This is a genomic window from Rhodococcus sp. CH91 (assembly GCF_022554085.1).
Lineage (GTDB): Bacteria > Actinomycetota > Actinomycetes > Mycobacteriales > Mycobacteriaceae > Rhodococcus.
Map to the genome: position 1 here is coordinate 283,967 of NZ_JAKFYR010000005.1, position 56,735 is coordinate 340,701.

The window sequence follows — 56,735 nt, forward strand, 5'->3', positions numbered from 1 at the left end:
CCGGCCTGGACGTCGACGCGCACGTCGCCGGTGTGGATCGGCAGCGGGAACGGCTCGGCCGGATGCAGGCCACGGCCGAACTCGCCGTCGACGAGCAGTGCCCACACGTCGCCGAAGGTCACGCCCTTCTCGACGAGCTCTTCGATGTCGACCCCGCGATAGCGCAGTGCGCCACCGTCCTTGTCGGGTTCGGCGATGTCGCTCGTGAAAGCGACCACGCCTTCGAGTCCTGCGACGAAATCTTCGGGAATTGACGCGCGCGCTGCCATGACGGTTGGGCTCTCCTCGTTCGAGCACGGCCCGGTCCGAGCCGCACTGTCGGTGGAATGAGGACACCGTCGGGTTGTGACCGGCGCCCCACTCGGGTCGTCGCCGAAAACTGTAGTCCTCATGGTCTCCCCGCGACCCGTCGACCGCCCGGAGTAGCGTCGTCGTACGTGCCGTCCGATATCCCGCTGCCGCGTCCCGAGGGAGACGAACTCGCGACCATGCGCGTCGACTACACCCCCGATGTCACCGGGGACGGGCCGTCCGGTGCCTCCGTCGACGACCGCGACGTCGAGCCCGCGGATCTCACCGGTGGGTGGGATCGACTGCTGCGCACGTGGTTCGCCGCGGCCGTCGCCGCAGCTGTGCCCGAGCCCAATGCGATGGTGCTCGCGACCGTCGACGAACACGGCCACCCGGCGACCCGCACGGTGCTCTGCAAGAAGATCGACGCCGACGGTCTGGCCTTCTACACCAACTTCGAGTCCGACAAGGGGCGGCATCTCGCCGCCCGGCCCTACGCCTCGGCGACCTTCCTCTGGCTGCCGATATACAGGCAGGTCACGGTCCGGGGACCGGTCGTGCGGGTGCCGGACGACGAGACGCTCGCGTACTGGCGCACGCGCCCGCGCGGATCGCGTCTCGGCGCGTGGGCCTCGCAGCAGTCGCGGCCGGTGGGCGACCGGGTCGAACTCGAGCGCGCTCTCGTCGAGGCGGCCGAGCAGTACGACATCGACGACGACATACCGGTGCCGGCGTTCTGGGGTGGATTCCGGATCGTGCCCGAATCGGTCGAGTTCTGGCAGGGACGCCCGAACCGATTGCACAACCGGGTCCGGACCCGGTCCGTCGACGGTCGCTGGATCGCCGAGCGCCTGCAACCGTGAGGCGTCTGCTCGCGGACACCACACCACTTCGCAACAAGGACTACTCCCGGCTGTGGTGGGCCGGGATCGTCACCGTCATCGGCGCCCAGATGGCCGTGGTCGCGGTACCCCAGCAGATCTACGAGATCACCCGCAGTTCCGCCTATGTGGGCCTGACCGGAGTGTTCGGACTCGTGCCGCTCGTGATGTTCGGGCTGTGGGGCGGGGCACTCGCCGACGCCATGGATCGCCGCACACTCCTCCTCGTCACCTCCACCGGGCTCGGTCTGACGTCGGTGCTGCTGTGGGTCAACGCGGTGAGCGGACTGGACAACGTGTGGGTGCTCCTGTGCCTGTTCTCGGTGCAGCAGGCCTTCTTCGCCGTCAACCAGCCGACCCGCGCCGCGATCATCCCGAGACTGCTCCCCACGGGGCAGATCGCGGCAGCGACCTCGCTGAACATGACGGTCGTGCAGTTCGGGGCCATCGCCGGACCCCTGTTCGCCGGAGCCCTCATTCCGGTGATCGGACTGTCCACCCTCTATCTGCTGGACGCGATCCTGCTGCTCGCGACCCTGTGGGCGGTGGCGAAACTGCCCGCGATCCGTCCACTCGGCGAGGTGACCCGCGCCGGTCTGCGCGCGGTCTTCGACGGCTTCCGGTATCTGTCCGGACAGAAGATCCTGCTGGCGTCGTTCGTCGTCGACATCGTCGCGATGGTCTTCGGAATGCCGCGGGCGCTGTTCCCGCAGATCGCCCACGAATCGTTCGGGGATCCGGTCCAGGGCGGTTTCGCGCTCGGTCTCCTCTTCGCCGCGATGTCGGTGGGCGCGGTGCTCGGCGGCGTCTTCTCGGGGTGGCTGCCGCGGGTACAGCGACAAGGGCTCGCCGTGATCGTGTGCATCCTCCTGTGGGGTGCCGCCATGGTGGGTTTCGGTCTCGCGGTGTGGTGGGCCGAGCCCGGCGGCAGCGGTCTGCTGTTGTGGGTCGCGCTGTTCTTCCTGGCTTTCGGCGGCGCGGTCGACATGGTGTCGGCTGCTTTCCGCTCGACGATGCTCCAGACGGTCGCGACCGACGAGATGCGCGGCCGGTTGCAGGGCGTGTTCATCGTGGTCGTCGCCGGTGGACCCCGCATCGGCGACGTACTCCACGGTGCGGCCGCAGCGGCCGCAGGTACCGCCGTGGCGGCAGCGGGTGGTGGTGCGCTCGTGATCGTCGGCACGCTCGTGTGCGTCGTCGCCTTCCCGGCCTTCGTCCGCTACCGGGTCTCACGCACTCTCGGCTGAGAACGACTCGGCGATTCGGTCGGGGAGAGGCGCGCGCAACTCGGTGACGGCGATCCGCGCGGCTTCGCCGATCGCCGCATCGACCACCGGCAGCACCGGATCCGCGCGAGCGGCCCGGGTGAACACCGCAACCGCGATCGGGTACTCACCGGGGAATTCGACGACCGCCACCTCGTTGCGGATGATGCCGATCGTGCCCGTCTTACCGGCCACCGCGACCCCGCGATGGGGGAACCCCGACGCGATGCGATGCGGCCAGATCTGAGCGCGCATCACCTGCTGCGCGAAGGCCGTGCTCTCGGGCGACAGTACCGAGCCGGACCACACGGCATCGAGCAGTCGCGTCATCTCCTCGGGTGTGGTCGCGCTCGTGTAGGCCGGGTCGTACGCCGACACCGTCCATGCCGCGTCGTCGTCGGTGAGCGCCCGGAACGCCTCGACGGTGGTGTGACTGTCGGTCTCCTCGACGAGACGCCGGTAGATGTCCGCGGTGCCCCCGACGATCCGGGTGCGGGTGAGTCCGAGTCGCCCGAGCAGGTCCTCGACGACGCTCGTACCGATCTCTCCCAGCAGCACGTCGGCAGCGGCGTTGTCGGACACCGTCATCATCGATGCGGCAACATCGCGCCTGCTCATCGTCACCGGATCGTGGAACCTCGCGATCCCGGTCGGTCCCGGGGTGCACTCCGACGGCACGATCCGCAGTTGTTCCGTCGCGTCGAGCCGCCCCGCGTCCACCGATGCGCAGAAGGCGAGGAACAGTGGAAGTTTGTACACCGAGGCGAGAACCACTCGGTCGTTCCCGCGTACCGATATCGTCGTCGCGCGGGGGTCCGAACACCGGCGAGCGTGCAACCATCCCGTACATCCCGCATCGGCGAACACGGCCCGGATCCGTTCGGCGGCAGTGTCACGTCCCGGACCGTTCATCGGATCCTCTCCTTGAACAGCACCCGGTCGAGGGCGGCGACGTGCCGGTCCGCGCCGGTTCCCGGTCGCCACACGATCCGCACGCGAAGGGCGAGAGCGGGCGGGGCCCAGTCCAGCCACGCCACCCCGGGAGCCGATCCGGGTGGTGAGGTCGAGATTCCGAAGTGGGTGCCGGCGGCCACCGCGGCGAGGACCGCGCGGTCGTCCGTCGCCGGGCTCGTGTCCACATCGAGCCCTCGTTCGCGCAGCAGGTCCTGGACTGCGTCGAAGGATGCCGGGTTTCCGGTGCGGGGCGGCGCCGCGAACGTCAGGTCGGAGAGCATCGGCAGGCGCGGGCGGTCGGAGTGCGCACTGCGATGGTCCGAAGGCACGAGTACCCATCGGCGGAGTTTGACGACCGGACCGGCTTCGAGTCCCTCGGTCAGAGCCGGATGTTCGACGACGGCGAGGTCGCACATGCCCGAGCGCACAGCCTCGACGAGTTCGACCGTGGTCGCGGACCGCGTCGAGACCGTCGCCTCCCCGTGTCCGCGCAGTGCTGCGACGCACAGGGTGACCAGGCGGCAGGGGAGAGCATGGGTGGCACCCCAGTGCAGAAGGCCCCGGGAACGAGCCACACGCCCGGCCTCGGCCAGGAAACGATCGGCGTCGTCGACGAGGAGGCGGGCGCGTGGGAGCAGTTCGGCGCCCGCAGGGGTGAGCACCGCTCCCTGCCGGGTGCGATGCACGAGTTCGGCGCCGAGATGCTGCTCCAGTTTCCGAAGCCCTTGTGACAGAGGGGGTTGTGTCATGTCGAGTGTTGCGGCCGCGCGACCGAAATGACGTTCGTCCGCGACCGTGACGAAGAAGCGGAGATGGCGGATGAGGTCCATGGGGAGATTCAAGCAGTGCCGATCGGCCCGTCGGCGTTTCCGTATTTCCCGCCGGGATTCTTTCCCGGTTCCTGTCGCCTCCACCTGCGTCGATAGCCTCTGCGACCCGATCGCGGGCCGGGTCGCTATTGGCGCTCGCCGCTCTCCCGATGGTCTCGTGTCGGCATGACCACGACATTCGAATCCTCACGAATCGGCTTGTCCCGCAGGAGGTTCATTTCTGCTCTCACTGCGCTGTCGGCGATGTCGGCCACAGCCGCATGCGGGTCGCCGAAGCCCGGCAGGGTGGCCGGGCCCCCGGACGCCGATGCCCCCGAGACAGTCGTGCTCTCGAGGGCGCTCGACGATCGCTTCGCCGCGATCGAGGATCGCTACGTCGTCCGGCTCGGCGTCCATGCCCGTTCGACGGCATCCGGCCGCACCTACGCCTACCGGGCGGACGACCGGTTCGCGATGTGCTCGACGTTCAAGGTCTACGCGGCAGCCGCGATCCTCCGGCTCGAATCCGAGGGCGCGCTCCGGCTGGACGAGGCCGTACCGATCGATCCGCAGGACATCGTCGTGCACTCGCCGGTGACCTCCGAGCATCAGGGGAGGGTGATGACGATCGATCGTCTGTGCGACGCCGCGCTGACACGGAGCGACAACACCGCCGGCAACCTGTTGCTGCGCCGCCTGGGTGGGCCCGACGCGATCACCGCCTTCGCGCGCTCCGTCGGTGACGGCGCCACGCGCCTCGACCGGTGGGAGCCCGAACTCAACACCGCCGACCGCGGCGACGAGCGTGACACGACCACCCCCTCCGGCCTCGCCCGGGGCTTCGAGGCGGTGCTGCTGGGTTCGGCTCTGCCGGCCGCGCAGCAACGCACACTGCTGGGCTGGATGCGCGCGACCACCACCTCGGACACCCGGATCCGGGCGGGGCTTCCACCGGGCTGGACTTCCGCGGACAAGACCGGGGGAGGGATGCACGGGACCGTGAACGATGCCGGTGCGGTGTGGTCACCCGAGGGCGACCCGCTCCTGCTGGTGATCCTGTCGGACTCCACCACGGGGCACCCGGACGCGCCGCTCGAGGGCGGCCCGGTCGCCGAGGCCACGGCCGCTCTCGTCGACGTGCTCCACGCGGTGCCGTAGACGAGGGCAGGGACCGAGGACCCGGTGCGTCGCGGGCGCATGCCCGGGTCCCGTGTCCGACTCGATGCGGACCCGGGTAGTATTGCCGCAGGTTATCGGCGTGTGCCGGCCTTGCGGCGCTGTCGCAGAGGGTACGGTCGAGCGTTCGGAACCCACATGGACCACACACCGCTCGGGGACTTTCGACGGACCCTGCCGGAGCGCACACGCCGCGCTACGGCTAGGTTCTACGTGAATGTTCGGAAGTTTCTCGTAGGTCTGAGCTTGAGAGGGATCCTTCGTGCCCGCTGAGAATGACACCAACCCCACCCTCAGCTACCCCGGTGGCGAACACACGATGTCTATCGCCAAGGCGACGGAAGGTAATGACGGGATCGAGCTGGGCAAGCTCCTCGCGGCGACCGGGTACACCACCCTCGACCCGGGTTTCGTCAACACCGCCTCGACCAAGTCGGCGATCACGTACATCGACGGCGAGCAGGGCATTCTGCGGTACCGCGGATACCCGATCGAGCAGCTCGCCGAGAAGTCGACGTTCATCGAGGTCAGCTACCTGTTGATCTACGGTGAGCTGCCGACCACGGAGCAGCTCGAGGTCTTCACCGACAAGATCCGCCGCCACACCCTGCTGCACGAGGACCTCAAGCGGTTCTTCGACGGTTTCCCGCGCAACGCGCACCCGATGCCGGTCGTGTCGAGCGCGGTCAACGCGCTGTCGGCCTACTACCCCGACTCCCTCGATCCGGACGACTCCGAGCAGGTCGAGCTGTCGACGATCCGTCTGCTCGCCAAGCTGCCGACGATCGCCGCCTACGCGTACAAGAAGTCGGTCGGGCAGCCCTTCCTCTACCCCGACAACTCGCTGTCGCTGGTCGAGAACTTCCTGCGCATGACGTTCGGCTTCCCGGCCGAGCCGTACGAGATCGATCCCGAGATCGTCCAGGCACTCGACATGCTGCTCATCCTGCACGCCGATCACGAGCAGAACTGCTCGACGTCGACGGTGCGTCTCGTCGGCTCGTCCGACGCCAACCTCTTCACGTCCATCTCGGGCGGCATCAACGCGCTGTGGGGCCCGCTGCACGGCGGCGCCAACCAGGCCGTGCTGGAGATGCTCGATGGCATCCAGAAGTCCGACGGCGACGTCACGGACTTCGTCCGCAAGGTCAAGAACAAGGAAGACGGCGTGAAGCTCATGGGCTTCGGGCACCGCGTCTACCGCAACTACGATCCGCGCGCCGCGATCGTCAAGAAGACCGCCGATCGCATCCTGAAGAAGCTCGGTGCGGGCGACGAACTGCTCGAGATCGCCATGAAGCTCGAAGAGGCCGCCCTCACGGACGACTACTTCATCGAGCGCAAGCTGTACCCGAACGTGGACTTCTACACGGGTCTGATCTACCGTGCGATGGGCTTCCCCGACCGCATGTTCACGGTGCTGTTCGCTCTCGGCCGCCTGCCCGGCTGGATCGCGCACTGGCGTGAGATGCACTCGGACCCGACCTTGAAGATCGGCCGTCCGCGTCAGATCTACACCGGCTACACCGAGCGCCCGTACACTTCCCTCGAGGAGCGCTGACCCTCGTAGCGACCGGAACACTCGACCGAATCCCGACGAGGAGACACGCATGACAAAGCCGGAAATCGAGTTCCAGGAGGGCCCCGCCCCCACTCATCTGGTCATCAAGGACCTGGTGGTCGGCGACGGTGCCGAAGCGGAACCCGGCTCGAAGGTCGAGGTGCACTACGTCGGGGTCGAGTTCGACACCGGTGAAGAGTTCGACTCGTCGTGGGGCCGTGGTGAGTCCATCACCTTCCCGCTGTCCGGTCTGATCGCCGGTTGGCAGGAGGGCATCCCGGGCATGCGGGTCGGCGGCCGTCGCCAGCTGACCATCCCCCCGGAGCTCGCCTACGGACCTGCCGGATCCGGTCATCGCCTGTCGGGCAAGACGCTGGTCTTCATCATCGACCTGCTCGACGTGCAGGTGCCGCCGGAGCCGCCCACAGTCGAGCCGGCGACCGGTCCGGCGCCCGCCGATCTCGTGATCGAGGACATCACGATCGGTGACGGCGACGAGGCACAGCCCGGTGGCGTCGTCGACGTCCACTACCACGGCGTGGAGTACGAGACCAACGAGGTGTTCGACTCGTCGTTCGCTCGTGGCGACTCCGTCCGGTTCCCCCTGGGACGCCTGATCCCGGGGTGGCAGGAGGGAATCCCGGGCATGCGTGTCGGTGGACGCCGCAAGCTCACGGTGCCGCCGCAACTGGCGTACGGTCCCGCAGGCTCCGGGCATCCGCTCGGGGGCAAGACACTGGTCTTCGTCATCGACCTGCTCGGCGTCGGATAACACCGCCCGCTCAGGGGCTAGCACCATCGTTCCGAGGCTCGCAATACCGGATCCGAGACCGGTCTTGCGAGCCTCGTTCGCGTATGGGGGTCAGTGCGGGGACGCTCCGAGCATCGACAGCGCCAGGTCGACGTAGTTGCGGGCGAGGTCGTCGACATCCGTGCGGCCGGGGCGATACCAGCGAGCGACGTCGATCCCCAGCGACAGGATGGCGAGTGCGGCGGTGGGGACGTCCGCGACCCTGAAGGCGCCGCTGTCCACACCTGCCGAGATCACCTCGCGGACGGCGGTGTCGGTGCGCCGGCGGATCTCGGCGATCTCACGGTAGTGCTCCTCCGAGAGTGCGTGCAGTTCGTACTGGGCGACGCGGCAGGTGGTGTGGTGGACGGCGTGGATCCGCACGAACCGGTCGACGATCGCTCGGATCCGCTCGACGGGATCGGTCGCACCGGCGGCAGCCTTCTCGACCTCGTCGAGAACGTGGAGGTGGCCGTTGCGGCCAGCCTCGAACAACACCGCCTCCTTCGAGGGGAAATGCACGTACAGCGCGGCGGGGCTCAGACCCGCGCCGATCGAGATGTCGCGGGTGGTGGTGGCGTGGTAGCCGCGGCGGGCGAAGGATTCGACGGCGGAGGCGACGAGCCGACGGGCGACTTCCGATCCACCGCCGGGAAGAGCGGCGGCGAGGGAGTCGCCGGTCGCGGGAGCGTCGGTGGCGGGCGCGGGTGTGTCGGTCACGGGGTCCGTCCTGTGCAGGTCGCGGAGAGGGTGTCGTTGACATCATGCACCCGCGTTGGTCTACTGAGTGAGCGCTTAGTTCGTTTCTGTTGCGGCCGGGTCCCCGCGTCGCCCGAAAGGATTTCGATGCCCTCTCCCATCCTGTCCCGCCGCGACCTGGACTTTCTCCTCTACGACTGGCTCGACGTCGAGTCCCTCACTCGCCGTGAACGCTTCGCCGAGCACTCTCGTGAGACCTTCGACGCAGTACTCGACCTGAGCGCCGACATCGCGGTCAAGCACTTCGCGACCCACAACAAGAAGGCCGACGCGCAGGAGCCCCGCATCGGGGAGGACGGTCGCGTCGAGATCGTTCCCGAGGTCAAGGAAGCCCTCGAAATGTTCTCGAAGGCCGGGCTTCTCGCCGGCGGATTCGACGAGGAACACGGGGGGATGCAGCTGCCGGTGACGGTGCAACGCGCATCGATGGCGTGGTTCCAGGCCGCGAACGCCGGGACTTCCGCCTATCCCTTCCTCACAGCGGCGAACGCGAGTCTGCTCGTGGCCCACGGCAGCGACGAGCAGATCTCGAGGTTCGTTCCTCCGATGCTCGAAGGCCGGTTCTTCGGAACCATGTGCCTGTCGGAACCGCAGGCAGGTTCGTCGCTGGCCGACATCACCACCAAGGCCGTCCCCGCTGCGGACGGAACCTACCGGCTGACCGGCACCAAGATGTGGATCTCCGGTGGCGACCACGAACTCACCGAGAACATCGTGCATCTCGTGCTGGCGAAGATCCCCGGCGGACCCGCGGGCGTGAAGGGTATCTCGCTGTTCATCGTCCCGAAATTCCTCGTCGAGGCCGACGGCACCCTCGGCGAGCGCAACGACGTCGCGCTCGTCGGCCTGAACCACAAGATGGGCAACCGGGGTACCACCAACACCCTCCTCAACTTCGGCGAGGGCGTCCACACACCCGGCGGTGAGGCAGGTGCGGTGGGCTATCTGCTCGGTGAACCGCACAAGGGCCTGTCGTACATGTTCCACATGATGAACGAGGCGCGGATCGGCGTCGGCTTCCTCGCCACCTCCCTCGGATACGCCGGATATCTGCAGTCGCTCGACTACGCCCGCACCCGCAGCCAGGGCCGGCCGCTCGGGGCGAAGGATCCGGAGTCGCCGCAGGTTCCCCTCGTCGAGCACGCCGACGTGCGTCGAATGTTGCTGGCGCAGAAGGCATATGTCGAAGGTGCTCTGGCACTCGGGTTGTACTGCTCCAAGCTCGTGGACGAACAGCGCACGGCTGCCGACGAGGACGCTCGTGCTCGCGCCGGACTCCTGCTGGACCTGCTCACGCCCATCGCGAAATCGTGGCCGTCGCAGTGGTGTCTCGAAGCCAACAGTCTCGCCATCCAGGTGCTCGGCGGCTACGGTTACACCCGCGAGTTCGACGTCGAGCAGTTCTACCGCGACAACCGCCTCAACCCGATCCACGAAGGCACGCACGGCATCCAGGGGCTCGACCTGCTCGGCCGCAAGGTGATCATGCAGGGAGGTGCCGCTCTCGCGCTGCTCGGCGAAGTCGTGGGGGAGACCGTCGCGCGTGCCGTCCGGGCCGGTGGCGACGCCGCCGCCTACGCCGAGCAGCTCGGTGCTGCCGTCACGCGAGTCGCGCAGACCACCGCCGCCCTGTGGTCGACCGGGGATCCCGCTGTCGCTCTGGCGAATTCGTCGGTCTATCTCGAAGCCGTCGGGCACGTCGTGGTCGCGTGGATCTGGCTCGAGCAACTCCTTGCGGTCGGCGACAGGGAGGGCGACTTCTTCGACGGCAAGCGCGCGGCCGCGCGGTACTTCTATCGCTTCGAGTTGCCGAGGACCGGACCGCAATTCGATCTGCTCGCGAGCCTCGACCGGACGACCCTGGACGTCTCACCGTCGGTTCTGTGACCGTGTCACTGCCGGCCCTGCGTCGGGACCGGCCAGGTCAACGTCAGCGACCCGCCGACCGGTAGCGCGTGCCACCGGTCGGCGTAGTCGTCGAGCCGGGCCACGATCCGCTCGACCACCGGCGAGACGTCCTCCGCCGAGACGTAGGCGGGCAGTGCACGGGCCCGACCTCGCTGCACCTCCCACAGCGGGACCGCGATCCGTGCCAATTCCTCGGACCTGATCATGTCGGACTCCGCACGCGGTGACATCGTGTGCTTCTTCGAGCGCCGGCGCCGGCCCGCCCGGGTCCGCTCGGCATTGTCGGCGGGCCAGAACAGGCCGTTGTCGCCCGCGGCCATCTGCCCGAAGACGCCGAGTTCGATACCCGCCTCCGCCTCGACCAGCAGATGCACGAGGTCGTGGGGGAGATAGGGGTGACCACCCGGGCCGTTGCGCGGAGCGAGTTCCGGTCCGATCTCGCGATGCACCGCGATCTCGTACCCGATGCCGGGACCTTTCGTGAAGACGACGCGCATGGTCGTCAGGTTAGGTCCCGTAGGCAGGGAGCCGCATCCGAATTTCAGGCGGATGCCCGCTCGACGAGCAACGACAAGGCGTGCCGCACCGTCTTCGCGAGGACCTTCTCGGGATCGCCGTCGAAGTGCTGTTCTTCGCTGCGGGTTCCGTCGGGTGCGGTCGTGGCGAAACAGACCGTCCCCGGCGGGCGGCCGTCCTGCGGATCCGGGCCACCCGCGCCACTCACGGCCACGACGATGTCCGCACCCAGCAGACGGGCGGTGCTCTCCGCCATCGTGCGCGCCGCACTCTCGCTCACGACCGGGCCTTCGGGTACGTCGAGAAGGCCGTACTTGACCTCCCGTGAGTACGCGACGATGCCACCGCGGAACCAGTCCGAGCTGCCCTTCGCCGCCCCGAGCCGGGCCGCGAGGGTGCCCGCGGTGAGCGACTCCGCGCAGCCGAGCGCCAGCTCCCGATCGGAGGCGATCTCGGCGAGTCGCTCGATCAGCTCGTCGGAAGTGTCCGTACCCTCCACCACATCGTCATCGGCCATCGCTTTCTCCTTCCAGAGCATCGGGTCGCACCCAGCGGGTGAGCAGGGTGCCGTCGTCGTCGCAGATCAGATGTGCACGCCGCAGCGGGGTCAGGACGGGGGCGGGGGAGGTCGCGATCCTGCCCGCGCCACCTGCGGTGAGAACCGGTGCCCACGTCAAGCACAGATCGTCGACGATCCCGTCGTCGATCATGCGGCCGAACAAGCGGGGACCGCCTTCGCACAGCACCCGCGTCCACCCGGCTCCGGCCAGCGCGGCGCGCAGGGTGCGGCCGTCGATGTCGTCCTCGGAGATCACGCGGAGATCCGCACCCGCCTCCTGCACGGCCCGCCGGGCGGCTTCCGGTGCCCGCGCCGTCGTGAACACGACCGGCGGAATGTCCGTATCGGTGAACAATCGCAGTTCGGGCGTGAGATCGCAGGAGGCGGTGACCACGGCGACGGGCGGAATCGGGGTCAGGCCCGCCTGTTCCCGGCGTGCCCGCAGCGCGTCGCTCGTACGCGCCCCGCCGTAGTTCTCGGCGCGGACGGTTCCCGCACCCACGAGGATCACGTCGGCGAGTTCGCGCAGCAGACCGAAGACCTTCTTGTCGGCGGGGGACCCCAGGGCACCCGACCGTCCTTCGACGGACACGGCTCCGTCGAGGGAGGAGACGAAGTTGATCCGTATCCACGGTTCGGTGAGTTCGTCCGGGTAGGCATACAGAGCGCGCAACCGATCCTCGTCGAGGGTGCGCGGCTCGTCCGGACCGCCGTCGAGTCGTTGCATACCGCCGATGAGATCATTCTCCGGAGTTCGGCGCATGTCAGGCACCGTGGCCGGCGTCGAGATCGCTCACGGATTCGAAGGTCAGCAACCGATCCGAACCGTCGCGGATGTCTCCTCGTTCGGGTTCGAGAACGAAGACGACGTGATCGCCGGTGGCGAAGGTCCCCAGGACCCGCCCGACGAACCAGGCGCGCGGACCGTCCAGCACGGGCAGACCGTACGGACCCTCGTGCCACGAGCAGCGATCGAACTTGTCGATCTCGTCGCCGGTCTGTTCGCCGAACAGTTCCGCCAGTTCACGATCCGCCCGGTTCAGGACGTGCACGGCGAGGTGCTCGGCTTTCGAGGCCACCCGGAAGGTCCGGTTCTTGTCCGACAGCGCCACGAGGAATCGTGCCGGGTCGATCGAACTCTGGGTCGCGAACCCGATCAGGCAGCCGCTGCGTTCCTCGCCGTCGGAGGTGGTGACGATGAACATCGGATAATCGAGCAGCGATGCGATCTCCGCGAAACAGTCGGGGGATCCTTCGATTGAGGTGTCGGCCATGAGCGGCATCGTACGGCGGATTCCGGTGTCGCGCGGAAGCGTTTGATGCTCGGGCGAGCCGGGGTACTCGCAGCACTATGGAAGCCGATCGTGGAGACGAGCGGACGTCCGGCGCCACCCTCGCGCCCGACGACCCGCACAAGCCGGACTCTCCCACAGACCTGTCCAAGACGTCGTGGAAGTATGTGCTGCGCAGAACGATCCGCGAGTTCAGTCATGATCAGTGCACCGATGTCGCAGCGGGATTGACCTACTACGCGGTGCTCTCGCTCTTCCCCGCCCTGCTCGTGGTGGTCTCGCTGCTCGGCGTGTTCGGGCAGGGACAGTCCACGGTGGACACCGTGCTCGGGATGATCGAGGATCTCGGCCCGTCCTCCGCCGTCGACACCCTGAGGGGTCCGATCGAACAACTCGTCGCCGCGCCCACTGCCGGATTCGCCCTGGTCGTCGGTATTCTCGGCGCTCTGTGGTCGGCCTCGGGGTATGTCGGCGCGTTCGGTCGTGCCATGAACCGGATCTACGAGATCGAGGAGGGCCGGCCGGTCTGGAAGCTGCGTCCGCTGATGCTGCTGGTGACCGCCCTGGCGCTGGTCGCGGTCGGCGCGACTGTCCTGATGCTGGTGGTCAGTGGTCCCGTCGCCCGCGCGATCGGCGACGTCATCGGTCTCGGCGACACCGCGGTGACCGTGTGGAACATCGCCAAGTGGCCGGTGATGCTCCTGCTGGTCGTCGTCCTCGTGGCGGTGCTGTACTACGCGACCCCCAATGTGGCCCAGCCGAAGTTCCGCTGGATCAGTCTCGGATCGCTCATCGCGATCGTGGTGTGGATCCTGGCCTCGGTGGGCTTCGCGTTCTACGTCTCCAATTTCGGCAGCTACAACAAGACCTACGGCTCGCTCGCCGGTGCTGTGATCTTCCTGCTGTGGTTGTGGATCACCAACGTGGCCTTGCTGTTCGGCGCCGAGTTCGACGCGGAGATGGAACGCGGCCGACAGTTGCAGGCCGGGATGCCTGCCGAGGAGGTCCTGCAACTGCCCGAACGTGATTCGCGTGTGATCGAGAAGAACGCCGCCAAACAGAAGGAGTTCGTGGAACACGGGAGGAAGTTGCGGAAGGCCCACAGTGCCGAATCAGGTGACGCTGTCGGGTCCGAGACGGAAAGGAAGCCCTGATGTCCCAATCGTCCGGTACGTCACGCCCGGTCGCCGAACAGTCGAAGGATCTGTCCACCGTCGAACTCACCGAGCGGCTCACCGCGCAGGTCTCGACACTCGTCCGTACCGAGGTCTCGCACGCCCTCGAGGAGGTCAAGTCCAAGGGAACCCGCATCGGAGTGGGGGTGGGGATCTCGGGTGCGGGCGCCATCCTGCTGTTCCTCGGGTTCGCGACCCTCATCGCCACCGCGGTTCTGGGCCTGGCCACCGCTCTCGACCCATGGCTCGCCGCGCTCATCGTCGCGGTGATCGTGCTGGCAGTCGGCGGGATCCTCGCGGCAGTCGGTGCCTCCAAGGCGAAGAACGCCGCACCGCCCGTCCCGGAGCGCACGGTTGCCAGCGTGCGCGCCGACATCGATGCCGCGAAGGGAGCGACGAAGTGACCACATCCGAGAACGGTGGACGCCCCGACGAGGTCGCCGACATCGAGCGGCAACGAGCCGAACTCGCCGCGACGGTCGGCGAACTCACCGACAGACTCGACGTTCCCACCAGGGTCAAGCAGTCCGCGTCCGAACAGGCCGAGGCGGTCCGCAACCGGCCCGATCTCATCGCCGCGGCCGGCGGGGTCCTCGCCGTCGTGGTCGTGCTGTTGATCGTCCGGCGCCGCCGACGCAAGTGACGTAGACACACCCGGGCGGACGGATGCTCGTGTTCTGCACCGAGTATCCGTCCGCCCGGGTGTGCGAACTCCGGCGGCGTGCCGGTCAGCCGCCGAGTTGTTCCTTCAGGGCGTCGAGCACTGCCGGATCCTCGATCGTCGAGGGCACCGTGTACTCCTCGTGGTCGGCGATCTGGCGCATCGTCTTGCGGAGGATCTTGCCGGACCGGGTCTTGGGGAGGGCCGGGACGACCGTCACGTCACGGAAGGTCGCCACCGCGCCGATCTGATCACGGACCATCTCGACGAGTTCCCGGCGCAGCACTTCGGGGTCGATGTCGGAACCGGACTTGAGCACCACGTATCCGGAGGGGCGCTGCCCCTTCAGCTCGTCGCGGATGCCGACCACCGCGCACTCGGCGACCGCGGGATGCGCGGCGACCACGGCCTCCATACTTCCCGTCGAAAGGCGGTGTCCGGCAACGTTGATCACGTCGTCGGCTCGGCCGAGGACGAAGAGGTAACCGTCCTCGTCGATGTAACCGGAATCGCCAGTGAGGTAGTAGCCGGGGAAGGTGTCGAGGTAGGAGCGGTGGTAGCGGTCCTCGTCCTGCCACAGTCCGGTCAATGTGCCCGGGGGCAACGGCAGCCGGATGACGATGTTGCCCTCGGTGTTCGCGTCGACGGGGGCGCCCTCACCGTCGACGATCTCCACCCGGTATCCCGGTACCGGGACGGTGGGAGAGCCGGCCTTGAGCGGCATCTGCTCGAGACCGCGCAGATTGGCCGCGATCGCCCAGCCCGTCTCGGTCTGCCACCAGTGGTCCACGACCGGACGGTCGAGCACCTTCGTCGCCCAGTGGTAGGTGTCCGGATCGAGGCGCTCGCCGGCGGCGAAGAGCGTCTGCAGCGAGTCGATCGGGTATTTCCTCAGCTCCTCGGCGTTCGGATCCGCCTTGCGCACGGCACGGATCGCGGTGGGAGCCGTGAACAACGCCTTGACACCGTTCTCGGCGATGATCCGCCAGAACGCACCCGCATCGGGGGTGCCGACCGGTTTGCCCTCGTACATCACCGTCGTCGCGCCGGCCAGCAGCGGGCCGTAGACGATGTAGGAGTGGCCGACCACCCAGCCCACGTCGGAGGCCGTCCACCAGACGTCGCCGGCGCCGATGTCGTAGATGTGGCGCATCGACCACGTCAGAGCGACCGCGTGCCCGCCGTTGTCGCGGACCACGCCCTTCGGCTTACCGGTGGTGCCGGAGGTGTAGAGGATGTAGAGCGGATCGGTCGCGGCGACGGTCACCGCATCCGCGGGTGCCGCGTCGGCGCACAGTTCGTCCCAGTCGAACCACGCCGCCGAGGACGTCTGATAGTCGGCTGCCGAACCGGATATCTGCTCCCGATCCTTGACGATCACGGTATGCGGCGGTGTCGGCGACAACCCGATCGCCTGCTCGACGATCGGCAGGTATTCGACGGTGCGTCCCGGCTCGAGGCCCCCGGAGGCGGTGACGAGGACGACCGGCTTCGCGTCGTCGATGCGGGTCGCGAGTTCCTTGGCGGCGAACCCACCGAAGACCACCGAGTGCACGGCGCCGATCCGGGCGCAGGCGAGCATCGCGATCGCGGCCTCGGGGATCATCGGCATGTAGATGATCACCCGGTCGCCGGCCGTCACCCCCTGATCGCGCAGCACCCCGGCGAAGGTCGCCACCTCGTCGAGCAGTTCCGCGTAGGTGTAGGTGCGCTTGGCCGGAAGCATCGCCGAATCCCAGATCAGGGCGGGGCGATCGCCGTGGCCGGCCCGTACGTGCCGGTCGAGGGCGTTGACACTGGTGTTCAGGCTGCCGTCCGGGAACCATCGATAGGACGGTGCCGCGGAGTCGTCGAGTGCCCGCCTCGGAGCGTTCTCCCACTCGACCGCTTGTGCGGCCTCGAGCCAGAATCCCTCCGGATCCTCGATGCTCCGGCGGAACGCGTCCTCGTACGAGCCCATTGCGTGATGTCCTTCCTCGCCGACTGGTGTGGCCGCGACCACCCTATGTGACCGCCGCCGGGTGGGAGGGCATCTGCGACGGGTGGGCGCCACCACGCGACGAACGGCACACCGTCGATATCCTGGCGGCATGTCGCTGCTCGCGGAAGATCTGTTCGTCCTCCTCGTCGATGCCGAATCCGGCAGACCTCTCGTCGACGGCATCAGATTCCCCCGCGCACTCGCCGGGGCGATCCTCCTCGAACTGGCACTCGACGAGACCGTCGGCATCGGGACCGGAGGCGACGGGGGGAGGAAGGGCCGAGTGGTCGTTCGCGACGTCGCCGAGCCCGCCGACGAACTCCTCGCGGACGCGGTGTGCCGCCTCGGCTCCTCGAAGCCGATGAAACCCACGACCGTCGTCGAGAAGTTCTCGAAAGGCGTCCGGGAGAAGCTCGCGTCGCGGGCCGTGGCACACGGTCGGGTTCGCGAGGAGGCCCGCACCGTCCTCGGAGTGTTCCCCGCTCGGCGCTGGCCCGCCGCCGACGGGACGTACCGGGAGCAGCTTCGGGAACGGATCCGCTCGGCCGTGGTCGAGGGCGGCGCTCCCGACACGCGTACCGCAGCGCTCATCGCCTTGTTGTCGGCCGCGGACGCGGTCCCGAAGATCCTGCCCGGCGAGAACAAGCGCGCCGTCCGGCGTCGCGCGAAGGAGATCGCGGCAGGGGAATGGGCGGCGAAAGCGGTACGCGATGCGGTGAACAGCATCGACGCTGCCCTGCTCGTGGCGGTCACCGCGTCCGTCGGAGTGGCAGGCAGCTGAACGGAATTCAGCCCTGGAGGTCGGGCACTCCCAGTTTCCGGTACCGCTCGAGCCGCCGCCGGTAGCGGTCCTCCGCCGGTTCGTCGGTCAGCACCGCGAGCTCGCGAGCGACCGCGGCACCGACCCGTTTGACGAACGAGACGGGTTCCTCGGTGGCATCGGGTTTTTCGGGGACGACCGCGTCGACGATGCCGTTGTGCAGCAGGTCTCGGGAGCGGATCCCCTGATCCTGCGCCATGGCCGGTGCGTGGGTGGTGTCGCGGTGCACGATCGCGCTGGCACCTTCGGGTGGGAGTGGAGCAAGCCAGCCGTGCTGCGCGCACAGCACCCGGTCGGCGGGCAGGAGGGCGAGCGCGCCGCCACCGGTGCCCTGGCCCAGCAGCACCGACACGGTCGGGCTCCGGAGAGTGACGAGATCGGCGAGACAGCGGGCGATCTCGGGCGCGAGTCCGCGCTCCTCGGCCTCCTTCGACAGCGATGCGCCCAGGGTGTCGATGACGAGTACCAGTGGCAGGCGCAATTCGTCGGCGAGGCGCATCGCGCGGCGTGCCTCCCGCAACGCCCCCGGGCCCATCGTCCGCTCGGGGGACTGCCCGGACCGGTCCTGACCGAACATCACGCACGAGACCCCGCGGAACCGGGCGAGCGACAACAGCACCGTGCGGTCGGATTCGCCCTCCCCCGTTCCGGACAGGGGAACCTGGGCCGATGCCGCGTGCCGCAGCAGATGCCGGATGCCGGGTCGTTCGGGACGGCGGCTGAGCATCACCGACTGCCATGCGGGAATGTCCGGGACGGCGTCGACGGTGGTGATCGCCGGACTCGCCGTCACCTCGGGCCGGCTGGGCTCGACCAGCACCCGCAGCAGACGGTGAACCACCTGGCGTACCCCGCCGACGGGCACGACACCGTCGATGACACCTCGCCGGTAGAGATTCTCGGCGGTCTGCACGCCCTCGGGGAAGTCCTCCTGATAGAGCGCTTTGTAGACCCGGGGGCCGAGAAAGCCGACGAGGGCGCCGGGCTCGGCAGCGGTGACGTGCCCGAGTGATCCCCACGAGGCGAACACTCCACCGGTCGTCGGATTGCGCAGGTACACCAGATATCCGAGGTGCGCGGCCTTGTGCGCCGCGACGGCGGCGGCGATCTTCACCATCTGCACGAAGGCGAGAGTGCCTTCCTGCATGCGGGTACCCCCCGAGGTCGGGGACGCGAGCAGGGGAAGTCCCTCGGCGGTCGCGCGTTCGCCCGCGGTGACGATACGTTCGGCGGCTGCGACACCGATGGAGCCTGCGAGGAAGGCGAATTCACACACGATCAACGCGACTCGGCGACCGTGCACGGTGCCCGATCCGGTGACGACGGACTCGTCGACACCGGACTTCTCCGCGGCTCCGGCGAGATCTGCGCGGTACTTCTCCCCGGCGCCGACCTCGATCGGCGGGACGTCCCAGGAGACGAAACTTCCCGGGTCGAGCACCGTGTCGATGAACTCCTGCGCCGAGATCCTGCCACCGGCCACTTCGCCTCCACCTGTCGTCGTCGGTCGACGTCAACCTATACCGGACGAAACGGCGGGGAGGCGCGGTGCGGATTCCTGCGAGGAACCGCACAGAACCTCCCCGCCGATCGGGTCGTTCCGGTTATCGGCCGAGCGCTTCCTTCCAGGTGACCGTCCGACCGATGCGCAGGATCGATCGCTGGTAGATCCGCGCGGCGATCACGCTGAGCACGCCGATCGCGGCGAGCATGAGCACGATCGTGCCGACGATCTGCACCGGGGTGGCCACACCCGCGGCGATGCGCAGCGGCATGAGGATCGCCGAGAAGGGCGGAATCCAGCTCAGTGTGGTGCTCCACCCCGCGTCGGGGTCGTCGACGGACGAGAACGCCGCGAAGAACATCGCGAGGATGATCATCACCAGTGGGCCGGACGTGGCGTTGACGTCCTCCTGCCGGGAGACCATCGAGCCCGCCGCGGCGTAGAGCACCGCGAAGAAGGCGAACCCGAGGACGAACCAGCCGAGGGTGCCGGCGAGGACACCGAGCGCGGTGCCGGTGATCGTGAGGGTGCCGGTGGCGAGCGCGGTGCCGACACCGACCGCACCGTAGGCCGTGAGTTGCAGAAGCCCGACCGCGCCGATACCGAGGATCTTCCCCCACAGCAACTGCAGGGGACGCAGGGTGGACAGCAGCAGTTCGACGACCCGCGAGGACTTCTCCTCGACGACACCCATCGCGACGTACATGCCGAACATGAGGATCTGCATGTAGAGCAGGATCACGGCAATGACCGACAGGATGACGCGTTGTCCCTGTTCGGGATCCGGCGGGTCGAGAGCGTCGACGGTCACGGTCGCGGCGGACACGTCGGCGGCGACCGCGGCGGGATCGACACCGCGATCCGTCAGCGCGGTGGCCTGGGCCTGCTGTACGACGGCGGCTTCGACGACCGCGCGGACCTCGCTGTCGAGTTCCGACTCGGTGATCGCCGTGACGCTCGCTCCGTCGCCGGGCACGAGGGCGACGTCGAGATCGCCGGCGGCGACCCGGTCGCGGGCGGTGCCGGCATCCGGGACCTCGGAGACGTCGAGCGGAGTACCGATGGTCTCGCCGAGGGAGGAGATCGTCGTCTGCAGCGCGGGTGCCCCGACGACGCCGACGGTGGGTCGATCGTCGTCGCCGCCGGAGAGGATCGACGTGGCGACGATGCCGACGACGATCGCGACCAGAATGATCGCGTTGCTGATCAGGAAGCTCTTCTTACGGACCTGGGTGACGAACTCGCGCGAGGCGACGAGCCCGATCGCGCGGGCGTTGCTCAGCGGGGCGCTCATGCGGCGACCACCTCTCGGAACAGTTCGGTCAGGGACGGGCGCCGGAGTGAGAACTCGTGAACGGGGCCGGTGGCCAGGGCGGCCTTGAGGATCAGCTGGTCGTCTGTTCCGGGGGCGACGGTCAGCACGGTGCGTTCGGTCTCGTACTCGGCCAGGGTGACCCCGGGCAGGCCTGTCGCCCACCCGTGGGGTGCCTGCGGCGCGTGGACGACGAGCCGTGCGTCACCTCCGGAGCGCAGGTCGTCGACGGTGCCCAGCGCGCGCATCCTGCCCGCGCCGATGATGCCGACGCGGTCGCACAGACGCTGGACCAGATCGAGTTGGTGGCTCGAGAACACCACCGGGACACCCTCTTTCGCCTTCTCCAGCAGGACGTCGCTCATGACGTCCACCGCGACGGGGTCGAGTCCGGAGAAGGGTTCGTCGAGTACGAGAACCTTCGGATCGTGCACGAGCGCGGCGGCGAGCTGCACACGCTGCTGATTGCCGAGGGAGAGTGCGTCGACGGTATCGCCGAGACGTTCGGCGATCCCGAGTCGTTCGGTCCACCGCTGCACCGCATCGGTCGCCTCCGAATTCGAAAGGCCGTGCAGTCGAGCGAGGTAGGACAGTTGCTTGCCGACCTTCATCTTCGGGTACAGGCCGCGTTCCTCGGGCATGTATCCGATCGTGCGGCGGACCTCGAGGTCGACGGGCCGCCCGTCGATGCGGACCTCACCGGAGTCGGCGGCCAGGACGCCGAGAATGATCCGCATCGTGGTGGTCTTGCCCGCGCCGTTGCTGCCGACGAAACCGAACAGTTCGCCGGGGCGGATTTCGAAGCTCACGCCGTCGAGAGCGATCTTGTCGCCGTAGCGTTTCGAGAGAGTGTCGATCGTCAGTGTCACGGCAGGTCCTCCGGGTCGTCGTCGGGGCGGGTCCAGGCGAGCAGAACGGCGGGCAGGCAACCACTGAACAGTATCGAGGCGAGAACGAAGCCGCCCGCGGAATAGGCGAGTGCCCGATGATCGAGCGTGTCGAGCGACGCGCTCCACAGCAGTGTGAAGACGGGGAGCATCAGCAGTCCCTGTGCCACGGACAGGCCGATCGAACGGGCACTGTTGCGTTCGGCGATCTCACGTTCGTCGAGGGCGTGGCGGGGCGCATCGGACTGCCGCCCCGACACGATCTGCAAGCAGGTCCACACCGGAAGGAAGGCGATCGTGACCGGCAGCCAGACGAGGGCGGCGAACATCGTGAAGTACGAGGCGATCGCGGTGGCGAACATGAGCGCGATCAGCGCCAGGACCGTGCCGGCGAGAATGCGACGGCGGTGCTGGGTGCGCCAGTTCGGCAACCATCCGGCAGTGAGTTTCTCGTTCTCGAGGAACCGGCGGGTGCGGCGGTCTTCGTAACGGTCGAGCAGGGACGGGGTGGACATCGTCAGGCCCCCTTCCGAGGCTTGTACAACTCGGTCGACAACGGGGTGAACTCGGTTCGGGAGAACACTGCCTCGACCGGAAGCCCGAACACGTCACAGATCCGGAAGGCCAGATCGAGACTCGGATAGTGGTCGCCTCGTTCCAGGGCGCCGACGGTCTGAGGGTTCACCTCGATGAGTTCGGCCAGTTGTGCGCGGCTCATCCCGCGTTCCGCGCGCAGGACGCGGATGCGGTTGTAGATGGGGAGCGTTTCCCCGCGGCGTACCGGACTCATGGAACAAAGTGTTAGGAAAACACAACACTTTGTCAACCGCTGAAGACGACGCCCTGCTCAGTGGCCTGCTCAGTCGTCGTCGAAACCGCGAAGCCGATCGAGTTCGCGGCGCTCCTTCTTCGTCGGGCGACCCGTCCCGCGGTCCCGGCGGGGAAGTGCGGCGAGGATCTCCTTCGGCGGCGGCGGGGGACTGTGGTCGATGTACGCGGTCGCGGCGATCGGTGCTCCGACCCGCTTGTTCACCAGTTGGGTGACCTCGACGATCTTCTCCGTGCCGTGCGCACGCACGCGCACCTCGGCACCGATCGTCACCGGCGTCGACGGCTTGGCCGTCACACCGTCGACCCGGACGTGCCCGGCGCGGCACGCGCTCGCCGCGGCCGAGCGGGTCTTGAACAACCGGACCGACCACGTCCAACTGTCCACCCGGACGCTTCCACCCATCTACAGCAACTCCTCGCTCAGCTTCCCGCCCTCGAGCATCCATCGGCGTGTACTCCGCGTGGTCTCCAGCATGCGGCGATCGTGCGTGATCAGCAGCAGGGTGCCGTCGAAACTGTCGACGGCCTGCTCGAGTTGCTCGATCGCCGGAAGGTCGAGGTGGTTGGTGGGTTCGTCCAGGACCAGCAGATTGACTCCCCGCGCCTGCAGCAACGCGAGTCCGGCACGGGTGCGTTCGCCGGGGGAGAGCGACGAGGCCGTCCGCAACACGTGGTGTCCCTTGAGCGCGAACTTCGCCAGCAGGGTTCGTAGGTCGGCATCCGGCCAGTCGGGCACATTGCGCCCGAACGCCTCGACCAGCGGCTCGTCACCTTCGAACAGGCTGCGCGCCTGGTCGATCTCCCCGACGAGCACACCCGATCCGAGCGACGCCCGGCCGGAATCCGGCTCGATCGTGCCGAGCAGCAGGCCCAGCAGTGTGGATTTGCCGGCACCGTTCGGGCCGGTGACGACGATGCGATCGCCCCACTCCACCTGGGTGGTCACCGGGCCGAGCGTGAAGCGGCCTCGCCGCACCACGGCCTCGTCGAGGGTCGCGACGACCGTGCCGCTGCGCGGGGCCGCGGCGATCGACATCCGCAGTTCCCATTCCTTGCGAGGCTCCTCGACCACATCGAGCCGCTCGATGCGCCGTTGTGTCTGGCGCGCCTTCGCGGCCTGCTTCTCGGTGGCCTCCGCGCGGTGCTTGCGTCCGACCTTGTCGTTGTCCTTGGACTTGCGCCGTGCGTTCCGGACGCCGTGCTCGAGCCAATTGCGTTGCATCCGAGCACGTTCCTCGAGCTGCGCCTTCGTATCGGCGAACTCGTCGTACTGCTCGCGCGCGTGACGGCGCGCCACCTCGCGCTCGACCAGATACGCCTCGTAACCACCCTCGTAGACCGAGATCTGCTGCTGCACCGGATCGAGTTCGACGATGCCCGTGACGGTGCGAGCGAGGAACTCACGGTCGTGGCTGACGAGCACCAGGGCCGTACGTGTCTCGTCCACGAACCGTTCGAGTCGTTCGAGTCCGGCCAGATCCAGATCGTTCGTCGGCTCGTCCAGCAGGAGCACGTCGTAGCGCGACAGCAGCAGTGCGGCCAGCCCGGCCCGCGCGGCCTGGCCGCCCGACAGGCCCGTCATCGGCGCCTCGAGGCCGACGTCCAGGCCGAGATCGTCGACCACCTTCTCGGCGCGCTCGGCCAGATCGGCACCGCCGAGCGCGAGCCATCGTTCGAGAGCGGGAGTGTAGTGGTCCTCCTCGGAGTCGCCGAGTCGCTCGGCGGCGTCGTTCATGACGGCCTCGGCGGCAGCGACACCGGTTCGACGTGCGAGGAAACCGAGGATCGTCTCGCCCGGCACCCGTTCGGGTTCCTGGGCGAGATACCCGATGGTCGCGTCGGGCGGGCTGAGGATCACGGAGCCCGTGACGTCGGCATCGCCGACCCCGGCGAGTGTCGTGAGCAGCGTCGATTTTCCGGCGCCGTTCGCCCCCACCAGGCCGATCACGTCGCCCGGCGCGACGGTGAGATCGAGTCCCTCGAACAGGACACGCTCTCCACGGGAGGCCGACAGGCCGTTGATACGAAGTGTTGCGCTCACGCTCCGAGTATCCCGGTCGTGGTGGACCCGGCTTCCGGCGCGGGTCGGTAGGCAGGGGGATCCGTGCGGCGCGAGCGGGGTCAGCGTGCGGGACCGGATTCGAGAACGATCTCGGCGGAACGCTTTCCGCCGTCCTCGGTGGTCCATTCGATCGTCACGACGTCCCCGGGACGCCGTCGCAGCAGAAGTTCCTCGAGTCCGGAGGTCGACGGCACGGGCTCGCCGGCGAACGACACCACGACGTCACCGACGTCGAGCCCGGCTCGGTAGGCGGGGCTCCCGTAGGACACCCACAACACTTCCGCACCGACTTCCCGTCCGTCGGCGCGGACCGTGGTGACGGACGCGCCGAGTCGTGGCGTGGGACCCACGTGCACCGACCCGTCGCTCACTCCGGAACGCACCTGATCGACCACTGCGAGTGCTTCGGTGATCGGCACGGCGTACGCCTCGGGGGACGTCTCCGGCGTCGTATCGGTGTTCCGCTGCACGGCACCGGCGGTGTTGATACCCACGACCGTTCCGTAGTCGTCGACGAGCGGGCCACCGGAATCGCCCGGGCGGATCGGAGCATCGGTGCGGATCATCCCGGTGAGACGGTGGCGAGAACCGTCCGTGGAATCGCGGACCACCACGTTGCGGTCGAACTCGACGATGGTGCCCGGGGTCGCCACGACGACTCCACCGCCCTCCGAATTGCCGAAGGCCGTGACCGGGACGCCCACCGGGGGCAGGTCCTCGGCGAGGGTGGCGACGGGCAGGTCGCCCGCGGTGCCGAGTTGCAGGACGGCGAGATCCCGCTCGCGGTCGTAGCCGAGGACCTCCGCGTCGTAGATCAGCCCGGTGGCACCGCTGACAGCGCTGATGTCGGTGGCACCGCTCACCACGTGGTGGTTGGTGAGGACGGTGCCGTCGGGCGTGAGCACGATCCCGGTGCCGGTGATCCCCGTCCACCCCGCGGTCGCGTCGATCGTCACGACGACGGGAAGCGTGCGCGCGGCGAGCTCGTCCGCGGCCAGCGGCACCGGGGGAGGCGCCACCGGTGCCGGTGGCGGGGGAGGGAGCGCGACGTCGATCAGGACGGGCGCCGAGGCGACGAGGCTGGCGGTGGTCGCGAGCGCGACCAGCAGGACCGATCCGCCGCGCCCGCTCACTGCTGCGGCGCCTCGGCCGCGAGATGATCGAGCAGTTCACGTGCGGCGGCACGGCCGGCCCGGTTCGCACCGATCGTGGACGCGGACGGGCCGTACCCGACCAGATGGATGCGTGGATCCTTCTCGACCCGGGTGGCGAGCCTGCCGGTCATGGTGATGCCACCACCGGCGTTGCGCAGCGCCAGTGGGGCGAGGTGGTCGAGTGAACTCCGGAAACCGGTGCACCACAGGATGACATCGACATCGAGTGTCGTTCCGTCCCGCCATCGCACGCCGGTCTCGGTGATCTCGGAGAACATCGGGGATCGTTCGAGCACCCCCCTCTCGCGGGCTGCGCGCACTGCGGGAGTGAGCGGGAGTCCGGTGACGGAGACGACCGATCCGGGCGGCAGTCCACGCCGTACCCGATCCTCGACGAGCGCGACGGCGGCGTGACCCCGTTCGGAGGTGAAAGGCTCGTCGCTCCAGCGGGGTTCGCGACGGGTCACCCAGGTGCTCGTGGTGACGTGGGAGATCTCGTCGAGGAGCTGGACCGCGGAGATGCCACCGCCGACGACCAGCACGTGCTGCCCGGCGAATTCGTCGGCCGTCCGATAGTCCCTGGTGTGCAACTGCCGGCCGGTGAACCGTGCGGCGCCGGGAAACCACGGTACGAAGGGGCGTTCCCATGTGCCGGTCGCGTTGATGATGCCGCGCGCGGCGTAGACCTCCGCATCGGTCTCCACCCGTAGCCGGTCGCCGCGGTCGCACACCACCCGGACCGTGGCCGGGCGGTGGACGGGCAGTCCGAATTCCTTCTCGTATGCGGCGTAGTACTCGGGGACCGCCGTCGCTGCCGGAACCTCTCCGGCAGCGGTGTCCACCACCTCCGAGAACGCGAGTCCGGGGAGGTCGTGGACGCCGTTGACCGTGCTCAGTGTCAGTGACGGCCAGCGGTCCTGCCATGCTCCGCCGGGGCCGAACGAACGGTCGAGGACGACGAATCCGGACTCGGCTGCCACGCCGAAGCGGGTGAGGAAGTAGGCCGCCGACAGACCGGCCTGGCCTGCGCCGATCACGACGATGTCCACCTTCGTCGCATCGGCGGCCTGCGCGTGGGCCGTATCGAATGCCTCGTCGGCGGTCATCGCGAGCCTCCCTCTCGGATCGTCGCCTCTCATGATGCCGTGCCCGGGGCCGACGTGCGGAACGAACGTGGCCCACCCTCCCGAAAATGTGATATCACTTCACTATCGATTCGACTTAGAGAGGCAGAAATATGGATGTCGTGCAATCACCCGTGACCACCGAGCGGCCGGGCCCTTCGGCCAACGGCTGGCCGGTGCTCGTCGGTGCTCTGGTCGCCGCTGCCGCCGGAGCCGGCCTGATCGTCTGGGGAGCGGTGGCCCAGATCGTTCCGGTGATCGTGGCCGGTGCGGTGGTGGTCGTGATCGCGCTGGTCGCTCTCGCCGGACTCGTGCTCGTCGAGCCGAACGAGGCCCGCGTGCTCCAGCTCCTCGGCAGCTCGTACACCGGCACGCTGCGCCAACCCGGCCTGCGCTGGATGAACCCGCTCAACACCCGTCGTAAGATCTCGACCCGTATCCGCAACCACGAGACCGGCAGGGCCAAGGTCAACGACGCCGACGGCAACCCGATCGAGATCTCGGCGGTGATCGTGTGGCAGGTCGAGGACACCGCCCGGGCGGTCTTCGACGTCGACGATTTCGAGGAGTTCGTCGCGGTCCAGACCGAGGCCGCGGTGCGGCACATCGCCGGCTCCTATCCGTACGACAGTGCGCCGGAAGTGATGTCTCTGCGTCAGAACGCCGACGAGATCACCACCAAGCTCTCGGCCGAGGTGCACGACCGCGTGCAGTCCGCCGGCATCCGCGTGATCGAGACCCGCATCAACCAGCTCGCCTACGCGCCCGAGATCGCCCAGGCCATGCTGCGGCGCCAGCAGGCCGGGGCCGTCATCGCCGCTCGGGAACAGATCGTCCAGGGTGCCGTGTCGATGGTGGGGACCGCTCTGGCGCGCCTCGAAGCCGAGCACACCGTCGAACTGGACGAGGAACGGAAGGCGGCGATGGTGTCGAACCTGCTCGTCGTGCTGTGCGGGGACCAGAGCGCTCAGCCCGTTCTCAACACGGGATCGTTGTACCAGTAGGGATCGTGCGGCATGCCCGAACGTAAGAAGGTGCTGCTGCGCCTCGACCCGGCCGTCCACGACGCGATCGCGCGGTGGGCTGCCGACGAGTTGCGCAGCACCAACGCCCAGATCGAATTCCTCCTCCGGCGCGCCCTCGCCGAAGCGGACCGGATGCCCCGCGGGGTGGGCAGAATGCGCGGGCCCGGCCGACCTCGCGCGGATTCCGGCGACGACGAGGAGCCGACCGGTTCCACTGATTAATGTGGATCCCACCCCGCTCGGCGGGGCGGGATCCACAGAAGTGGGATCGGTCGGCGAAGGGATGGGGACGACACATGATCGGGATCAGCCGCGACGGCGACGTCGTGACCGTGGAACTGCAGCGCGAGGAGCGCAGGAACGCCCTCGACACGCGGTTGTGCGTGGAGATCCGCGAAGCCGTGGAGAAGGCGGTGACCGACGACGTGCGTGTCATGGTCGTCACCGGGCGGGGCACGAGCTTCTGTGCCGGCGCCGACCTCTCCGGTGACGTCTACGCCGACGGATTCACCGACAGCCTCGCCGAGATGCTCCGCACCATCGAGCGTGCTCCGATGCCGGTGATCGCCGCGGTCAACGGCCCGGCGATCGGGGCCGGCACCCAGCTCGCACTGGCCGCGGACCTCCGGGTCGTGGCGCCGACCGGACGTTTCGCCGTACCTGCTGCACGACTGGGGATTTCGGTGGACCGCTGGACGGTCCGGCGCCTCGCCTCGCTGGTCGGCGGCGGGCCGGCCCGCACGGTCTTCCTCGCGGCCGAAGCCGTCCACGCAGAGGAGGCCCTCGCGCGCGGGCTGGCCAACCGCATCGGCGACCTCGCCGACGCCCAGGCCTGGGCGCAGGAGATCGCGACGCTCGCGCCGCTGTCGCTGCACGCGATGAAGCTGTTCCTCAACGACGACGGCACCCGCGACGAGCACACACCCGAGCAGACCGCCGCGCTCGCCGCGGCGTGGCTCAGCGAGGACGCTCAGGAAGCCAGGCTCGCCCGCGCCGAACGCCGCGCCCCGATCTTCCGCGGCCGATGAACATCCGGTCCGCGGTCTCGGCCGCGCTCGTCGGGGCGGGTGGGCTGTGGGTCGCCCGCGCCGTGGACGGACTCCCCGGTTCCCTCGGTGCCTCGGTCTCCGACATCCGTCCCTATGCGGCCTCCTCTCCGCGCTACCGGGGCGGCCGCTTCCACAACACCGACCCGGCGTCCGTGCTCGGGCCCGACGCCGCAGGCGGTTTCGCGAAGGATCTCCTCACCCGCGGATCGAAGGGCCGGCCCCGCACGGAGGTGCCGCTCTCCCCGTATCTCGCACCTGTCGACGCCGCGGAACTCGCCGTGACGTGGTTCGGCCACTCGAGCGCGCTGGTGGAGATCGACGGCTACCGGGTGCTGTGCGACCCGGTGTGGAGCGAGCGGGTTTCACCGTCGCCGACCGTCGGACCCGCGCGCATGCATCCGGTACCTGTCGAACTGCAGTCCCTGCCGCCGCTCGACGCGGTGGTGATCTCCCACGATCACTACGACCATCTCGACCGGTTCACCGTCGAGAGTCTCGCCGCGCTCCAGCCGGCGGTGCGTTTCGTCGTCCCCCTCGGTGTGGGTGCCCATCTGCGCCGGTGGCGGGTCGCCGAGCAACGGATCGTCGAACTCGACTGGGACGAGCACACCGAGCTGGACGGGCTGCGGATCACGTGCACCGAGGCCCGGCACTTCTCGGGACGCGGTCTGCAACGCAACATCACCCTGTGGTCGTCGTGGGTGTTCACCGGGCCGACGCGACGCGCGTTCTTCGGAGGTGACAGTGGTTACACTCCGCGGTTCGCGGACGTGGGGGAGGCCTATGGGCCGTTCGATCTCACCCTGCTGCCCGTCGGCGCCTACGACAGGCGGTGGCCCGACGTGCACATGAATCCGGAAGAGGCGGTGCGGACGCATCTCGACCTCGGTGGGACCGAGCGCCGCGACAGTCTGCTGGTGCCGGTGCACTGGGGAACCTTCGATCTGGCCTTCCATTCGTGGTCCGAACCGATCGCCCGCCTGCTTCCGGCCGCACGCGAGGCGGAGGTCACGTCCGCCGTCCCGATGCCGGGGCAGCGGATCGACGTCTCGAAGCCCGTCGCGGTCGATCCGTGGTGGCTCGCGACGAGCTGATCGCCCTGCCGCCGGGAGAACGGTTCGCTTCCGTGCCTTAATCTGGTTCTTCATGGCAGTAGAAGAGCCCACGACGGTGGCGGGGGAGGACGAGGCGCAGGCCCTCGAACCCGTTCACCTCGAGACCGGGCTGTCCACCGAGCAGGTCGCCGAGCGAGTGGCGCGTGGCCTCACCAACGATGTTCCCGACCGTGCATCCCGATCGGTCCGCGACATCGTCCGGGCGAACGTGTTCACGCGGATCAATGCAATCCTCGGTGTGCTCCTGCTGATCGTGCTGGCCACCGGTTCGATCATCGACGGCATGTTCGGGCTGCTGATCGTCGCGAACAGCGCGATCGGCATCATCCAGGAGGTGCGTGCCAAGCGCACCCTCGACAAGCTGGCGATCGTCAGTCAGGCGAAACCCATCGTGCGGCGGGATGGAGTCGCCGCACCCGTCGCTCCCCGCGAGGTGGTCCTCGACGACATCATCGAACTCGGCCCCGGCGATCAGCTCGTCGTCGACGGCGTGGTGGTCGAGGCCCAGGGACTCGAGCTCGACGAGTCGCTGCTGACGGGTGAGTCCGACGCCGTCCACAAGGCACCCGGTTCGACGGTGATGTCCGGCAGCTTCGTCGCCGCCGGCTCCGGTTCCTACCGCGCGACGAAGGTCGGCCGCGACGCCTATGCGGCGCGTCTCGCGGAGGAGGCCAGCAAGTTCACGCTCGTGAAATCGGAGCTCAACGCGGGCATCAACAAGATCCTGCGATTCATCACCTACCTGATGATTCCCGCGGGCCTGCTGATCATCTACAACCAGCTCTTCTCGAGCGGTGAGTCCCTCGGCCCGGCGTTGAGCGGCATGGTGGCCGCTCTCGTGCCGATGGTGCCCGAAGGGCTCGTGCTCATGACGTCCATCGCATTCGCCGTCGGGGTGATCCGGCTCGGCCGCCGCCAGTGCCTGGTGCAGGAACTGCCCGCGATCGAGGGCCTGGCGCGCGTGGACGTGGTGTGCGCGGACAAGACCGGCACGCTCACCGAGAACGGCATGCGCCTCGCCGACGTCGAGGCCGTGGACGGCGGCGATCTCGATCGGGCCCGCGCCGCGCTGGCCGCGCTGGCCGCGGACGACCCCCGCCCCAATGCGAGCGTGCTCGCGATCGCCGAAGCGTTCCCCACCTCGCCCGGATGGGGTGCGCCCACGGCCGTGGCGCCGTTCTCGTCGGCGAAGAAGTGGAGCGGGCAGTCCTACGGCTCGCACGGCAACTGGCTGCTCGGAGCGCCCGACGTCCTGCTCGACCCGCACAGCGACGCGGCGCGGCGTGCGGAGGAACTGGGATCCGGCGGGTTGCGGGTGCTGCTGCTCGCGTGCAGCGATCGTCCCGTCGACGATGCGGACGCCCCCGGCACGGTGACACCTGCCGCACTCGTCGTCCTCGAACAGCGGGTGCGCCCGGACGCGAAACCGACCCTGGAATACTTCGCCGGCCAGCACGTCGACGTCAAGGTCATCTCCGGCGACAATGCGGTCGCGGTGGGTGCGGTCGCTTCGACGCTCGGCCTGTCGGGCAGCTCGGCCCCCGTCGATGCCCGTTCCCTGCCGGAATCGGAGAACGAACTCGCCGACGTCGTCGAAGGATCGACCACCTTCGGACGGGTACGTCCCGATCAGAAGCGCGCGATGGTCGGCGCGCTGCAGTCACGTGGGCACACGGTCGCGATGACCGGCGACGGCGTCAACGACGTGCTCGCACTCAAGGACGCGGACATCGGGGTCGCGATGGGGTCGGGCAGCCCGGCGACGCGCGCGGTCGCGCAGATCGTCCTGCTGGACAACAAGTTCGCGACACTGCCCTATGTGGTGGCAGAGGGCCGCCGCGTGATCGGCAACATCGAACGCGTCTCGAATCTGTTCCTCACCAAGACGGTGTACTCGGTGCTGCTCGCCTTCCTCGTCGGGGTCTCGGGAGTGCTGTCGCAGTTGTTCGACTTCGAGCCGCTGCCGTATCCCTTCCTGCCCCGGCACGTGACGATCGCGGCGTGGTTCACCATCGGCATTCCCGCCTTCCTGCTGTCGCTGGCCCCCAACAACGAGCGGGCACGCTCGGGCTTCGTGTCCCGCGTGATGCGACTGGCGATTCCCTCGGGCGTCATCGTCGGGGTGGCGACCTTCGTCTGCTACGTCCTGGTCTACGGCGGTCCGGAGCAGAGCGAGCAGCAACGGATCCAGGGCAGTACGTCGGCCCTGATCACCTTGCTGATCATCGCCCTGTGGGTGCTCGCCGTGGTGGCCCGCCCGTATCAGTGGTGGAAGATCGTGTTGCTCGCCGGTTCGGTGCTCGGCTACGTGATCCTGTTCTCCGTGCCGTTCACGCGGGAGTTCTTCGCGCTCGATCCGTCCAACATCGCGTACTCGACGATCGCGGTGACGTGCGGCGTGATCGGTGTGGTGCTCGTGGAGGTCGTGTGGTGGGTGTCGGGCCGGCTCCACGGCGAACGCCGGCGGCTTTTCGCTGCTCCGGACGACATTCTGCCGGGCGTACACTGACCCGCAGGACACGGTTCGGTAGCCCGGACCCTCACGGCACTCGGGAAGGACCGGCGTATGGGTTTCATGGATTCGGTGAAGAACCTTGTGAACAAGGGCAAGGACTTCGCCTCGAAGAACCCCGACAAGGTCCAGGACTTCATCCAGAAGACCGGCGACCAGGTGGACAAGCGCACCGGCGGCAAGTACGCCCATCACGTCGACAAGGCGCAGGACGCGGCCCGCAAGCATCTGGGCACCCCGGGCAATCCCGGTCCGGACGGGCGGCCGGGCCCGGAGAGCGGCCCCGGACCGGACGCTCGGCCGGGCCCGCGTCAGCCCTGATCAACTGTCGGCGGCCGCGTCCGCTCAGGGCAGGTGAGGCAGCACCGCGTCGCCGAACGTGTCGATGAACGGGCGCTGGTCGGCCCCGACATGGTGCAGGTAGATCTCGTCGAAACCCAGTTCGGCGAACCCGCGGAGACGGTCGACGTGTTCGGCGGGATCGTCGGACACGATCACCGCACCCGCCAGATCGCGGTCGCCGAGTTCGGCGGCGTACGCCTCGAACTCCTCGGGCGTCGCGAGGTCGGCCATGAGGCCGGGACCCAGGACGTTGGTGAGCCACTGTTCCCGCGCGACCGCCAGTGCCTGCTCCCGATCCGTCCCCCAGCAGAGATGGACCTGCAGCACGGTCCGTCCGGTTCCGCCGCCGTCGCGGTAGGCGTCGAGGATCACGCGCAGGTCGCCGAGCGGTGCGTTCACGGTGACGAGACCGTCGACCCGGTCGGCGAAGCGACCGGCTGTCCCGGGAGTCAGTGCAGGAAGCAGCATCTCGACCGGAACGGGTGGGCGGTCCCAGATCCGTCCGCGGTCGACCGTCACCGCGCCGTGGTGATCGACGGTCTCGCCGGCGTGCAGTCGCCGGACGATGTCGAGGTTCTCGCCGAGGATCTGCTGGCGCTGCTCCTTGGATGGCCACTGCGTCCCGGACATACGTTCGTTGCAGTGCTCTCCGCTTCCGAGCGCGAACCAGAAGCGTTGCGGGAACATAGATGCCAGAGTTGCGGTGGCCTGGGCGGTGACGACGGGATGGTAGCGATAGCCGGTGGCGGTGACGACGCCGAAGCGGAGTTCCGTGGTGGCCAGTGCCGCACCGAGCCACGACCATGCGAATCCCGAATGGCCCTGCCGGTGAGACCACGGCTCGATGTGATCCGAACACATCGCCGCCTCGAAACCGGCTGCTTCGGCGAGCCGGACGTCCTCGAGCAGGCGCGACGGCGCGACCTGCTCGTGCGAGGCGTGAAAACCTATCAGCGTCATTCCGGTTCGCTCCTCCGGTCCGTTGCGGTCAGTATTTCTCGATGAGAGTCAGTGCGGCCGTCATGAGTGCGAGGTGGCTCAGTCCTTGGGGGAGGTTGCCGCGGAATGTCCCGTCCTCGGCGATCATCTCCGCGAACAGGCCCACGTCGTTGGCGAGCGGTACGAGTTCTCCCATCAGAGTGGTGGCGTCGTCGGTCCGGCCCGTTTCGGCCAGTGCCGCGACCATCCAGAACGCGCACGCGACGAACGTCCCTTCCTCCTTCTCGGCTCCACTGAACCGGTAGAGCAGCGGCCCGCGCCCGAGTTCCTGCCGCAGGGCGTCGCAGGTGGCCCGCATGCGCGGGCCCCGGTCGTACCCTCCGACCGCGCCGAGCAGTACCGAGGCGTCCAGTCGATCGGTGCCCGGATAGGCGGTGTAACAACCGCGTTCGTCCGACCAGCAGTTCTCCTCGATCCATTCGCGGATGAGATCGCGCTCGCGGCGCCAGCGATCCACCGAGCCCGGGATCTGCCCGACCTCGGCGAGTCGGACCGCGCGATCGAGCGCATGCCAGCAGGACATCTTCGAATTGGTGTAGTGCTCACGCTCGAGCAGTTCCCAGATGCCGTGGTCGGGTTGCTGCCACACATCGCAGGTGTGGTCGGCGATCCGCACGAGCAATCGCGCGGTGGCGATGTCGAGGACGTAACCCTCGCTGCTGTAGAGGGTCACGATCTCGAACAGGTCGCCGTAGATCCCCAGCTGGAGTTGACCTGCCGCCCGGTTCCCCTCCACCACCGGTCCGATACCCCGCCACCCGGGGACGTCGAGTTGCTGCTCGTCGTCCGGCTTTCCGCCGTCCAGCCGGGTGAACACCTCCGCGTCGGCGCCCTGCTCGCGCACCACGCGCAGCAGCCAGCTCATCGCCGCATGGACCTCCTCGCGATCACCGAGGCGGATCAGCGCGTGCAGGGTGTACGCCGCGTCGCGCACCCACGCGAAGCGATAGTCCCAGTTCTTCCCGCCGTTCGGGTTCTCCGGAACGGAAGTGGTCGCTGCCGCGGCGATGGCACCGGAACGGTTCTGCAGCAGCTTCAAGGCCAGAGCGCTACGGATCACCTCGTCGGCCCACGGACCGTCGTAGTGCAGGAGCGAGGACCACTGCATCCAGCGGTCGATCGTGCGGTCGATGTTGGCATCGACGACATCGGAGTCCGGCAGCGGTAGAGGTTCGTTCTCCGTGGACACCACCGCCACGAGGTGCCGGGAGCCGGCGGAGGTGACGAATCGCCCCCCGATCGAGCGGTGATCGACCTCGAGCTCTCCCGCGTCGGCGGTTCGGACGCCGATGTTCACCGCCCCGACCCGCAGGACGGGACCGTGCTCGGTACGGTCGCACCAGGGCTGATACCGGCCCAGTCCGGTACCGGGTGCGACGACCCACCGCATCGCGACCTGCCCGTCGAGTCCTTCGACACGCCGGGCCAGCTCGCCCCAGGGCAGCCGCCCGGCGATCCCCGTGTCGATCGAGTCGGTCACGCGGACCCGGCCCTGCGCCGTGGTGAACACGGTGCTCAGCACGTTGGTACCGGGCACGTAGGTGCGTTCGGTGGTGAAGTCACCGACGGGACACAGTTCGACGGCACCACCGGCGGGGGCGTCGAGCAGGCGCGCGAAGACCGGCCGCGAATCGAGATAGGGCACCGGATACCAGTCCACCGATCCGTCCTCGGCGACGAGAGCGACGGTGTCCCCGTCGCCCAGTGCCGCATAGGAACGCAGATCCGCGTAACCGTCGTGGTCGCGGGCAGGGGTCACACGCCCTCCTCGTCATCGGCCTGGTACACGACGTCGACCGGTGCATACCCGTGCCGGACGGCCGCAAACGGACGGCAGCGTGCGTCCGGACGGACGGCGCCTGTGTCAGGATCACAGCGTGAACCGGACTTTCGGCGCGGTGCCCTCGCCATGAACGGTGCCTGGATCCTGCTGGTCGTCATCGCCGGAATCGCGGTGGCCGCCGTCGCGACGCGACGCGATCTGCAGGCTCCGCTCGTGCTGGTCGCGGTCGGGGCGCTGGTGTCCTTCGCGCCGGGATTACCCCGCCTCGAGCTGCACCCGGACATCATTCTCGGGGTGGTGCTGCCGCCGCTGCTGTACTCGTCGGCACTGCGTTTCTCGGTACCGACCTTCCGGCAGTATCTGCCCTCGATCCTGCGCCTGGGGATCCTCACCGTCCTGGTGACGGCCTTCGTCGTGGCGTGGGCGGCGTCGGCGGTGATCGCCTCGTTGACCTTCGGCGCCGCACTCGTACTCGGGGCGGTGGTCGCGCCCACGGATGCCGTCAGCGCCGTCGCGGTGGGGCAGCGACTCGGACTGCCCAGGAGAGTGATCGCGGTGCTGACGGGCGAGGGCCTGGTCAACGACGCCACGGCCCTGACATTGTTCACCGTCGCTGTCTCGGCCGTGACCGGCACACACTTCTTCACCGACTCCCCGCTGGCGTTCTTCGCCTACGAAGTGGCCGGCGGCGTGGTGGTCGGCTTGGTGCTCGCGTTCGTCGTGCACCGGATCCGGACCCGGATGTACGACTCGCCGCTCGAGACCGTGCTGGGACTCGTACTACCGTTCGCCGCCTACCTCGCCGCGGAGGAACTCCACACCTCCGGAGTGCTCGCGGTGGTCGTCGCCGGACTGTATCTCGGGCATCGGGCGACGGATGCTTCCGTGAGTACACGGATCCAGGAACGCGCGGTGTGGAAGAGCATCGACGTGATGCTCGAGACCTTCGTCTTCGCGTACATGGGCCTGCAGTTCCGTTTCGTGCTCGACGAGGTCCGGCAGAGCGGCGTCGAACTGCATCTCGCGCTGCTGGGATCGTGCGCGGTGCTGCTCGTGGTGATGACCGTGCGACCCGCATGGAGTCTGCTGCACTGGTCGCGGCGCGCACTCGTGCGTCGTCTCGGGTCCGAGCGGCTCGGCCGCGATCCGCTGAGCCTGCGCGAACACCTGGTGGTCTCGTGGGCGGGGATGCGCGGAGTGGTCACCCTCGCGGCGGCCGGTGGCGTACCCGTGACCCTCGCCTCCGGCGCCGACTTCCCGGGGCGGGAGATGATCCAGATCTGCGCCCTGGTCGTCGCCGTCGGCACCTTGCTCATCCAGGGCGCGACGATGCCCTGGCTCATCCGCCGCCTCGACGTCACCGACCCCTACGAGCGCCTGCGTACGGAGGAACAGTTCGCACTCGCCAGACGGATCTCCTCGGTGTCGGACGAACGCGCACTCCGGGCACTCGCCGAGCGCCCTCCGGACGGTACGGATCCGGAAATCTACGGCCGCGTACTCGAGCGGGTGCGTACGGCCCTGCAGGCACGCGAGGAGGCCCGCGACGTCGAGGCCGCCGCCGAGGATGCCGGTACCGGGATGGCCGCACTGTTCGACAGCATCCGGCGGACGACTCTGCGCGCCCGTCGTCAGGACCTCATCGAAGCACGCGATGGGGGTGAACTCGACGACGAGATCCTCCGCGATCTCCTCGAGAGCCTCGATATCGAGGAAGCGGCGGTGGAGGAGCGCATCCGCCGCCGTCGCGGCGACGACATCATGCGCCGGTAGAATTTCCGCAAGTGAACACCCCGCACGGTGCGGAAGTCGCACCGCAGGATCCCGCCTCGGTGATCTCCGTCCGCTCCGCTCTCCGCTCACCCGCACGCCTGAAGACCGAACTTCTCGCCGGTCTCGTGGTGGCGCTGGCCCTGATCCCGGAAGCCATCGCCTTCTCGGTCATCGCCGGTGTCGACCCTCGGGTGGGTCTGTTCGCCTCGGTGACGATGGCGATCACCATCGCGTTCGTCGGTGGGCGGCCGGCGATGATCTCGGCGTCCACCGCCGCCGTCGCCCTGGTGATCGCTCCGGTCTCCCGGCAGTACGGGGTGGACCATCTCATCGCGACGGTGGTCCTGGGCGGTCTCTTCCAGATCCTGCTCAGCGTCCTCGGCGTCGCCAAGCTCATGAGATTCGTGCCGCGCAGTGTCATGGTCGGTTTCGTCAACTCGCTCGCGATACTGGTCTTCGTCGCACAGATCCCGCACCTCGTGGACGTGCCGTGGATGGTCTATCCGCTGGTGGCCGCAGGAATCCTGGTGCTGGTGTTCCTCCCGAGGATCAGCGAGGCCGTCCCGGCCCCGCTCGTCGCCATCGTCCTCCTCACCGTCGTGACGGTGACCTTCTCGCTGAACGTGCCGGACGTCGCGGACCAGGGTGAACTGCCGGAGAGCCTGCCGTCGCTCCTCCTCCCCGATGTGCCGCCGACCTTCGAGACCTTCGAGATCCTCGCCCCGTACGCGCTGGCCATGGCCCTCGTCGGACTCATGGAATCGCTCATGACCGCCAAGCTCGTCGACGACATCACCGATACCCCCTCGAACAAGACCCGGGAAGGCTGGGGCCAGGGCATCGCCAACATCGTGACGGGATTCTTCGGTGGCATGGGCGGATGCGCGGTGGTCGGCCAGACCATGATGAACGTGAAGGTCTCCGGGGCACGCACTCGCCTGTCCACCCTCGCCGCCGGAGTGTTCCTCCTGGTTCTCGTGGTCGCGCTCGGCGACGTCGTCGGTCTGGTGCCGATGGCCGCGCTCGTCGCCGTGATGATCATGGTGTCGATCGCGACCGTCGACTGGCACAGCGTGCACCCGCGCACGCTGAGGCTGATGCCGTTCAGCGAGACCCTCGTCATGCTCGTCACCGTCGTCGCGACGGTGAGCACCGGCAATCTCGCCATCGGTGTCACACTCGGGGTGCTCACGGCGATGGTGCTCTTCGCCCGTCGCGTCGCCCACATGACTTCCGTCGAGAAGATCGTCGCCGCGGACACCGACGGCGACGGCAGTGTGGACAGGTGCACCTACCGGGTGACGGGTGAATTGTTCTGGGCGTCGAGCAACGACCTCGTCCACCGTTTCGACTATCTCGGCGATCCCGCCGAGGTCGTCATCGATCTCACCGACGCCGACGTCTGGGACGCATCCACCGTGGCGACACTCGATGCGATCCAGCACAAATACGCGGCCAAGGGCAAGACGGTCACGATCGTCGGACTCGACGGGGCCGGCCTGGAACGGCTTCGGCGGCTCTCCGGGCGGCTCGGAGAGAGCCACTGATCGTGCGTTCCGGGGCCGGCCCACCCCTCCGACGTAACGTGAGCGCATGATCGCGATCGAACTCGCCGTGGCAGTTCTGCTCCTGGTGCTGGTCGTGGTCTCGGTGGTGTTGTGGACCCGGCGCGTGGTCACCACGCCCGCCGAACGTGCCGTCCACACGACTCTGCACACGGCATCCCTCGCGGCCCGGCCGCTGCGCTCCGGACTCGACGCCTCGTCGGCCCAGGAGGCCGCTCCCCACCTGCGGATGTTGCTCGCCGAGGCACGCGCCGTGGCGTTGCTGGACGAGAGCGGTGCCCTGCTCGCGTGGGACGGCCCCTTCGAGGAGTTGACGGAGGAGATGCAGGAGGCGGCGGCGCGCGCGGTCGCCGACGAGCGCCGCGTACTCGTCGGCCACCACGACCTCCGTCGTGTGCACGGTGATGCCGCGGCCCGCGCGCTGGTCGCCCAGCCGCTGGTCGTCGAGCACGTAGGTGTCGTGGGGGTCCTCGGGGTGGTGACCACCGTCGAGCCCGGCCCGGCGCTGCTCGGGGCGATCACCGAGGTCGCCCGGTACGCCTGCAGCCAGATCGAACTCGCCGAACTCGACGCCTCCCGGGCCCGGCTCGACCGCGCCGAGGTCCGGGCGCTGCGCGCCCAGATCAGTCCGCACTTCATCTACAACGCTCTGAACACGGTGGCGTCGTTCGTCCGCACCGACCCCGACCGGGCCCGTGAACTCCTGCTCGATTTCGCCGACTTCACCCGCTACTCGTTCCGGGCGGCGGGGGAGTACACCCTCCTCGCCGAGGAACTGCGCAACATCGACCGCTATCTCACGCTCGAACGCGCCCGCTTCGGCAACGCTCTCGAGGTGCGCCTGCAGATCGCGCCGGAAGTGCTCAACGTGACGTTGCCGTTCCTGGCGTTGCAGCCGCTCGTGGAGAACGCCGTGCGGCACGGCATCGGCGGAACGACCACCCGCACCGGGACGATCACCATCACCGCGGCGGACGAGGGCACCGACTGCGTCATCAGCGTCGAGGACGACGGCATCGGCATGGACCCGGAACTGCTGAGATCGGGCACGCTCGACGCGATCGCCGAGAGCGAGCACGGCAGCGGAGTCCGGGAGTCGGCCCATGTGGGTCTCGCCAACGTCGACGACCGATTACGCGCGGCGTTCGGGAACGATTACGGTCTCGTGGTGGAAACCGCGCCCGGCGCCGGCACCCGGGTGAGTATGCGGGTACCGAAGTTCCGGGCGGGTATCCGGCCGTGAGATACACCCGACGTGGCACGATAGGTTCGCCGTGAACGAGATCACAGACAAGCTGACCGTGCTGGCGGTCGACGACGAACCGCCCGCCCTCGACGAGCTGGCCTTCCTGCTGCGGGCGCGGGACGAGATCGCCGCAGTCCATACCGCGAGCGACGCGACGACGGCGCTGCGGTTGCTGCGTGACGGAGGCGTCGACGCGGTCTTCCTGGACATCAACATGCCCGGCCTGGACGGGCTCGAGCTCGCGGGCATCCTGCGCAACTTCGCGCTTCCCCCGGCGGTGGTGTTCGTGACCGCGCACGACGACCGTGCGGTCTCGGCGTTCGATCTCGGGGCCGTGGACTACGTCCTCAAACCGCTCCGGGAGGAACGGCTGGCCGAAGCGGTCCGCCGGATCGCCGACCGCCGCCGTCCCGGACCGATGGCGGCCGCAGACCCCGGGACGGGCGACGACGTGATCCCGGTGGAGCTCGGCGGAGTCACCACCCTCGTGTCGCGATCGTCGGTGCACTGGGTCGAAGCCGAGGGCGACTACGCCCGCCTGCACACGGCGACCGGTTCGCATCTCGTCCGCATTCCCATATCGACGCTCGAGAACCGCTGGGCCGACGCGGGCTTCCTGCGGGTCCACCGCTCCTATCTGGTGGCATTGCCGCTCGTGACCGGTATCCGCAGCGTGGGCTCCGGGCTCGTCGTGTGCCTGCGGGGGGAGGGCAACGCCGAACCCGTCGAGCTGCCGGTCAGCCGGCGGCACACCCGTGAGCTCAAGGACCGCCTCATCCGCGGGCCGATGCAGTCGTGGACGTCGCGATGAGCGCCGGCGGGACACCTCCGCAGCGTGAGCGAGTCGTGCTCGCCGAGCGGCGCGGAGCGCGCATGGTCCGTACGCGGGTCGAGGTGCAACAGCAGACCGAGGTCGGCGACGCGATGGTCCGCGGCCTGGTCCGGGCGCAACTCGGGCTCGCACTGCGGGTCGCGCTGGCCACCGTGTGCCTGCTCGGGGCGCTGCCGGTGCTGTTCCACGTCGTTCCCGGGCTGGCGGAGGTGACGGTCCTCGGGATCCGGCTCCCGTGGTTGCTGCTCGGTGTGGTCGGCTACCCGGTGCTGCTCGGCATCGCATGGGTGTACGTGCGACTCGCCGAACGCAACGAGCAGGACTTCACCGCGCTCACCGACGATTGACGGTCATGAGCGGATCGATTCCCGTCGCCACCGTCGTCGGTCTCGTCGCCGCGGCGGTCGCCACCGTCGCGATCGGTGTGTACGGCGTGCGGATGGCGCGCACCACCTCGGATTTCCTCGTCGCGTCGCGCAGCGTGGGCCCTCGCTGGAACGCGGCGGCCATCTCCGGTGAGTATCTGTCGGCCGCGTCGTTCCTCGGCGTGGCGGGACTCGTCGCCAAGTTCGGTGCCGACGCGTTGTGGTATCCCGTGGGCTTCACGGCCGGATATCTGGGCTTGCTGCTGTTCGTCGCTGCGCCCCTGCGACGTTCGGGCGCCTACACCGTCCCGGACTTCGCGGAGTTCCGCCTGGGGGAGAAGTGGCTGCGCAGCCTGGCGATGATGGTGGTGGCGATCATCTGCATCCTGTATCTGGTCCCGCAGTTCCAGGGTGCCGGGCTCGCCCTCGACATCCTTCTGGGAGTGCCGGATTGGGTGGGGATCGCGGTGGTCGGCGTGATCGTCGTGGCGAATGTGGTCGGCGGGGGGATGCGGTCGATCACCTTCGTGCAGGCCTTCCAGTACTGGCTCAAACTCACCGCCGTCGCCCTGCCGGCGCTGGTCCTCGTGGTGCACTTCGTCGGCGATCACAGGGGTGTCGACGAACCCCTGCCGCCGACCGTCGCAGAGACGACGACCGTCGACGTGACGATCGACGTCGTCGTGCAGGTCGCCGAAGCGTTGCCGGTCGTGGTGACCGGAGAGGTCGACGGCCGGCCGGTCGCCGGTGAATTCGAGCTCGAACCGGGGGAGCACGTCCTCGGCGCCGGCACCGAACTCGTCCTCGAGGCGGGATCGCCGGTGCCGGTGGTGGCCGGTGCGCCCTCCGACAACGACACCTGGGCGTCGCCGGGAGCCGGACTGGGGGCGAGCAGCGAACACCCGATGTTCCAGGTCTACTCGCTGATGCTCGCCACCTTCCTCGGGACCATGGGGTTGCCCCACGTGCTCGTGCGGTTCTATACGAACCCGGACGGTCGCGCGGCCCGCATGACGTCGTTCGCCGTGATCGGCCTGCTCGGATTGTTCTACCTGTTCCCGACATTGCTGGGCGTGTTCGCGCGGCTGTACGTCCCGCAGTTGCTCATCACGGGACGGTCCGACGCCGCGGTGCTGCTGCTGCCGGGTTCGGTGTTGTCCGGCTGGGGCGGACAACTGCTCGCGGCGCTGGTCGCCTCGGGCGCGATCGCGGCCTTCCTGTCGACCTCCTCCGGCCTGCTGGTCAGTGTCGCAGGCGTGCTGTCCACGGATGTGCTGCGTGGGCGGGTGCGCGACTTCCGGATCGCCGCGGTCTTCGCCGGCGTGGTTCCTCTCGTACTGGCACTGTCGGTCACCTCGCTCGACCTGTCGCGCTCGGTGGGGCAGGTCTTCGCGATCGCCGCGTCCACACTGTGCCCGCTGCTGGTGCTGGGGATCTGGTGGCGCGGCCTCACTGCGGCGGGCGCGGCGGCGGGAATGATCGTCGGTGGTCTCGTCGCAGGTGGTGCCGCGCTGGCGACCGTGCTCCTGCCCATCGATCCGTCGGTAGCGGGCGGGTGGCCGACGGTGCTGTCGGCTTATCCTGCCGCGCTGAGCGTTCCGCTGGCGTTCGTGACGATGATCGTGGTGAGTCTGGCGACGCGCCGGCGGGTGCCCGCAGACGTGGGCCGGACCTTCTCCCGCATGCACGTGCCCGAGCGGCTCGGCATGGGCCGGGATCGTGAACTCGGTGCGTTCGGCGACCGGGGGCCTGCCGGTCCCGAAGACGGCCGCCGTTCGTCGCGGTGAGGCGACCGTTCGTCGCACGACTGCGCACCTCGGCGTTCTGCCGTTTCCGACCTCTGTGCGTGTGACCGTCATCTCATTAGCGTTGTGACCATCCTCACCTCACACGACCATCAAGGAGTCGGAAGTGGCCACAGCACCCCTCAGTGAGAGCGACGTACCCCAGCGGCGAACTCCGACGCCGCAGGAGTTCGTCGCGATGCAGGAGAGCCCCGAGTTCCAGGAGCTGCGCAGCCGGCTGCGCCGCTTCGTGTTCCCGGTGACGGCGTTCTTCCTGGCCTGGTACGCCCTCTACGTCCTGCTGGCCACGTACGCGGACGAGTTCATGGCCACGAAGGTCCTCGGCAACGTCAACGTCGGGTTGCTGCTCGGCCTCGGTCAATTCGTCACGACCTTCGTCATCACCGCCGTGTACGTGAAATTCGCCGGACGGGAGCTCGATCCGCGTTCCGCCGCGATCCGTGAAGAACTGGAAGGACCGCAGCAGTGACCGTTCTCGCGCAGAGTGGAACCGACATCGGGAATCCGCTCCTCAACATCGCCATCTTCGTCGCGTTCGTCGTCGTGACGATGGGCCTGGTCATCAAGGCCAGCCGCACGACCCGGAAGGCCTCCGACTTCTACACCGGTGGCGGCCAGTTCTCGGGTCCGCAGAACGGGTTCGCGATCGCCGGCGACTATCTGTCGGCCGCGTCGTTCCTCGGTATCGCGGGTGCGATCGCCGTCTACGGATACGACGGATTCCTGTACTCCATCGGCTTCCTCGTCGCCTGGCTCGTCGCGCTGCTGCTCGTCGCCGAGCTGCTGCGCAACACGGGCAGATTCACGATGGCCGACGTGCTGAGCTTCCGGCTCAAGGAACGGCCGGTGCGGATGGCCGCGGCGTTGTCGACGCTCGCGGTGTCGCTGTTCTACCTGCTCGCACAGATGGCCGGGGCCGGTGGCCTGGTGGCGTTGCTGCTCGATATCGAAGGCAAGGTCGGCCAGGGCATCGTCGTCGCGGTGGTCGGTGTACTGATGATCGTGTACGTCCTCATCGGAGGAATGAAGGGCACGACCTACGTGCAGATGGTCAAGGCCGTGCTTCTCATCGCCGGAGCTGGTCTGATGTTCGTGCTCGTCCTGTTCGCGGTGCGCGGCAACTTCTCCCAGTTGCTCGCCGACGCCCAGGCCATGGTCGCGGGCTCGTCGGACGAGGCGGTCGCACAGCGTGACGTTCTCGCGCCGGGCGCCAAGTACGGCATCAGCGACATGTCGCGGATCGACTTCATCTCTCTCGGCCTCGCGCTCGTGCTCGGCACCGCCGGTCTTCCCCACGTGCTGATGCGCTTCTACACGGTGCCCACCGCCAAGGAGGCACGTCGCTCGGTCACCTGGGCGATCGCGCTCATCGGCGCCTTCTACCTGTTCACCCTCGTCCTCGGCTACGGTGCCGCGAAGATGGTCGGACCCGACGCGATCCTTGCCGCTCCCGGCAAGGAGAACGCGGCGGCCCCGTTGCTGGCCTTCGAACTCGGCGGCACCCTGTTCCTCGCGATCATCTCGGCCGTCGCATTCGCCACCATCCTCGCGGTCGTCGCAGGGCTCGCCATCACCGCGTCGGCGTCCTTCGCCCACGACATCTACGCCAGCGTCATCAAGCGGGGCAAGGCCACCGAGGACGAGCAGGTGCGGGTCTCGCGGATCACCGTCGTCGTGATCGGGCTGGTCTCGATCGTCCTCGGCATCCTCGCCATGGGACAGAACATCGCGTTCCTGGTGGCACTGGCCTTCGCGGTCGCCGCCTCGGCGAACCTGCCCACACTGCTGTACTCGCTGTTCTGGCGCAGGTTCAACACCACCGGCGCCCTGTTCAGCATCTACGGCGGTCTGATCAGCTGCCTCGTGCTCATCGTGTTCTCGCCCGCGGTGTCCGGTTCGCCGTCGGCGATGTTCCCCGATGTGGACTTCTCCTGGTTCCCGTTGTCGAATCCGGGCATCGTCTCGATCCCGCTCGCGTTCGCCCTCGGTGCCGTCGGAACCTATGTCGGGCGCCGTAAGCAGGAGGATCGGTTCAAGCAGGCGGAGATGGAAGTCCGTTCGCTCACCGGCGTCGGTGTGGAGAAGGTGGTTTCGCACTGACCGCCGAAGTCGGCCGGTAATGCTCACCGCGGCTGCCCCCTCCTGCGCAGGAGGGGGCAGCCGTGTGTCGTCGACGGCCCTCCTGGACAGCACCGTCTAGTGTTGTCGGCCATGGCGAAACTCGAAGTGTCCACCGATCTTCCGCTCGATCCGCACGCCGCGTGGGAGCACGCCTCCCGTCTCGAATCGTTCGGCGAGTGGCTGAGCATCCACGACGGCTGGCGCAGCGACCTCCCCGGCAGCCTCGCCGAGGGCACCGCACTGGAATCGGTGGTGTCGGTCAAAGGCATGCGCAACCGCGTCAGATGGACGATCGTCGAACTGGACGCGCCGCACCACGTGGTCCTGAAGGGATCGGGAAAGGGCGGCACCAAGTTCTCGATGCGACTCTCCGTGGCACCGCGCGGTGACGGTTCGACACTGTCGATGAAGATCGACCTCGGGGGCGCGCCCCTGTTCGGCCCCATCGGGTCGGGTGTGGCACGCGCTCTGCACGGCGACCTGCAGTCGTCGCTCGACACCTTCGCCCGGCGCTACGGCGAGAACGGAGCCGGCCCGGGCGAGTGACCTCGGACCGGTACCCGACGGCACCGCGGAGATCACGTATCCGAATCAGCGACTCACCGAGGGTATCCCGGCGCGCCGGTGTCTCTCCTGGTGTCTTCCTGCCGAATTCCGCGGTATTCGATCTGATCGAGGCATACCATGAGTTCGTCCATCGCTCGACAAGGGCCACGGCTGCATCGGCGAGGTCGCATGATGTCCACCCGATCTCCCGTCGAATCGCCCTCCGGGCGCACGGTTTCGATGCGTCACCGCTGCTCGACTCGAGCACGATCGTGCTGGGGTTCGAGCAATTCGACGCCCAGGATCGGTGAGGGAGAACGTCATGTCCACGGGTGCCCATCAATATCAGGGCGGTGTCGCTCCGGATGCCGAGTCCCTGAGCGTCGAACAGGGGATCGCGTCCGGCGTGTCGATCGGCGCCGGAGTCGTTCTCGCTACCGTAGGTCTGGTCCAGTTCTTCCAGGGACTGTCCGCAGTGGCCGGGGACGAGATCTTCATCGGGGGCCAGGAGTACCTGTTCGCCTTCGACTTCACGACCTGGGGATGGATCCACATCGGCTTCGGTGTCGTCCTGACACTCGTGGGCATCGCCTTGGCCCTCGGGGCGTCCTGGGCACGCGTGATCGCCGTCGTCCTCGCGGCGCTGTCGATCGTGGCCAACTTCTTGTGGTTGCCGTACTACCCGTGGTGGTCGATCCTCATCATCGCGCTGGATGTGGTGGTGATCTGGGCCGTGTCCACCTGGGATCCGCGGGCGGTCTGAGACGGCCCGTCGTCGAGAAGCCGAGGTGCTCGGCAGTGAGCACCCTGGGCAGGCGGGGCAGGAGAACATCCGGCGCAGGGGGCCGGAACAGCGACCTGCTCCGCCGTTCCTCGTCGTGCGAAGGAGTTCCTCACCGGCGGGACCCAGGCGGCGTAGGCTGAAGGAATCGGTGATCGCCCGTCACCCCCCTGCATGGACGATTGCCGCCGCTGGGGTGAGCCCGAAGCCGTTCACCTCCGGCGATGCCGGACCCCGCCGCCCGCACACCCCCTGCCCGGGCGCGGGGTCTCGGCACACATCGTGATTGTTCGTCCGCGTAGTCGCCGCGCCGAGTCGGGTCCGGCTTGGCACAATCCGAACCATGCCGACCCGAACCGTCGACGGTCACCGCATCACGCTGACCAATCTCGACAAGGTGCTGTATCCGCACACCGGGACGACCAAGGGTGAGGTCGTCGAGTACTACGAAGCGGTCGCCGAGGTGATGCTCCCGCACATCGCCGGACGGGCGGCGACCCGCAAACGCTGGCCGAACGGCATCGGCGAGCCGTCCTTCTTCGAGAAGAACCTGCCGGATCACGCGCCGTCGTGGCTCGATCGGCGCACCGTGCACCACAAGGATCGGCGCGTGACCTACCCGCTGTTCGATTCCGTGGCGGGACTGGTGTGGCTCGGACAGCAGGCTGCTCTCGAACTGCATGTGCCCCAGTGGCGATTCGACGGCGAACGGCCCGGCCCCGCGACGCGCATCGTCTTCGATCTCGACCCCGGACCCGGCGTGGGGCTGGTCGAATGCGCCGAGGTCGCTCGTCGTGTGCGCGACACGGTGGCGGAGCTCGGCTGGACGGCGTATCCGGTCACCAGCGGCAGCAAGGGGATCCACCTGTACGTTCCGCTCGACCGGATGCTGTCCTCGGTAGGAGCATCGAAGGTGGCGAAGCAGGTCGCGCGGAACCTCGAGACGACCCACCCCGATCTGGTCACCGCGACGATGGCGAAGTCGGTGCGCGAGGGCAAGGTCTTCGTCGACTGGAGCCAGAACAACGGGTCGAAGACGACGGTGGCTCCGTACTCGCTGCGCGGCCGCGACGAACCGTGGGTCGCCGCGCCGCGCAGCTGGGACGAACTGGACGACCCCGATCTCGCGCATCTGCAGCTCCGAGACGTCCTCGCCCGGATCGAGGAGTTCGGGGATCTGCTCGCCGGACTCGACCCGCCGCTCGGCACCGGTGTAACCCCCGATGGTGATGCTCTCGACGCCTATCGCGGCAAGCGGGACGCGAACCGCACTCCCGAACCCGTGCCCGCAGGGGTCTCTTCGGACGGTCCCGGAAACCGGTTCGTCATCCAGGAACATCATGCGCGTCGCCTGCACTACGACCTGCGACTCGAACGCGACGGTGTGCTCGCGTCGTGGGCGGTGCCGAAGAACCTCCCGGAAACGCCCGGGCGGAACAACCTCGCCGTGCGCACGGAGGATCATCCCATCGAGTACCTGACATTCCACGGGACGATCCCGAAGGGTGAATACGGCGCAGGCAGTATGACCGTGTGGGACACCGGAACCTACGACACCGAGAAGTGGCGGGACGACGAGGTGATCGTGCGCTTCCACGGCGAGCGGATCGAGGGGCGGTACGCGTTGATCCGCACGGAGAAGGATCAATGGCTGGCCCACCGCATGAAGGACCAGTCGGAACCGGATCCGGACGCCGCATCCGGGGAGCGATCCGGGCGGGTGAAGGCCTTCCCGCACGATCTCTCGCCCATGCTCGCGACGCCGGGGGACGTCTCCGGACTCGAAGCCGAGCACTGGGCGTTCGAGGGAAAGTGGGACGGATACCGTGCCGTCGCCGAGATCGAGGACGGCACCGTGAAACTGCGCAGCAGGTCCGGGCGCGACGTCACCGGTGACTATCCGAAACTCGCCGAACTCCCCACGATCCTCGACGGCCACCGGGCCGTGCTCGACGGCGAGATCGTCGCGGTGGACGGTTCGGGAGTGACGAGCTTCTCGATGCTGCAGCGAGGAGTGAACTACGAATACCGCGTGTTCGACGTGCTGTATCTCGACGGGGTGTCGCTGCTGCGCAAGACCTACGACGATCGTCGTTCCGTCCTCGAGGCCCTCGCGGCCGCGGCGGACGGGCTGATCGTTCCGGACCTGCTTCCCGGCGACGGATCCGATGCCCTTGCCCGGAGCCGCGCGGAGAACTGGGAGGGCGTGGTCGCGAAGCGCCGGGACTCGGTGTACCTGCCGGGCAGACGCGGAGCCGGATGGATCAAATCGAAGAACTGGCTCACGCAGACCGTCGTGCTCGGTGGCTACCGTCGCGGTCGCGGTAACCGGGCATCGACCTTCGGTTCGCTGCTGCTCGGCGTGTACGACGAGGACGGTGAGTTCGTGTACGTCGGCAAGGTGGGTACGGGTTTCGACGATTCGACACTGCAGTCGGTGACGCAGGCTGTCAAAGGGCTGAAGCGCCGGACGAGTCCTTTCGCGAACGAGGTGCCGGCCGCGGAGCGTCGCGACGCGGTGTGGCTGCGTCCCGAACTGGTGGGCGAGGTGCGGTTCGGTGGGTGGACGGAAGGGGACCGTGTGCGCCACGCCAGCTGGCGTGGTTTCCGCGACGACATCGACGCGTCGACGGTGACGAGAGAAGAGGAAACGGGCTCCGGCTGCTAACGTTCCTTCGGAGTCGGGTAATCGGGCATTACGGGAGGCAAGGATGGCCGAGCACTCGCGGTGTGTCGTCCGTCGGATCGGACTGGTCGAGGACCACGAATCGGTGGTGCTCGGATTCGCTTCGATGCTCGCCGACGAGTCCGATCTCGAATTGGTGTGCACCGCCGCCACCGTCTCGGAACTGCTCGCGCAGGGTATCGACCTGGATCTGGCCGTGCTCGACCTCCGGTTGTCCGACGGATCCTCGCCGAAGAGCAACGTCGAGCAGTTGCGGGCCGCAGGACTCGAGACACTGGTCTTCACGGGTGCCGAGAATCCGTTCCTGCTGCGTTCGGCGGCTCGGGCCGGTGTGCTGGGGGTGGTGCGGAAATCCGAACCGGCCGCCGTGGTGATCGACGCGATCCGTGTGGCTGCTGCGGGAGGGCAGGTGGCGAGCACCGAATGGGCGGCGGCGATCGACGGCGACCCCGACCTCCACGATGTGGGACTGAGCCCGCGTCAGCTCGAAGTGCTCGAGCTCTACGCATCGGGAGAGAAACTCGACCGGGTGGCCCGCCTGACCGGTCTCGCCCCGCAGACCGTCAACGACTATCTGCAACGGATCCGTCAGAAATACGCCGAAGCGGGGCGGCCCGCTCCCACGAAGACGGACCTGTACAAGCGTGCCGTCGAGGACGGCTGGCTCCCCATACCCGAACGGCCGGATGTCCGCCGGCGCTGAGGAGCAGGTCCGATCCGGGAGAGGACGCCGGATCGACCGTGGTACCGCTGCCGACCGTCTTCGCCGGGTGTTCGCGAGATTCCTCGCGATCGGCTACGCCTGTTATCTCGCGTTGCTCGCCCCGCAGATCGTCGACCAGTCGGTGCTCACGGCGGTGTGGTGGACCCCCGTCGCGACCGTCGCGATCTTCGGCTCCGGTGCCGCGCTGGGTATCGCGTCGTTCCGGGGCGAGAAGCGGATGAGGCAGGCCGCCACGATCAGCGCCCTCACCTACATCGTGGCGGTCGCATTGTGGTTCGTGGCATGGAACGACACGGTGATCCCGCAGGATCAGTCGTTGTGGTTCACCGCGTTCCCCGGTGTCACCTCCCTGGCCGCCGCGGTGGCATGGCGGCCCCGGCAAGCCTTCGGCCACATGATCCTCGCCGTCGGTCTCGCGCAATCCGCGAACCATCTGGTGCGGGATGCGCCCTTCGGTCATTTCCTCGTGCCCGATCTGGCGTTCGCTCTCGTGTTCTGTGCCGTCTTCCTCTCCGCCGCGGTGGTGGGGCTCGGCACGGGGCGCACTCTCGACGAGACGATCGTCGCCACCCAGGCTGCGGCGGCTGCCGCAGCAGCTGCCGAGGCGCGGAACGCCGAGCGCGAACGTTTCGACGCCCTCGTCCACGATCGCGTGATGTCCACCCTGCTGGCGGCATCGCGGCGTGCGCCCCAGGACTCCCTCGTCCAGCAGGCCGAGCGCACCCTTGCCGAACTCGACGAGTTGAGGCAGGGCACCGATCGGAATACGGCGCTCGACGCCACCGCGGTGGTCGCCCGGCTGCGCTCGGCGGCCACGGAGGCCGACGAGGACATCGCCTTCACCGGTCGTATCGATCCGGACTGCGACGGCACGTCGTTCCCGCCCGGGCCGGTACGTGCGACTGCCGCAGCGCTCGCCGAAGCCGTGCGCAACAGCCTGCGTCACGCGGGTGACGACGCCACGCGGACGGTCGAGGCCGAGGTGGCCCCCCGGTGCATCGCGGTGCAGATCGTGGACGACGGCAGGGGTTTCGAACCGAACGCGGTCGATCCGCACCGGCTCGGTCTCGAGGTGAGCATCCGCGGCCGGATGCGACGCTTGCCCGGGGGCCGGGTGGTCGTACAGTCCGCTCCGGGGGAGGGGACACGGGTGCTGTTGTCGTGGCGGGATCCGGTCGCATGAACTCGGCGAACTCGACCGTCTCCGATCTGCTGCGGATGCACAGTCCTGCCGCACGGGCCTTCGCCGTCCTGTACGCGGTGACCTGTGCGGTGCTCGCGATGAACACCGCTCCCGACGCCGAGACCCGATGGCCTCTCGCCGTCGCCGTGATCGTCTGCGTGGCAGCCGCCTACGGGCTCGTCGTGGTGGAAGGAGATCCTCTGCCCCTGCGGCCCGCCGTCGCGATGACGTTCGCGGGGGCGGTGGCTTCGGCCGCGGTGTTGTGGGTGCTGCCCGCGGAGCCGGCGCCACATCCGATCGAATTGTGGCCCTTCGGGATGTCCACGACGATCCTCGTGTTCATGTGCGTGCGGGGACGGACGATGCTCGCGTGGTGCGGGATGATCCTCATGCTCGTCGTCGCCGCGTTGTGGTCGCACCTGACGGGCCCGGGCGCCGCGTACGGCCTGGGATTGACGATCACGAGTGCGGGGCCCGTACTCATGGGCACCGTGTTCGGGTACACCATCCGTCCGCTCGCACGGTCGATCTATCTGCTCCGGGCGCAGTCCATGCAGCGGATCGCGGCGGAGTCGGCGGCTGCGGCGGCGCTCGAGGAACGCGACGTCCGCCTCCGCGGCCTCGATGCCTCGGCTCGTCCGCTGCTCACCAGGATCGCCTCGGGGGAGCCGCTCGACGACAACGAGCGGATCGAGTGCGGGCTGCTCGAGGCGCGGCTGCGTGACGGTCTGCGCGCGCCCGTGTTCCAGGTGCCCGAGGTCGAGAAGGCTGCGGCGGCCGCACGCCGGCGCGGAGTGGAGGTCGTCATGCTCGACGACCGGGCGATGGATGCGGCATCTCCCGAGATCCGCCGCCGCGTGTACTGCGAAGTGGTCGACGTGCTGGATTCGGTGCGCACGGGGTCGGTGACCGTGCGGGTGCTTCCGCCCGCTCGAGGTGCGATGGTGACGATGCTTCTCGAGGGCGAGGAGGTGTGCCGCCTCGAGCTGGGTCACGACGGGCATCCGGCGAGTAGTTAGCAACGCTATCGATGCCCACTGTTTCCTGGGCAGAGAAACATCGGTCTGGGGGAGCGTCACCTTTCCCCGGTACCGTGTGGACACTCGAAGCGGTGTTCGTCGGGGACCCGGCTCGGATCCATGTATTCATCTCGGTAGGGACGCGCTATGACCACGATGCTCGAACACTCCCCGGCACAGAAGCCTGCACTCTCGGCTCGTGAGATCGAGATCCTTCGGGCCTGGCTGATCTGCGAGTCCAAGTCCGAGGCCGCCGCGCGCCTCTACGTCACCGCTGCCACCGTCAGCACCCACATCGTCCGTATCCGCGAGAAGTACGCGCGGGTGGGACGCACGGCACCCACGAAGACTGCCCTGCTCGTCCGCGCTCTGCAGGACGGTGTGGTCTCCATCGACGAGCTGTGATCCACCGGCGTCCCGCAGGAGTCGCCCGGCCCACGACGGGTCCCCCGTCCGCGGCCGACCGGATCCACCGGGTGTTCGGCCGGTTCATCTGTGCGGGCTACCTCTTCTATCTGCTGTTCGTCGTACCCGCTGCGCTGGCGCAGGAGCACCTCACCGCGACGTGGTGGATGCCGTGTGCACTGCTCGCGATCTTCGGTACGGGAATCGCGCTGGGGGTGGCGACTTTCGTCTCCGACGTCCGCTGGATCGCGCGACTCGCGTCCGCCAACGCCCTGGCCTTCCTCGCCGCGTCGATCCTGTGGCTGCCGGCCTGGACCGGCGAGGCGTCGACGAGTACGGCCTGGCAGTCGGTCTTCCCCGGGGTGGCAGGTTTGTCCGCGGCTGCCGCGTGGCGGCCACGGGTCGCGCTCACCTACCTCGCGACGGTGGTCTTCGTGGTGCAGGGCACCAACTATCTGCTGGTTCACGACACGACGGGCTACCGCTTCGTCCCCGAACTCGCGTTCGCGCTCATGTTCTGCGGCGTGTTCTCGGCCGCGGCGATCGTCGCCTTCCGCACGGGTCACGTGCTCGATTCGACGGTGGCGGACACCGAGCGATCCGTCGTGGCAGCGGCCACCGCCGCAGCGCGGACCGTCGAGCGTGAACGGTTCGACGCACTGGTCCACGACCAGGTGATGTCCACCCTGCTCGCATCGGGTCGCGACACGACCGACGGTCCGGTCGCGGCCCAGGCCCGGCGGGCGCTGGAGACCTTCGACTCGCTGCGACGCGGTGACGACACCGACCGCAGTCTCGATGTCGAGCAGGTGCTGGCCCGCTTCAGATCGGCAGTCTCCGATGTCGACGAGGACATCGACTTCACCGCCTGCGTGAGCGATGCTGTCTCGCAGTACTACCCGCGTGAGGTGATCCGGACGGTCGCCGCCGCCGCGGCCGAAGCCGTCCGCAACAGCGTTCGTCACGCGGGAGCCGGCACCCGCCGAGCGGTCCGTGTGGACTTGGGGCCGCGATCCGTTCGGGTCATCGTCGTCGACGACGGCCACGGATTCGACCCTCGCGCCGTCGATCCCCACCGGATGGGGATCCGCGCGAGCATCCACGGCCGTATGCGCGCACTCGCCGGCGGTGCCTCGCAGATCGACTCGGCCCCCGGCGGTACGACCGTGACACTGGCCTGGTCCGAGCCGGCGCCCACCGGGCCTGCCGAACTTCGGGCGCCGTGACCGACGCGACGACCCGCGACGTGCGCGACCTGCTGGGAATGCGCACTCCGGCAGCGCGCGTGCTCCTGGCTCTCTATGCCGTGGTCTGTTCGATCCTGGCGGTATTCGGTGCCGAAGATGCTTCCGCGAGCTGGCCTCCCGCGCTGGCCGTCCTGGTGTGCACCCTCGCGGCATACGCCCTCGTCAGCGTGCAGGGTGACCCACTACCGCGCACGGTGACGATTCTGCTCGCCGCCACCGGAGCGGTCTCGTCGGCACTCGTCTTCTCGGTGTTGCCTTCCCCGCCTCCGCCGGGAATCGCGACCTGGCCGCTGGGGATGTCGACCGTGATCTTCACGTTCATGTGCGTCCGGGGACGGACATTCGCCGCGTGGATCGGTCTGGCCGGCATGATCGCGACCACGTCGTACTGGACCCAGGCCACCGGCCAGGGCATCGCTCCCGGTCTGTCGCTGTCCGTCGTCAATGCGGCGCCGGTACTGATGTCGACCTTCTTCGCCTTCACCCTGCGACCGCTCGCGAGATCGATCTACGTGTTGCGCGCGGTGTCGTTGCAACGCAGTGCGGAACAAGCAGCCGCTGCCGCCGTGCTCGAGGAGCGGGACGCGCAACTCGACCGCCTCGACGCCCTCGCCCGGCCCCTCCTCGAACGCATCGCCACCGGAGAAGGACTCGGCCCCGGTGAACGGCGGGCCGGAGTACTGCTCGAAGCCCGGTTGCGGGACGGACTCCGGGCACCGGTATTGCAGGATCGGACCGTCGTCGACGCGGCGGAAGCAGCGCGCCGCCGTGGCGTGGACGTGGTGATGCTCGACGATCACGGCATGGACGCGATACCGGAGGCGGAGCAAGCACGGATCCGCCGCGCGGTCGCCGACGAACTCGATTCGGTGTCACACGGTTCCGTCACCGTGCGAGTGCTCCCACCCGGACGCCGAGCACTCGTGACGATCCTGGTGGTCGGAGACGCCGTGCGTCGCATCGAATTGGGGCCCTCGCCCCAGGGTTAGAGTTGCACCCTGTGACCGTGCTGAAGTCGTTGCTGCTGTTCGTCGTTGCCGCACTGTTCGAGATCGGGGGTGCATGGCTGGTGTGGCAAGGCGTGCGCGAGCACCGCGGATGGATCTGGATGGGAGCCGGCGTGATCGCCCTCGGGGCTTACGGTTTCGTCGCCACCCTGCAACCGGACGCGAGTTTCGGGCGCATCCTCGCGGCCTACGGAGGGGTGTTCGTGGCCGGTTCGCTGGTGTGGGGCATGGTCATGGACGGATTCCGGCCGGACCGCTGGGATGTCGCGGGCGCACTCGTCTGTCTCGTCGGCGTCGCGATCATCATGTACTCGCCGCGGTGACGCTCGTGCGGATCGGACGGTCGCCCGCAGCGTGCCGTGCGATCCTCACCCCACCGTGAAGCCGCCCACCGTGGGAGTGGAATTGCACAGTGGTCCGCTCGCGAGGTTCACCGATCCGAACACCGTCGCCACGACCTCGCCGGGACCGGTGTCCGCCACGGCGGACAGGTTCGGATAGGCACGGGCCAGATCCACTGTGCCGGCGCGACCGTTGGTGCGGTTGAGCCATGCGACGGTGACCTGGCCTGCTGCCGGGATCGGCCACAATGCCTCACGCGTCGAGAACAACACGTGGCCCGGGGCGATTCCGGGCTCTGCGTTCGGCCCGGGCTGGGCCGTGACCGCGGTCAACGATGCGAGGCTGCCCTGATTGATGCAGCCTATGGTGATCGCGGTGCCCATCGGCTGCGGCGGTGCAGCCGTCGCCACACCTGTGAACACGATCGCGGCAGCGGCGGGAGCCGCCACGGCAAGAGCTCTACGGAGGATGCGCAGTGCAGGCATGAGGCTGCTCCTCGACAGGGGGATGTCACGTCCGGGTGCCGACCACAGCGAGGAGAGCCGCGGCGCGTCCCGCGCACCGATGACGTGCGTGAGTCTAGCGAGTCGTCGAAGGCGAAGGGGCGGTTTCGGTCTCGATCCGATACAGCGCGGAAGCGTTGCGGCGCAGCGCAGCGTCGGCGAGGTCGCTCCCGAGCGCGTCCTCGAGCAGTGTGATGTCGCTGTCCTCGAACGGTCGCGGTGCTCGGGTGGAGGGGAGGTCCGTGCCGAACACCAGGGCACCGGGATCGGTGCGGGCGATCTCCCGCAGGACATCTGCTACCGGAAAGTCCACTCGACCGAAACCCGTGGCCTTCACCCGAACTCCGCCTGCCACGAGTCGCAGCAGTGCCGGCAGGCCGTCCCGTGAGAGTCCCAGGTGGTCGATGCACACAGTGGGCAGCGCGGCGATCGTCGTGTACAGGGCGCCGAGATCGCGCGAGTCGATGTACAACTCGGAATGCCAGCCGACGAGATCGTGCACGCGGCGGGCGAGCCGGTCGAGGCCGGACAGCATCGCCGATCCGCCACGGCGGACGTTGAAGCGCACGCCCCGCACGCCCGCCGCGTCGAGTCGCAGGATCTCCCCGTCGGAGACGGTGGCCGGGAGTTGCACCACTCCGACGAAGCCCGGACCGAGCCGGCCGAGCGCGTCGAGAAGGTAGGTGTGGTCGAAGGCCTGGAACGAACCGGAGACCACTGCGCCCCCGGTGACGCCGAGATGCCGGACCCTCGCCAGATAATCGTCGACCGTGAACGGCCCGGGCAGATAACCGTCGTTGGCGACCAGGGGGAAGCGGGGGGTCGACGATGTGCAGGTGGGCGTCGAACATCTCCCCACCCTAGGGAGCGTGCCGGTGGAGAAGGTTCTCGGCCAGTCCCGCCACGAGGGCACGGGCTTCCGGTGGGCCGAGGATCTCGATGTGGTCGCCGAACTGCAGGAGTTGCCGCACACCCTCGATCGACTCGTAGGCCACCGTGATCCTGGTCGTCGCGGGCCGTGGTCCGGTGGTGCTCTCGCGCAGACGGGCTCCGAGAACGCGGTGCGCGAGGTCGAGACGGTCCGTCGCGAGCTCGGCCGTCACGACGACGTCCCCGCGCAATTCGAGCGCATCGCCGAGTTCGCGCGCCAGCATCGGCAGTGTTCTGCCGGGGGAGAGGCGGCGGGGTTGTTCGAGCACCGTCCAGCTGCTCAGACGGGTCAGCGCGTAGAGCCGCGGTCGACCCTGCTCCTCCGCCACCAGATACCAGCGGCCGCCACGAGCCAGGACTCCGTAGGGGTCCACGACGATTTCTCGTTCCTCCCGCCGCCCGCTCGACCGGTAGGTGACGGCCAGTCGGCGTCCGCGACGCAGGTCGCGGGTGAGTGCGGCGACATCGACCCGGTCGTCGGTTGCGAACCATCCCCGGTTGTCGACGGTGACCACCTCGGTCAGCGGTAGCAGCGGCTCGCGCTGTTCGTGTGGGGAA

General features: G+C 68.4%; 56 protein-coding genes and 2 pseudogenes (2 of these 58 running past the window's edge). 35 read left to right on the forward strand and 23 right to left on the reverse strand.

Annotated features, from left to right (window positions below; translation table 11 throughout):
* Window positions 1-269, reverse strand: the 5' portion of a protein-coding gene (locus MOM01_RS12515) for a citrate synthase 2 (RefSeq protein WP_241385748.1). It extends 859 nt beyond the left edge of the window; only the first 269 of its 1,128 coding nucleotides appear in the window; the start codon lies at window positions 267-269; its stop codon lies beyond the left edge, outside the window.
* A gap of 219 nt (window positions 270-488) precedes the next feature.
* On the opposite strand from MOM01_RS12515, the gene pdxH reads away from it, so the two are divergent.
* On the forward strand, window positions 489-1,154 hold the full coding sequence (gene pdxH, locus MOM01_RS12520; RefSeq protein ID WP_241385839.1) for a pyridoxamine 5'-phosphate oxidase: 666 nt from the start codon (window positions 489-491) through the stop codon (window positions 1,152-1,154).
* On the forward strand, window positions 1,151-2,419 hold the full coding sequence (locus MOM01_RS12525; protein ID WP_241385749.1) for an MFS transporter: 1,269 nt from the start codon (window positions 1,151-1,153) through the stop codon (window positions 2,417-2,419). Before pdxH ends, MOM01_RS12525 begins: the two co-directional genes overlap by 4 nt.
* On the opposite strand, the gene MOM01_RS12530 is transcribed toward MOM01_RS12525, so the two are convergent.
* Window positions 2,402-3,349: a serine hydrolase gene (locus MOM01_RS12530; RefSeq protein ID WP_241385750.1), complete on the reverse strand. Its 948-nt coding sequence runs from the start codon at window positions 3,347-3,349 to the stop codon at window positions 2,402-2,404. The two genes, MOM01_RS12525 and MOM01_RS12530, sit on opposite strands and share 18 nt — an antisense overlap.
* Entirely contained in the window at window positions 3,346-4,221 is an 876-nt protein-coding gene (locus MOM01_RS12535) for a LysR family transcriptional regulator (protein WP_241385751.1), read from the reverse strand. The genes MOM01_RS12530 and MOM01_RS12535 overlap by 4 nt, the downstream gene beginning before the upstream one ends.
* 165 nt (window positions 4,222-4,386) lie before the next feature.
* Here MOM01_RS12535 and bla point away from each other — a divergent pair, with 165 nt between their 5' ends.
* From bla to MOM01_RS12555, 4 genes and pseudogenes are all read left to right on the forward strand, one after another.
* Window positions 4,387-5,358: a class A beta-lactamase gene (gene bla, locus MOM01_RS12540; protein WP_241385752.1), complete on the forward strand. Its 972-nt coding sequence runs from the start codon at window positions 4,387-4,389 to the stop codon at window positions 5,356-5,358.
* A gap of 280 nt (window positions 5,359-5,638) precedes the next feature.
* Window positions 5,639-6,937: a citrate synthase gene (locus tag MOM01_RS12545; protein ID WP_241385753.1), complete on the forward strand. Its 1,299-nt coding sequence runs from the start codon at window positions 5,639-5,641 to the stop codon at window positions 6,935-6,937.
* A 49-nt stretch (window positions 6,938-6,986) separates the two neighbouring features.
* Window positions 6,987-7,334, forward strand: a pseudogene (locus MOM01_RS12550) (FKBP-type peptidyl-prolyl cis-trans isomerase); the annotation flags it as partial.
* Between the two features lie 9 nt (window positions 7,335-7,343).
* On the forward strand, window positions 7,344-7,709 hold the full coding sequence (locus MOM01_RS12555; protein WP_241385840.1) for an FKBP-type peptidyl-prolyl cis-trans isomerase: 366 nt from the start codon (window positions 7,344-7,346) through the stop codon (window positions 7,707-7,709).
* Between the two features lie 90 nt (window positions 7,710-7,799).
* Here the strand turns inward: MOM01_RS12555 and MOM01_RS12560 are convergent, their stop codons facing one another.
* Window positions 7,800-8,447, reverse strand: coding sequence for a TetR/AcrR family transcriptional regulator (locus tag MOM01_RS12560; protein WP_241385754.1), 648 nt, complete (start codon window positions 8,445-8,447; stop codon window positions 7,800-7,802).
* A gap of 126 nt (window positions 8,448-8,573) precedes the next feature.
* Here MOM01_RS12560 and MOM01_RS12565 point away from each other — a divergent pair, with 126 nt between their 5' ends.
* Complete coding sequence (locus MOM01_RS12565) at window positions 8,574-10,373, forward strand: acyl-CoA dehydrogenase (protein WP_241385755.1); 1,800 nt, start codon at window positions 8,574-8,576, stop codon at window positions 10,371-10,373.
* Window positions 10,374-10,378: 5 nt separating this feature from the next.
* Here the strand turns inward: MOM01_RS12565 and MOM01_RS12570 are convergent, their stop codons facing one another.
* The 4 genes from MOM01_RS12570 to MOM01_RS12585 are packed head-to-tail and all read right to left on the reverse strand — an operon-like array spanning window position 10,379 to window position 12,743.
* Window positions 10,379-10,891, reverse strand: a complete 513-nt coding sequence (locus MOM01_RS12570) for a hypothetical protein (RefSeq protein ID WP_241385756.1) — start codon at window positions 10,889-10,891, stop codon at window positions 10,379-10,381.
* Window positions 10,892-10,935: 44 nt separating this feature from the next.
* Entirely contained in the window at window positions 10,936-11,427 is a 492-nt protein-coding gene (locus tag MOM01_RS12575) for a CinA family protein (RefSeq protein ID WP_241385757.1), read from the reverse strand.
* Window positions 11,417-12,196 (reverse strand): pyrimidine reductase family protein, encoded by a 780-nt coding sequence (locus MOM01_RS12580; protein ID WP_241385841.1) that lies wholly within the window; start codon window positions 12,194-12,196, stop codon window positions 11,417-11,419. Before MOM01_RS12580 ends, MOM01_RS12575 begins: the two co-directional genes overlap by 11 nt.
* A 37-nt stretch (window positions 12,197-12,233) precedes the next feature.
* On the reverse strand, window positions 12,234-12,743 hold the full coding sequence (locus tag MOM01_RS12585; RefSeq protein WP_241385758.1) for a flavin reductase family protein: 510 nt from the start codon (window positions 12,741-12,743) through the stop codon (window positions 12,234-12,236).
* 77 nt (window positions 12,744-12,820) lie between these two features.
* Here MOM01_RS12585 and MOM01_RS12590 point away from each other — a divergent pair, with 77 nt between their 5' ends.
* From MOM01_RS12590 to MOM01_RS12600, 3 genes are read left to right on the forward strand one after another with little or no spacing between them, the layout of a single operon-like run.
* Window positions 12,821-13,915, forward strand: a complete 1,095-nt coding sequence (locus MOM01_RS12590) for a YihY/virulence factor BrkB family protein (RefSeq protein WP_241385759.1) — start codon at window positions 12,821-12,823, stop codon at window positions 13,913-13,915.
* Complete coding sequence (locus MOM01_RS12595; protein WP_241385760.1) at window positions 13,915-14,340, forward strand: phage holin family protein; 426 nt, start codon at window positions 13,915-13,917, stop codon at window positions 14,338-14,340. Before MOM01_RS12590 ends, MOM01_RS12595 begins: the two co-directional genes overlap by 1 nt.
* Window positions 14,337-14,579 carry a DUF3618 domain-containing protein gene (locus tag MOM01_RS12600; protein ID WP_241385761.1) on the forward strand — a complete coding sequence of 81 codons (243 nt, stop codon included), beginning with the start codon at window positions 14,337-14,339 and terminating at the stop codon, window positions 14,577-14,579. The genes MOM01_RS12595 and MOM01_RS12600 overlap by 4 nt, the downstream gene beginning before the upstream one ends.
* A gap of 85 nt (window positions 14,580-14,664) precedes the next feature.
* On the opposite strand, the gene MOM01_RS12605 is transcribed toward MOM01_RS12600, so the two are convergent.
* Complete coding sequence (locus tag MOM01_RS12605; protein ID WP_241385762.1) at window positions 14,665-16,557, reverse strand: propionyl-CoA synthetase; 1,893 nt, start codon at window positions 16,555-16,557, stop codon at window positions 14,665-14,667.
* Window positions 16,558-16,687: 130 nt separating this feature from the next.
* Between MOM01_RS12605 and MOM01_RS12610 the strand changes: the two genes are divergently transcribed.
* The gene (locus tag MOM01_RS12610) at window positions 16,688-17,359 is read left to right on the forward strand and encodes a GOLPH3/VPS74 family protein (protein WP_241385763.1); all 672 of its coding nucleotides are present in this window, start codon (window positions 16,688-16,690) and stop codon (window positions 17,357-17,359) included.
* A gap of 7 nt (window positions 17,360-17,366) precedes the next feature.
* Here MOM01_RS12610 and MOM01_RS12615 read toward each other — a convergent pair whose 3' ends face one another.
* From MOM01_RS12615 to MOM01_RS12655, 9 genes are all read right to left on the reverse strand, one after another.
* Window positions 17,367-18,881 (reverse strand): acetyl-CoA carboxylase carboxyltransferase subunit alpha/beta, encoded by a 1,515-nt coding sequence (locus tag MOM01_RS12615; protein WP_241385764.1) that lies wholly within the window; start codon window positions 18,879-18,881, stop codon window positions 17,367-17,369.
* A 121-nt stretch (window positions 18,882-19,002) separates the two neighbouring features.
* Window positions 19,003-20,196 carry an ABC transporter permease gene (locus MOM01_RS12620; protein ID WP_241385765.1) on the reverse strand — a complete coding sequence of 398 codons (1,194 nt, stop codon included), beginning with the start codon at window positions 20,194-20,196 and terminating at the stop codon, window positions 19,003-19,005.
* On the reverse strand, window positions 20,193-21,083 hold the full coding sequence (locus tag MOM01_RS12625; RefSeq protein ID WP_241385766.1) for an ABC transporter ATP-binding protein: 891 nt from the start codon (window positions 21,081-21,083) through the stop codon (window positions 20,193-20,195). Before MOM01_RS12625 ends, MOM01_RS12620 begins: the two co-directional genes overlap by 4 nt.
* Window positions 21,080-21,616, reverse strand: coding sequence for a hypothetical protein (locus tag MOM01_RS12630; protein WP_241385767.1), 537 nt, complete (start codon window positions 21,614-21,616; stop codon window positions 21,080-21,082). Before MOM01_RS12630 ends, MOM01_RS12625 begins: the two co-directional genes overlap by 4 nt.
* 2 nt (window positions 21,617-21,618) lie before the next feature.
* Window positions 21,619-21,891 (reverse strand): helix-turn-helix transcriptional regulator, encoded by a 273-nt coding sequence (locus tag MOM01_RS12635; protein ID WP_241385768.1) that lies wholly within the window; start codon window positions 21,889-21,891, stop codon window positions 21,619-21,621.
* Between the two features lie 69 nt (window positions 21,892-21,960).
* The gene (locus MOM01_RS12640) at window positions 21,961-22,335 is read right to left on the reverse strand and encodes an RNA-binding S4 domain-containing protein (RefSeq protein WP_241385769.1); all 375 of its coding nucleotides are present in this window, start codon (window positions 22,333-22,335) and stop codon (window positions 21,961-21,963) included.
* On the reverse strand, window positions 22,336-23,973 hold the full coding sequence (locus tag MOM01_RS12645) for an ABC-F family ATP-binding cassette domain-containing protein (protein WP_241385770.1): 1,638 nt from the start codon (window positions 23,971-23,973) through the stop codon (window positions 22,336-22,338).
* An 80-nt stretch (window positions 23,974-24,053) separates the two neighbouring features.
* A complete protein-coding gene (locus tag MOM01_RS12650; protein ID WP_241385771.1) occupies window positions 24,054-25,127 on the reverse strand; it encodes a S1C family serine protease in 1,074 nt (357 codons plus the stop codon).
* Window positions 25,124-26,254, reverse strand: a complete 1,131-nt coding sequence (locus tag MOM01_RS12655; protein WP_241385772.1) for an NAD(P)-binding domain-containing protein — start codon at window positions 26,252-26,254, stop codon at window positions 25,124-25,126. Before MOM01_RS12655 ends, MOM01_RS12650 begins: the two co-directional genes overlap by 4 nt.
* A gap of 131 nt (window positions 26,255-26,385) precedes the next feature.
* On the opposite strand from MOM01_RS12655, the gene MOM01_RS12660 reads away from it, so the two are divergent.
* From MOM01_RS12660 to MOM01_RS12685, 6 genes are all read left to right on the forward strand, one after another.
* Window positions 26,386-27,276, forward strand: a complete 891-nt coding sequence (locus MOM01_RS12660) for an SPFH domain-containing protein (protein WP_241385773.1) — start codon at window positions 26,386-26,388, stop codon at window positions 27,274-27,276.
* A gap of 12 nt (window positions 27,277-27,288) precedes the next feature.
* Entirely contained in the window at window positions 27,289-27,519 is a 231-nt protein-coding gene (locus MOM01_RS12665) for a hypothetical protein (RefSeq protein WP_241385774.1), read from the forward strand.
* 74 nt (window positions 27,520-27,593) lie between these two features.
* The gene (locus MOM01_RS12670; protein WP_241385775.1) at window positions 27,594-28,325 is read left to right on the forward strand and encodes an enoyl-CoA hydratase; all 732 of its coding nucleotides are present in this window, start codon (window positions 27,594-27,596) and stop codon (window positions 28,323-28,325) included.
* Window positions 28,322-29,440 carry an MBL fold metallo-hydrolase gene (locus tag MOM01_RS12675; RefSeq protein ID WP_241385776.1) on the forward strand — a complete coding sequence of 373 codons (1,119 nt, stop codon included), beginning with the start codon at window positions 28,322-28,324 and terminating at the stop codon, window positions 29,438-29,440. The genes MOM01_RS12670 and MOM01_RS12675 overlap by 4 nt, the downstream gene beginning before the upstream one ends.
* 52 nt (window positions 29,441-29,492) lie before the next feature.
* A complete protein-coding gene (locus tag MOM01_RS12680) occupies window positions 29,493-31,970 on the forward strand; it encodes an HAD-IC family P-type ATPase (RefSeq protein WP_241385777.1) in 2,478 nt (825 codons plus the stop codon).
* Between the two features lie 57 nt (window positions 31,971-32,027).
* Window positions 32,028-32,294 (forward strand): antitoxin, encoded by a 267-nt coding sequence (locus MOM01_RS12685; protein WP_241385778.1) that lies wholly within the window; start codon window positions 32,028-32,030, stop codon window positions 32,292-32,294.
* 24 nt (window positions 32,295-32,318) lie between these two features.
* Here the strand turns inward: MOM01_RS12685 and MOM01_RS12690 are convergent, their stop codons facing one another.
* Both MOM01_RS12690 and MOM01_RS12695 read right to left on the reverse strand, forming a co-directional pair.
* Window positions 32,319-33,275, reverse strand: a complete 957-nt coding sequence (locus tag MOM01_RS12690) for a TIGR03885 family FMN-dependent LLM class oxidoreductase (RefSeq protein WP_241385779.1) — start codon at window positions 33,273-33,275, stop codon at window positions 32,319-32,321.
* A 28-nt stretch (window positions 33,276-33,303) separates the two neighbouring features.
* Entirely contained in the window at window positions 33,304-35,073 is a 1,770-nt protein-coding gene (locus tag MOM01_RS12695; protein ID WP_241385780.1) for a glycoside hydrolase family 15 protein, read from the reverse strand.
* 150 nt (window positions 35,074-35,223) lie between these two features.
* On the opposite strand from MOM01_RS12695, the gene MOM01_RS12700 reads away from it, so the two are divergent.
* From MOM01_RS12700 to MOM01_RS12785, 18 genes are all read left to right on the forward strand, one after another.
* The gene (locus MOM01_RS12700; protein ID WP_241385781.1) at window positions 35,224-36,870 is read left to right on the forward strand and encodes a Na+/H+ antiporter; all 1,647 of its coding nucleotides are present in this window, start codon (window positions 35,224-35,226) and stop codon (window positions 36,868-36,870) included.
* An 11-nt stretch (window positions 36,871-36,881) separates the two neighbouring features.
* Window positions 36,882-38,417, forward strand: coding sequence for a SulP family inorganic anion transporter (locus tag MOM01_RS12705; RefSeq protein ID WP_241385782.1), 1,536 nt, complete (start codon window positions 36,882-36,884; stop codon window positions 38,415-38,417).
* 46 nt (window positions 38,418-38,463) lie between these two features.
* Window positions 38,464-39,678 carry a sensor histidine kinase gene (locus MOM01_RS12710; RefSeq protein ID WP_241385783.1) on the forward strand — a complete coding sequence of 405 codons (1,215 nt, stop codon included), beginning with the start codon at window positions 38,464-38,466 and terminating at the stop codon, window positions 39,676-39,678.
* 31 nt (window positions 39,679-39,709) lie between these two features.
* A complete protein-coding gene (locus tag MOM01_RS12715) occupies window positions 39,710-40,492 on the forward strand; it encodes a LytR/AlgR family response regulator transcription factor (RefSeq protein WP_241385784.1) in 783 nt (260 codons plus the stop codon).
* Window positions 40,489-40,860: a hypothetical protein gene (locus tag MOM01_RS12720; RefSeq protein WP_241385785.1), complete on the forward strand. Its 372-nt coding sequence runs from the start codon at window positions 40,489-40,491 to the stop codon at window positions 40,858-40,860. Before MOM01_RS12715 ends, MOM01_RS12720 begins: the two co-directional genes overlap by 4 nt.
* Before the next feature lie 5 nt (window positions 40,861-40,865).
* Window positions 40,866-42,665 (forward strand): sodium/solute symporter, encoded by a 1,800-nt coding sequence (locus tag MOM01_RS12725; protein WP_241385786.1) that lies wholly within the window; start codon window positions 40,866-40,868, stop codon window positions 42,663-42,665.
* Window positions 42,666-42,789: 124 nt separating this feature from the next.
* Entirely contained in the window at window positions 42,790-43,152 is a 363-nt protein-coding gene (locus MOM01_RS12730; protein ID WP_241385787.1) for a DUF485 domain-containing protein, read from the forward strand.
* Complete coding sequence (locus tag MOM01_RS12735; RefSeq protein ID WP_241385788.1) at window positions 43,149-44,783, forward strand: solute symporter family protein; 1,635 nt, start codon at window positions 43,149-43,151, stop codon at window positions 44,781-44,783. Before MOM01_RS12730 ends, MOM01_RS12735 begins: the two co-directional genes overlap by 4 nt.
* A gap of 111 nt (window positions 44,784-44,894) precedes the next feature.
* Window positions 44,895-45,350, forward strand: a complete 456-nt coding sequence (locus MOM01_RS12740; protein ID WP_241385789.1) for a type II toxin-antitoxin system Rv0910 family toxin — start codon at window positions 44,895-44,897, stop codon at window positions 45,348-45,350.
* Between the two features lie 322 nt (window positions 45,351-45,672).
* Window positions 45,673-46,113 (forward strand): DUF7144 family membrane protein, encoded by a 441-nt coding sequence (locus MOM01_RS12745; RefSeq protein ID WP_241385790.1) that lies wholly within the window; start codon window positions 45,673-45,675, stop codon window positions 46,111-46,113.
* 361 nt (window positions 46,114-46,474) lie between these two features.
* Window positions 46,475-48,799, forward strand: coding sequence for an ATP-dependent DNA ligase (locus tag MOM01_RS12750; protein WP_241385791.1), 2,325 nt, complete (start codon window positions 46,475-46,477; stop codon window positions 48,797-48,799).
* Between the two features lie 43 nt (window positions 48,800-48,842).
* Window positions 48,843-49,520: a response regulator transcription factor gene (locus MOM01_RS12755; RefSeq protein ID WP_241385792.1), complete on the forward strand. Its 678-nt coding sequence runs from the start codon at window positions 48,843-48,845 to the stop codon at window positions 49,518-49,520.
* A gap of 67 nt (window positions 49,521-49,587) precedes the next feature.
* Window positions 49,588-50,724, forward strand: a complete 1,137-nt coding sequence (locus MOM01_RS12760) for a sensor histidine kinase (RefSeq protein WP_241385793.1) — start codon at window positions 49,588-49,590, stop codon at window positions 50,722-50,724.
* A complete protein-coding gene (locus MOM01_RS12765) occupies window positions 50,721-51,743 on the forward strand; it encodes a hypothetical protein (RefSeq protein ID WP_241385794.1) in 1,023 nt (340 codons plus the stop codon). The genes MOM01_RS12760 and MOM01_RS12765 overlap by 4 nt, the downstream gene beginning before the upstream one ends.
* Before the next feature lie 147 nt (window positions 51,744-51,890).
* Window positions 51,891-52,148: a LuxR C-terminal-related transcriptional regulator gene (locus tag MOM01_RS12770; RefSeq protein ID WP_241385795.1), complete on the forward strand. Its 258-nt coding sequence runs from the start codon at window positions 51,891-51,893 to the stop codon at window positions 52,146-52,148.
* Window positions 52,145-53,374 carry a sensor histidine kinase gene (locus MOM01_RS12775; protein ID WP_241385796.1) on the forward strand — a complete coding sequence of 410 codons (1,230 nt, stop codon included), beginning with the start codon at window positions 52,145-52,147 and terminating at the stop codon, window positions 53,372-53,374. The genes MOM01_RS12770 and MOM01_RS12775 overlap by 4 nt, the downstream gene beginning before the upstream one ends.
* Window positions 53,371-54,384: a hypothetical protein gene (locus MOM01_RS12780; protein ID WP_241385797.1), complete on the forward strand. Its 1,014-nt coding sequence runs from the start codon at window positions 53,371-53,373 to the stop codon at window positions 54,382-54,384. The genes MOM01_RS12775 and MOM01_RS12780 overlap by 4 nt, the downstream gene beginning before the upstream one ends.
* 11 nt (window positions 54,385-54,395) lie before the next feature.
* Entirely contained in the window at window positions 54,396-54,725 is a 330-nt protein-coding gene (locus MOM01_RS12785; protein ID WP_241385798.1) for a YnfA family protein, read from the forward strand.
* Between the two features lie 45 nt (window positions 54,726-54,770).
* Here MOM01_RS12785 and MOM01_RS12790 read toward each other — a convergent pair whose 3' ends face one another.
* The 3 genes and pseudogenes from MOM01_RS12790 to MOM01_RS12800 all read right to left on the reverse strand — a co-directional run.
* A complete protein-coding gene (locus MOM01_RS12790) occupies window positions 54,771-55,229 on the reverse strand; it encodes a hypothetical protein (protein ID WP_241385799.1) in 459 nt (152 codons plus the stop codon).
* 94 nt (window positions 55,230-55,323) lie between these two features.
* Window positions 55,324-56,098 (reverse strand): annotated as a pseudogene (locus tag MOM01_RS12795) (amidohydrolase family protein).
* A 9-nt stretch (window positions 56,099-56,107) separates the two neighbouring features.
* A protein-coding gene (locus MOM01_RS12800; RefSeq protein WP_241385800.1) for a helix-turn-helix transcriptional regulator crosses the window boundary here: on the reverse strand, window positions 56,108-56,735 show its 3' portion. Its footprint extends 344 nt past the window's final position; only the last 628 of its 972 coding nucleotides appear in the window; the start codon falls outside the window, past its right edge; its stop codon occupies window positions 56,108-56,110.

Excerpts from the sequence above, each read along its gene's own strand:
- pdxH (WP_241385839.1), top strand. The coding sequence starts at position 489 with ATGCGCGTCGACTACACCCCCGATGTCACCGGGGACGGGCCGTCCGGT.
- MOM01_RS12530 (WP_241385750.1), bottom strand. The coding sequence starts at position 3,349 with ATGAACGGTCCGGGACGTGACACTGCCGCCGAACGGATCCGGGCCGTG.
- MOM01_RS12535 (WP_241385751.1), bottom strand. The coding sequence starts at position 4,221 with ATGGACCTCATCCGCCATCTCCGCTTCTTCGTCACGGTCGCGGACGAA.
- bla (WP_241385752.1), top strand. The coding sequence starts at position 4,387 with ATGACCACGACATTCGAATCCTCACGAATCGGCTTGTCCCGCAGGAGG.
- MOM01_RS12565 (WP_241385755.1), top strand. The coding sequence starts at position 8,574 with ATGCCCTCTCCCATCCTGTCCCGCCGCGACCTGGACTTTCTCCTCTAC.
- MOM01_RS12570 (WP_241385756.1), bottom strand. The coding sequence starts at position 10,891 with ATGCGCGTCGTCTTCACGAAAGGTCCCGGCATCGGGTACGAGATCGCG.
- MOM01_RS12575 (WP_241385757.1), bottom strand. The coding sequence starts at position 11,427 with ATGGCCGATGACGATGTGGTGGAGGGTACGGACACTTCCGACGAGCTG.
- MOM01_RS12580 (WP_241385841.1), bottom strand. The coding sequence starts at position 12,196 with ATGCAACGACTCGACGGCGGTCCGGACGAGCCGCGCACCCTCGACGAG.
- MOM01_RS12585 (WP_241385758.1), bottom strand. The coding sequence starts at position 12,743 with ATGGCCGACACCTCAATCGAAGGATCCCCCGACTGTTTCGCGGAGATC.
- MOM01_RS12590 (WP_241385759.1), top strand. The coding sequence starts at position 12,821 with ATGGAAGCCGATCGTGGAGACGAGCGGACGTCCGGCGCCACCCTCGCG.
- MOM01_RS12595 (WP_241385760.1), top strand. The coding sequence starts at position 13,915 with ATGTCCCAATCGTCCGGTACGTCACGCCCGGTCGCCGAACAGTCGAAG.
- MOM01_RS12605 (WP_241385762.1), bottom strand. The coding sequence starts at position 16,557 with ATGGGCTCGTACGAGGACGCGTTCCGCCGGAGCATCGAGGATCCGGAG.
- MOM01_RS12610 (WP_241385763.1), top strand. The coding sequence starts at position 16,688 with ATGTCGCTGCTCGCGGAAGATCTGTTCGTCCTCCTCGTCGATGCCGAA.
- MOM01_RS12620 (WP_241385765.1), bottom strand. The coding sequence starts at position 20,196 with ATGAGCGCCCCGCTGAGCAACGCCCGCGCGATCGGGCTCGTCGCCTCG.
- MOM01_RS12630 (WP_241385767.1), bottom strand. The coding sequence starts at position 21,616 with ATGTCCACCCCGTCCCTGCTCGACCGTTACGAAGACCGCCGCACCCGC.
- MOM01_RS12635 (WP_241385768.1), bottom strand. The coding sequence starts at position 21,891 with ATGAGTCCGGTACGCCGCGGGGAAACGCTCCCCATCTACAACCGCATC.
- MOM01_RS12640 (WP_241385769.1), bottom strand. The coding sequence starts at position 22,335 with ATGGGTGGAAGCGTCCGGGTGGACAGTTGGACGTGGTCGGTCCGGTTG.
- MOM01_RS12655 (WP_241385772.1), bottom strand. The coding sequence starts at position 26,254 with ATGACCGCCGACGAGGCATTCGATACGGCCCACGCGCAGGCCGCCGAT.
- MOM01_RS12660 (WP_241385773.1), top strand. The coding sequence starts at position 26,386 with ATGGATGTCGTGCAATCACCCGTGACCACCGAGCGGCCGGGCCCTTCG.
- MOM01_RS12665 (WP_241385774.1), top strand. The coding sequence starts at position 27,289 with ATGCCCGAACGTAAGAAGGTGCTGCTGCGCCTCGACCCGGCCGTCCAC.
- MOM01_RS12670 (WP_241385775.1), top strand. The coding sequence starts at position 27,594 with ATGATCGGGATCAGCCGCGACGGCGACGTCGTGACCGTGGAACTGCAG.
- MOM01_RS12675 (WP_241385776.1), top strand. The coding sequence starts at position 28,322 with ATGAACATCCGGTCCGCGGTCTCGGCCGCGCTCGTCGGGGCGGGTGGG.
- MOM01_RS12680 (WP_241385777.1), top strand. The coding sequence starts at position 29,493 with ATGGCAGTAGAAGAGCCCACGACGGTGGCGGGGGAGGACGAGGCGCAG.
- MOM01_RS12685 (WP_241385778.1), top strand. The coding sequence starts at position 32,028 with ATGGGTTTCATGGATTCGGTGAAGAACCTTGTGAACAAGGGCAAGGAC.
- MOM01_RS12690 (WP_241385779.1), bottom strand. The coding sequence starts at position 33,275 with ATGACGCTGATAGGTTTTCACGCCTCGCACGAGCAGGTCGCGCCGTCG.
- MOM01_RS12700 (WP_241385781.1), top strand. The coding sequence starts at position 35,224 with ATGAACGGTGCCTGGATCCTGCTGGTCGTCATCGCCGGAATCGCGGTG.
- MOM01_RS12710 (WP_241385783.1), top strand. The coding sequence starts at position 38,464 with ATGATCGCGATCGAACTCGCCGTGGCAGTTCTGCTCCTGGTGCTGGTC.
- MOM01_RS12720 (WP_241385785.1), top strand. The coding sequence starts at position 40,489 with ATGAGCGCCGGCGGGACACCTCCGCAGCGTGAGCGAGTCGTGCTCGCC.
- MOM01_RS12725 (WP_241385786.1), top strand. The coding sequence starts at position 40,866 with ATGAGCGGATCGATTCCCGTCGCCACCGTCGTCGGTCTCGTCGCCGCG.
- MOM01_RS12740 (WP_241385789.1), top strand. The coding sequence starts at position 44,895 with ATGGCGAAACTCGAAGTGTCCACCGATCTTCCGCTCGATCCGCACGCC.
- MOM01_RS12745 (WP_241385790.1), top strand. The coding sequence starts at position 45,673 with ATGTCCACGGGTGCCCATCAATATCAGGGCGGTGTCGCTCCGGATGCC.
- MOM01_RS12750 (WP_241385791.1), top strand. The coding sequence starts at position 46,475 with ATGCCGACCCGAACCGTCGACGGTCACCGCATCACGCTGACCAATCTC.
- MOM01_RS12755 (WP_241385792.1), top strand. The coding sequence starts at position 48,843 with ATGGCCGAGCACTCGCGGTGTGTCGTCCGTCGGATCGGACTGGTCGAG.
- MOM01_RS12765 (WP_241385794.1), top strand. The coding sequence starts at position 50,721 with ATGAACTCGGCGAACTCGACCGTCTCCGATCTGCTGCGGATGCACAGT.
- MOM01_RS12770 (WP_241385795.1), top strand. The coding sequence starts at position 51,891 with ATGACCACGATGCTCGAACACTCCCCGGCACAGAAGCCTGCACTCTCG.
- MOM01_RS12790 (WP_241385799.1), bottom strand. The coding sequence starts at position 55,229 with ATGCCTGCACTGCGCATCCTCCGTAGAGCTCTTGCCGTGGCGGCTCCC.